This is a genomic window from Acetobacterium paludosum (assembly GCF_008086595.1).
Lineage (GTDB): Bacteria > Bacillota > Clostridia > Eubacteriales > Eubacteriaceae > Acetobacterium > Acetobacterium paludosum.
Map to the genome: position 1 here is coordinate 173,015 of NZ_RXYA01000004.1, position 57,671 is coordinate 230,685.

54 protein-coding genes, 2 tRNA genes and 1 other annotated feature (2 of these 57 running past the window's edge) are annotated in these 57,671 nt (G+C 39.5%); of the genes, 12 read left to right on the forward strand and 44 right to left on the reverse strand.

Translation table 11 applies throughout. The features are described from left to right. The 6 genes from FZC41_RS05870 to arsA all read right to left on the reverse strand — a co-directional run. Window positions 1-1,864, reverse strand: the 5' portion of a protein-coding gene (locus FZC41_RS05870) for a molybdopterin-dependent aldehyde oxidoreductase (protein ID WP_148566469.1). 866 nt of this gene lie to the left of the window's left edge; the window shows 1,864 of its 2,730 coding nt (coding positions 1-1,864); the start codon lies at window positions 1,862-1,864; its stop codon lies beyond the left edge, outside the window. Window positions 1,865-2,494: 630 nt separating this feature from the next. After that, the gene (locus tag FZC41_RS05875; protein ID WP_148566470.1) at window positions 2,495-3,319 is read right to left on the reverse strand and encodes an XdhC family protein; all 825 of its coding nucleotides are present in this window, start codon (window positions 3,317-3,319) and stop codon (window positions 2,495-2,497) included. Window positions 3,320-3,490: 171 nt separating this feature from the next. Then, complete coding sequence (locus FZC41_RS05880; protein ID WP_148566471.1) at window positions 3,491-3,865, reverse strand: ArsR/SmtB family transcription factor; 375 nt, start codon at window positions 3,863-3,865, stop codon at window positions 3,491-3,493. A 36-nt stretch (window positions 3,866-3,901) separates the two neighbouring features. After that, window positions 3,902-4,264, reverse strand: coding sequence for an arsenite efflux transporter metallochaperone ArsD (gene arsD, locus FZC41_RS05885; protein WP_148566472.1), 363 nt, complete (start codon window positions 4,262-4,264; stop codon window positions 3,902-3,904). Window positions 4,265-4,354: 90 nt separating this feature from the next. Next, the gene (locus tag FZC41_RS05890) at window positions 4,355-4,633 is read right to left on the reverse strand and encodes a hypothetical protein (RefSeq protein WP_148566473.1); all 279 of its coding nucleotides are present in this window, start codon (window positions 4,631-4,633) and stop codon (window positions 4,355-4,357) included. A gap of 71 nt (window positions 4,634-4,704) precedes the next feature. Continuing rightward, on the reverse strand, window positions 4,705-6,420 hold the full coding sequence (gene arsA, locus FZC41_RS05895) for an arsenical pump-driving ATPase (RefSeq protein WP_148566474.1): 1,716 nt from the start codon (window positions 6,418-6,420) through the stop codon (window positions 4,705-4,707). A gap of 308 nt (window positions 6,421-6,728) precedes the next feature. Here arsA and FZC41_RS05900 point away from each other — a divergent pair, with 308 nt between their 5' ends. The 4 genes from FZC41_RS05900 (at window position 6,729) to FZC41_RS05915 (ending at window position 9,269) form a co-directional block, all read left to right on the forward strand. After that, window positions 6,729-7,880 carry a cysteine desulfurase gene (locus FZC41_RS05900; protein WP_148566475.1) on the forward strand — a complete coding sequence of 384 codons (1,152 nt, stop codon included), beginning with the start codon at window positions 6,729-6,731 and terminating at the stop codon, window positions 7,878-7,880. Further along, entirely contained in the window at window positions 7,881-8,420 is a 540-nt protein-coding gene (locus tag FZC41_RS05905; RefSeq protein WP_148566476.1) for a (Fe-S)-binding protein, read from the forward strand. 98 nt (window positions 8,421-8,518) lie between these two features. Beyond that, a complete protein-coding gene (locus tag FZC41_RS05910) occupies window positions 8,519-8,758 on the forward strand; it encodes a hypothetical protein (RefSeq protein ID WP_148566477.1) in 240 nt (79 codons plus the stop codon). A gap of 214 nt (window positions 8,759-8,972) precedes the next feature. After that, the gene (locus tag FZC41_RS05915) at window positions 8,973-9,269 is read left to right on the forward strand and encodes an ArsR/SmtB family transcription factor (RefSeq protein WP_148566478.1); all 297 of its coding nucleotides are present in this window, start codon (window positions 8,973-8,975) and stop codon (window positions 9,267-9,269) included. 311 nt (window positions 9,270-9,580) lie between these two features. Here FZC41_RS05915 and FZC41_RS05920 read toward each other — a convergent pair whose 3' ends face one another. Then, window positions 9,581-10,768 carry an aspartate aminotransferase family protein gene (locus FZC41_RS05920; RefSeq protein ID WP_148566479.1) on the reverse strand — a complete coding sequence of 396 codons (1,188 nt, stop codon included), beginning with the start codon at window positions 10,766-10,768 and terminating at the stop codon, window positions 9,581-9,583. A 184-nt stretch (window positions 10,769-10,952) separates the two neighbouring features. On the opposite strand from FZC41_RS05920, the gene FZC41_RS05925 reads away from it, so the two are divergent. Further along, a complete protein-coding gene (locus tag FZC41_RS05925; RefSeq protein ID WP_148566480.1) occupies window positions 10,953-12,317 on the forward strand; it encodes an amidohydrolase in 1,365 nt (454 codons plus the stop codon). Between the two features lie 102 nt (window positions 12,318-12,419). Here the strand turns inward: FZC41_RS05925 and FZC41_RS05930 are convergent, their stop codons facing one another. From FZC41_RS05930 to FZC41_RS05945, 4 genes are all read right to left on the reverse strand, one after another. Further along, on the reverse strand, window positions 12,420-14,183 hold the full coding sequence (locus FZC41_RS05930) for an adenine deaminase (RefSeq protein ID WP_148566481.1): 1,764 nt from the start codon (window positions 14,181-14,183) through the stop codon (window positions 12,420-12,422). Between the two features lie 119 nt (window positions 14,184-14,302). Beyond that, window positions 14,303-14,827 carry an FmdE family protein gene (locus tag FZC41_RS05935; RefSeq protein ID WP_148566482.1) on the reverse strand — a complete coding sequence of 175 codons (525 nt, stop codon included), beginning with the start codon at window positions 14,825-14,827 and terminating at the stop codon, window positions 14,303-14,305. A gap of 47 nt (window positions 14,828-14,874) precedes the next feature. Continuing rightward, a complete protein-coding gene (locus tag FZC41_RS05940; RefSeq protein WP_148566483.1) occupies window positions 14,875-15,756 on the reverse strand; it encodes an Mrp/NBP35 family ATP-binding protein in 882 nt (293 codons plus the stop codon). A 226-nt stretch (window positions 15,757-15,982) separates the two neighbouring features. Continuing rightward, window positions 15,983-16,363, reverse strand: coding sequence for a DUF134 domain-containing protein (locus FZC41_RS05945; RefSeq protein ID WP_148566484.1), 381 nt, complete (start codon window positions 16,361-16,363; stop codon window positions 15,983-15,985). Window positions 16,364-16,665: 302 nt separating this feature from the next. Between FZC41_RS05945 and FZC41_RS05950 the strand changes: the two genes are divergently transcribed. Then, a complete protein-coding gene (locus FZC41_RS05950; RefSeq protein WP_148566485.1) occupies window positions 16,666-16,965 on the forward strand; it encodes a hypothetical protein in 300 nt (99 codons plus the stop codon). 99 nt (window positions 16,966-17,064) lie between these two features. Here FZC41_RS05950 and FZC41_RS05955 read toward each other — a convergent pair whose 3' ends face one another. The 15 genes from FZC41_RS05955 to FZC41_RS06025 form a co-directional block, all read right to left on the reverse strand. Beyond that, window positions 17,065-17,598: a nucleoside-triphosphatase gene (locus FZC41_RS05955; protein WP_148566486.1), complete on the reverse strand. Its 534-nt coding sequence runs from the start codon at window positions 17,596-17,598 to the stop codon at window positions 17,065-17,067. Further along, the gene (locus FZC41_RS05960; RefSeq protein WP_148566487.1) at window positions 17,599-18,300 is read right to left on the reverse strand and encodes a class I SAM-dependent methyltransferase; all 702 of its coding nucleotides are present in this window, start codon (window positions 18,298-18,300) and stop codon (window positions 17,599-17,601) included. A 3-nt stretch (window positions 18,301-18,303) separates the two neighbouring features. Then, window positions 18,304-19,068 carry a DUF364 domain-containing protein gene (locus tag FZC41_RS05965; protein WP_148566488.1) on the reverse strand — a complete coding sequence of 255 codons (765 nt, stop codon included), beginning with the start codon at window positions 19,066-19,068 and terminating at the stop codon, window positions 18,304-18,306. Between the two features lie 15 nt (window positions 19,069-19,083). Then, complete coding sequence (locus FZC41_RS05970) at window positions 19,084-20,106, reverse strand: ATP-binding cassette domain-containing protein (RefSeq protein ID WP_148566489.1); 1,023 nt, start codon at window positions 20,104-20,106, stop codon at window positions 19,084-19,086. Continuing rightward, window positions 20,103-20,795, reverse strand: coding sequence for a GTP-binding protein (locus FZC41_RS05975; RefSeq protein WP_148566490.1), 693 nt, complete (start codon window positions 20,793-20,795; stop codon window positions 20,103-20,105). Before FZC41_RS05975 ends, FZC41_RS05970 begins: the two co-directional genes overlap by 4 nt. Before the next feature lie 100 nt (window positions 20,796-20,895). Then, entirely contained in the window at window positions 20,896-21,987 is a 1,092-nt protein-coding gene (locus tag FZC41_RS05980) for an ABC transporter substrate-binding protein (protein WP_148566491.1), read from the reverse strand. A gap of 75 nt (window positions 21,988-22,062) precedes the next feature. After that, the gene (locus FZC41_RS05985) at window positions 22,063-22,839 is read right to left on the reverse strand and encodes an ABC transporter ATP-binding protein (RefSeq protein ID WP_148566492.1); all 777 of its coding nucleotides are present in this window, start codon (window positions 22,837-22,839) and stop codon (window positions 22,063-22,065) included. After that, entirely contained in the window at window positions 22,836-23,849 is a 1,014-nt protein-coding gene (locus FZC41_RS05990) for a FecCD family ABC transporter permease (RefSeq protein ID WP_148566493.1), read from the reverse strand. Before FZC41_RS05990 ends, FZC41_RS05985 begins: the two co-directional genes overlap by 4 nt. A gap of 240 nt (window positions 23,850-24,089) precedes the next feature. Next, the gene (locus FZC41_RS05995) at window positions 24,090-25,136 is read right to left on the reverse strand and encodes an ABC transporter substrate-binding protein (protein ID WP_148566494.1); all 1,047 of its coding nucleotides are present in this window, start codon (window positions 25,134-25,136) and stop codon (window positions 24,090-24,092) included. Further along, the gene (locus FZC41_RS06000; RefSeq protein WP_148566495.1) at window positions 25,111-25,776 is read right to left on the reverse strand and encodes a class I SAM-dependent methyltransferase; all 666 of its coding nucleotides are present in this window, start codon (window positions 25,774-25,776) and stop codon (window positions 25,111-25,113) included. Before FZC41_RS06000 ends, FZC41_RS05995 begins: the two co-directional genes overlap by 26 nt. Before the next feature lie 62 nt (window positions 25,777-25,838). Continuing rightward, entirely contained in the window at window positions 25,839-26,522 is a 684-nt protein-coding gene (locus FZC41_RS06005) for a GTP-binding protein (protein ID WP_148566564.1), read from the reverse strand. A 32-nt stretch (window positions 26,523-26,554) separates the two neighbouring features. After that, complete coding sequence (locus tag FZC41_RS06010; RefSeq protein WP_148566496.1) at window positions 26,555-27,514, reverse strand: ATP-binding cassette domain-containing protein; 960 nt, start codon at window positions 27,512-27,514, stop codon at window positions 26,555-26,557. A gap of 328 nt (window positions 27,515-27,842) precedes the next feature. Then, window positions 27,843-29,828: a 2-isopropylmalate synthase gene (locus FZC41_RS06015; RefSeq protein WP_148566497.1), complete on the reverse strand. Its 1,986-nt coding sequence runs from the start codon at window positions 29,826-29,828 to the stop codon at window positions 27,843-27,845. Window positions 29,829-29,894: 66 nt separating this feature from the next. Continuing rightward, window positions 29,895-30,159 (reverse strand) — a binding site (T-box leader). 343 nt (window positions 30,160-30,502) lie between these two features. Next, a tRNA-Lys gene (locus tag FZC41_RS06020) sits at window positions 30,503-30,579 on the reverse strand. Window positions 30,580-30,583: 4 nt separating this feature from the next. Further along, window positions 30,584-30,670: transfer RNA gene (locus FZC41_RS06025), tRNA-Leu, on the reverse strand. A 281-nt stretch (window positions 30,671-30,951) separates the two neighbouring features. Between FZC41_RS06025 and FZC41_RS06030 the strand changes: the two genes are divergently transcribed. Further along, window positions 30,952-31,200 carry a hypothetical protein gene (locus FZC41_RS06030; protein WP_148566498.1) on the forward strand — a complete coding sequence of 83 codons (249 nt, stop codon included), beginning with the start codon at window positions 30,952-30,954 and terminating at the stop codon, window positions 31,198-31,200. A 10-nt stretch (window positions 31,201-31,210) separates the two neighbouring features. Here FZC41_RS06030 and FZC41_RS06035 read toward each other — a convergent pair whose 3' ends face one another. Further along, window positions 31,211-31,747, reverse strand: a complete 537-nt coding sequence (locus FZC41_RS06035; RefSeq protein ID WP_148566499.1) for a shikimate kinase — start codon at window positions 31,745-31,747, stop codon at window positions 31,211-31,213. 1 nt (window position 31,748) lies between these two features. Beyond that, window positions 31,749-32,609, reverse strand: coding sequence for a shikimate dehydrogenase (locus FZC41_RS06040; protein ID WP_170253869.1), 861 nt, complete (start codon window positions 32,607-32,609; stop codon window positions 31,749-31,751). Window positions 32,610-32,874: 265 nt separating this feature from the next. Between FZC41_RS06040 and uraA the strand changes: the two genes are divergently transcribed. From uraA to FZC41_RS06055, 3 genes are all read left to right on the forward strand, one after another. Further along, on the forward strand, window positions 32,875-34,215 hold the full coding sequence (gene uraA / locus FZC41_RS06045) for a uracil permease (protein WP_148566501.1): 1,341 nt from the start codon (window positions 32,875-32,877) through the stop codon (window positions 34,213-34,215). A gap of 212 nt (window positions 34,216-34,427) precedes the next feature. Then, the gene (locus FZC41_RS06050; protein WP_148566502.1) at window positions 34,428-35,177 is read left to right on the forward strand and encodes an NYN domain-containing protein; all 750 of its coding nucleotides are present in this window, start codon (window positions 34,428-34,430) and stop codon (window positions 35,175-35,177) included. Window positions 35,178-35,179: 2 nt separating this feature from the next. Continuing rightward, the gene (locus FZC41_RS06055) at window positions 35,180-36,103 is read left to right on the forward strand and encodes a magnesium transporter CorA family protein (protein WP_148566503.1); all 924 of its coding nucleotides are present in this window, start codon (window positions 35,180-35,182) and stop codon (window positions 36,101-36,103) included. Here the strand turns inward: FZC41_RS06055 and FZC41_RS06060 are convergent. Next, window positions 36,100-37,668 carry a PucR family transcriptional regulator gene (locus FZC41_RS06060; RefSeq protein ID WP_148566504.1) on the reverse strand — a complete coding sequence of 523 codons (1,569 nt, stop codon included), beginning with the start codon at window positions 37,666-37,668 and terminating at the stop codon, window positions 36,100-36,102. The two genes, FZC41_RS06055 and FZC41_RS06060, sit on opposite strands and share 4 nt — an antisense overlap. A gap of 198 nt (window positions 37,669-37,866) precedes the next feature. On the opposite strand from FZC41_RS06060, the gene FZC41_RS06065 reads away from it, so the two are divergent. After that, window positions 37,867-39,783 (forward strand): oxidoreductase, encoded by a 1,917-nt coding sequence (locus FZC41_RS06065; RefSeq protein WP_148566505.1) that lies wholly within the window; start codon window positions 37,867-37,869, stop codon window positions 39,781-39,783. Between the two features lie 161 nt (window positions 39,784-39,944). Here FZC41_RS06065 and amrS read toward each other — a convergent pair whose 3' ends face one another. The 9 genes from amrS to modA all read right to left on the reverse strand — a co-directional run bounded on the left by amrS (window position 39,945) and on the right by modA (window position 48,976). After that, complete coding sequence (amrS, locus tag FZC41_RS06070) at window positions 39,945-40,775, reverse strand: AmmeMemoRadiSam system radical SAM enzyme (RefSeq protein ID WP_148566506.1); 831 nt, start codon at window positions 40,773-40,775, stop codon at window positions 39,945-39,947. Between the two features lie 142 nt (window positions 40,776-40,917). After that, complete coding sequence (locus FZC41_RS06075) at window positions 40,918-41,433, reverse strand: transcription repressor NadR (RefSeq protein ID WP_243136659.1); 516 nt, start codon at window positions 41,431-41,433, stop codon at window positions 40,918-40,920. A 56-nt stretch (window positions 41,434-41,489) separates the two neighbouring features. Further along, on the reverse strand, window positions 41,490-42,314 hold the full coding sequence (nadC, locus tag FZC41_RS06080) for a carboxylating nicotinate-nucleotide diphosphorylase (RefSeq protein ID WP_186855128.1): 825 nt from the start codon (window positions 42,312-42,314) through the stop codon (window positions 41,490-41,492). 1 nt (window position 42,315) lies between these two features. Beyond that, window positions 42,316-43,632: an L-aspartate oxidase gene (locus FZC41_RS06085; RefSeq protein WP_420797208.1), complete on the reverse strand. Its 1,317-nt coding sequence runs from the start codon at window positions 43,630-43,632 to the stop codon at window positions 42,316-42,318. After that, entirely contained in the window at window positions 43,632-44,540 is a 909-nt protein-coding gene (gene nadA, locus FZC41_RS06090) for a quinolinate synthase NadA (protein ID WP_148566508.1), read from the reverse strand. Before nadA ends, FZC41_RS06085 begins: the two co-directional genes overlap by 1 nt. A 145-nt stretch (window positions 44,541-44,685) precedes the next feature. Beyond that, window positions 44,686-46,182, reverse strand: a complete 1,497-nt coding sequence (locus FZC41_RS06095; RefSeq protein ID WP_170253871.1) for a CYTH and CHAD domain-containing protein — start codon at window positions 46,180-46,182, stop codon at window positions 44,686-44,688. Window positions 46,183-46,400: 218 nt separating this feature from the next. Further along, window positions 46,401-47,468 (reverse strand): sulfate/molybdate ABC transporter ATP-binding protein, encoded by a 1,068-nt coding sequence (locus FZC41_RS06100; protein ID WP_148566510.1) that lies wholly within the window; start codon window positions 47,466-47,468, stop codon window positions 46,401-46,403. A 4-nt stretch (window positions 47,469-47,472) separates the two neighbouring features. Further along, window positions 47,473-48,156 carry a molybdate ABC transporter permease subunit gene (modB, locus tag FZC41_RS06105; protein WP_148566511.1) on the reverse strand — a complete coding sequence of 228 codons (684 nt, stop codon included), beginning with the start codon at window positions 48,154-48,156 and terminating at the stop codon, window positions 47,473-47,475. A 22-nt stretch (window positions 48,157-48,178) separates the two neighbouring features. Next, window positions 48,179-48,976, reverse strand: coding sequence for a molybdate ABC transporter substrate-binding protein (modA, locus tag FZC41_RS06110; RefSeq protein WP_148566512.1), 798 nt, complete (start codon window positions 48,974-48,976; stop codon window positions 48,179-48,181). 197 nt (window positions 48,977-49,173) lie between these two features. Here modA and FZC41_RS06115 point away from each other — a divergent pair, with 197 nt between their 5' ends. Beyond that, the gene (locus FZC41_RS06115) at window positions 49,174-49,695 is read left to right on the forward strand and encodes a helix-turn-helix domain-containing protein (protein WP_148566513.1); all 522 of its coding nucleotides are present in this window, start codon (window positions 49,174-49,176) and stop codon (window positions 49,693-49,695) included. 129 nt (window positions 49,696-49,824) lie between these two features. Here the strand turns inward: FZC41_RS06115 and FZC41_RS06120 are convergent, their stop codons facing one another. The 6 genes from FZC41_RS06120 to FZC41_RS06145 all read right to left on the reverse strand — a co-directional run. Beyond that, window positions 49,825-50,034, reverse strand: a complete 210-nt coding sequence (locus tag FZC41_RS06120) for a TOBE domain-containing protein (RefSeq protein WP_148566514.1) — start codon at window positions 50,032-50,034, stop codon at window positions 49,825-49,827. Window positions 50,035-50,235: 201 nt separating this feature from the next. Continuing rightward, window positions 50,236-52,512, reverse strand: coding sequence for a xanthine dehydrogenase family protein molybdopterin-binding subunit (locus FZC41_RS06125; RefSeq protein WP_148566515.1), 2,277 nt, complete (start codon window positions 52,510-52,512; stop codon window positions 50,236-50,238). Continuing rightward, window positions 52,499-52,972, reverse strand: coding sequence for a (2Fe-2S)-binding protein (locus FZC41_RS06130; RefSeq protein WP_148566516.1), 474 nt, complete (start codon window positions 52,970-52,972; stop codon window positions 52,499-52,501). Before FZC41_RS06130 ends, FZC41_RS06125 begins: the two co-directional genes overlap by 14 nt. Then, entirely contained in the window at window positions 52,962-53,756 is a 795-nt protein-coding gene (locus FZC41_RS06135) for an FAD binding domain-containing protein (RefSeq protein WP_148566517.1), read from the reverse strand. Before FZC41_RS06135 ends, FZC41_RS06130 begins: the two co-directional genes overlap by 11 nt. A 177-nt stretch (window positions 53,757-53,933) precedes the next feature. Further along, window positions 53,934-56,642 (reverse strand): putative bifunctional diguanylate cyclase/phosphodiesterase, encoded by a 2,709-nt coding sequence (locus FZC41_RS06140; RefSeq protein ID WP_148566518.1) that lies wholly within the window; start codon window positions 56,640-56,642, stop codon window positions 53,934-53,936. Window positions 56,643-56,888: 246 nt separating this feature from the next. Then, window positions 56,889-57,671, reverse strand: partial view of a hypothetical protein gene (locus tag FZC41_RS06145; protein WP_148566519.1) — the 3' portion only. Its footprint extends 276 nt past the window's final position; the window shows 783 of its 1,059 coding nt (coding positions 277-1,059); its start codon lies off the right edge, out of view; it ends in the stop codon at window positions 56,889-56,891.

Below are 57,671 nucleotides of genomic sequence, written 5' to 3' on the forward strand. Positions count from 1 at the left end.
TATTTAGTGAAATACCCACACCATATTTAACATCGCCGCCGGTTTTATTTTTTTCTGCGGCTTTCACTTTGGCTTCCTTATAAAGTGGTCTCATTGTATCAAGTGCCTGTGGCAATACAATAACATCCGGTGAACAACCGTTTGGTGTCTTGTCTCCTTCTCGATAAACATTCTTGTAACGCAATTCCAATGGATCTTCCCCCATCTGCACTGCCAGCATATCGATCAGAGTTTCTGATGCAAATAAACTTTGTGGTGAACCATAACCTCTGAAGGCTGAGCCCCAGGCATGGTTGGTAGCAACCGTTCGGGCTTCTCCACGAATATTGGGGACATTGTAACCGGCACTGATAAACTGTGGTGCACGAGTGGTTACCAAATCTCCAAATTCACAGTATGGACCATGATCTACAGAAGTATCTTCTTCCAAAGCTTGAAGGATACCATTTTCATCTGCACCCATTTTTACATTCATAAAGAATGGTGATCGTTTCCCGGTGTAGGTAATCGTTTGGAACATATTGAATTCCAGGTAGCAAGGACGTTTTGTAACATAGGTCGCAACCCCAATCAAACCTTCAATCGTCGGGCTGAATTTATATCCGAAAGTTCCGCCGGTTGGATTTTGCGCAATAAAATATTTTTCAGGATCAACGCCGATTCCTTCAGCCGTCATTAAATGATGGAAGTGAAGGGCAATACTCTTGGAATGAACCATCAAATTATCATCTTCATCCATATAGGCAAACGCAACATCTGGTTCTAATGGCAGATGGGGTTGTCTTCCGACATAGAAGTCGCCTTCAATGACATTTGGCAGACTTTCCATCAATGGTTTTGTGTCTTCGCCTTTGACAATATTGGTTGTGAAATAAATATTCGGTGTTCCCGGATGAATTTCAATGGCATCATCCGCCATAGCTGCCGGAGCACTCATGTAAGGCAGTAATTCTTCCAATTCAACTTTGACAAATTTTGTTGCTGCTTCAGCCTGTTCGGGTGTATCGGCCAAAACCATGGCGATTGCATCTCCAAACTGGAATACTTTTTTATCACATAAAATCGGACGTTCCAGACCATCTCCAAGATTTTGTGGGAAAGCCAAACCATTAATCCGGTTGGTTCCCGGAACATCTTTATAGGTTAATACTCTGACAACTCCTGGCATTTTTTCAGCTTCTGAAGTATCAATGGAAATAATATTTGCATGAGAAACGGTTGCCTGAACCAGTTTAATGTGTAATGAGCCGGCCGGTAATTTCAGTCCTAAATCAGCACCGAACTCCCAGTTTCCGGTTACTTTTGCAACAGCTGATGGTCGTATGAAGTCCGTACCCAGTATCGAATCGCCTTCTTTTAACTGGAACCATAAATCTTCTTTTTTAATTTCTCCACGCATTAAACGGGCCGCATCCATAACGGCATTTATGATCGGAATATAACCGGTACAACGACAAAGATTATGATGTTTTTGGAACCAGTCTCTAACTTCCTGTCGAGTTGGATCAGCATTTTCTTCCAGTAAAACTTTTGCCGAAATGATAAAACCAGGTGTACAGAATCCACATTGTGCGGCTCCGTGAATCATCCAAGACAGTTGTAATGGATGCAGATTATCTTGAGTTCCTACCCCTTCAATGGTCGTAATTTTGGCTTCATCATGAACTCTTTTCATTTTTGTTACACAGGATCGAACTACCTTACCATCCAGGATTACAGAACAGGCACCACATTCACCTTTTCCACAACCTACTTTTGTTCCCGTTAAACCTTGCTGTCTTCTCAAAACTTCTGCTAAGGTTGTTTTAGGATCATCAATAACAATCCTCTGAATACCATTAATAAACAATGTTTTCTTTTCCATGTTAAAACCTCCTTAAAATAATGAATACTATCAACCTCTATATGGAAGCTTAAAAGTTATTCCTTTTCAAATTTATAATTTTGAAAATGTTTTTAGGTTTAACTTTTTGCGAACGATCAATCCAGGAAGCATCAAATCCTCAACGATTCGATGTTTATAATAACGCAGTTTAGTGATCCTTTGAATGAATATTTTTAATAACGGCTTTCCAAATTCATTTTTAATTCCGCCATCATAAGATACATTATCTACAGTTATTACCCTACATTTCTTCTGTTAAACGAAATTACCTATGAATTTCATTTTTCGCACAAAGATTTTTTATTTCATCAACTTTTCATTGCTAATGGAAAGTAGTACAATGTGAGTTGATAAAACAAGTGATTCTTAAAGCTTTCCTACTCAGTCTCTATTATTCTAAATAATGTGACACTCTGCGTTTTATTATAGCAATAACTGTGCCAACTTTAGAAAGCCTTGATTTAAGGGATTATTATAAGTAAAGAAACGTTTACTTGCTTATAATTTGAGCAATATCATTATTTTTAATCGTTCATATATAGAGCACATGTTCATTTTTTAAACATCTATTTTTTGTAGCATCTTCTCACGAATAAATATTGTGCATTTTTAGAACTTCTTATTCGGTGTCGGCTTACATCTGCGTTCCTTGCAGGATTTTCCTGTACCACCATTTTTTACCATTAGTATTTCTGCCAAGATAGAAAAAGCGACCTCCTCAGGAGATGCGTTGCCGATGTCCAACCCAACCGGCGTGTGAACTTGTTCAAGCAAAGCTCTATCGATTCCCTCCTCCTCGAGTTGTTTATACATTTCTACCGTTTTTTTCGTACTGCCAAGCATCCCTACATATTCAAAATTCTTTTGCAGGGCACCCTTGAGTGCTGATTTATCCTGGGTGTGCGTTGATGCACAGCATATGTAATAGGCTCCATCAGGAATATCGGCCTCTAATATACCCGTTTCAAAGATCTCACATGAAATAAAACGATCTGCCAGTTCTATCTTGTCTTGTATCAGATCCGGTGAACGCGTATCAATCAGGATTGTCTCAAATTGAAGCAGTTTTGCAAAATGCAGCACCGCATTGCCGACATGTCCGCCATTGCAGATCACAAGCGGCAATCTGGGGCTGACTACTTCCACAAACAAACTCGCATTAAATGTACACCCCAGGCCGGTTTCTTCATAGGTCGGTATATGCGTATATCGTTTATAAAAGCTCTTTCGATCTTTTATTGCCTGTTTAGCCTCTTCAATCGCCTGTCGTTCAAACTCGCCGCCGCCTACCGTACCAAAAGTGGTGCCATCTTTGAGCAATAGCATCTTTTTACCAACTTTACAGGGCGAGGTGCCTTCTGTTTCGGTTACTGTCAGCAGCGCATAAGGTATTCCCGCCTTCTTTGCCTTCAACTGTGCTTCTAAAATTTCCATATTTCTGCCTCTCCTAAATATTACTTTGAAATTATATTTCGAACTATTCAACATTCTTTTTTAGCAAAAAAAGACGATCACATTCTAACTTAACAGTTAATTTGTGAACGTCCTTTATTGTCTTCTTCGTCATTTTAAATTAACCGCTGCCACCTACAGACAAGACTGTGATTAGCTTATTGCCTTTTCACAAATCAAGGCCGTAATATTTTGGCAGTTTATCGCACTTTTTTTATAGCTATTAAGTTTGTCTAGTTCTTCGGTTAAATAGTCTTCCTTTTTTAGTTCGATTTCAAAAGTATTTTTTAAAAACGAATGTTTTTCTAAAACTTCATCTTTAATTCGATAATAAACAAACTTGTTTTCCCGCCGGCTTTCCACAAATCCCGCATCACTCATTAATCTTAAGTGCTTCGATAAGTTTGACTGGGAAACACCCAACAGATATTCCAGCTCACAAACGCACAATTCTTTCTCATAAAGAAGATTAAGAATTCTCAGGCGATTCGTATCGGACAAGATCTTAAATATTTCAACAGCTGTCATGTCTTCCTCACTCCTTTATCATAGAACCAATAATCATTATTTACCAATGACTGTCGCTATTTGAGCCTTAACCGTCAATTTGACTATTTCTTCCTCTGTCATTCCAGACCATTTTGCTAATTCGGTATTTGAAGGATAGGCTTTCTTTTTCTTGACTTCCCCATCTACAACTGTAACCGGGAGCACTTCAACCCCTTCATTAACAATTAAGTCATTCACTATCTTGCTTGTTACAAAGGCCATCGGTTCTTCTGACAAACCATGTCTTAGAATTTTTTTTCCTTCACCCTCTAATACATTAATCATGGCCGCTACTCGTAACAACTCTGGATCGACACCGGGTCCGCATACTCCTGATGAACAGCACATCGCTGGATCGTAAATTTCTACCTTATTCATTGTATTCTCCTTTGATTAACTTTCATAATTATTTAATACTAGCCAATAATTTAAAATTTCTGAATCTAAGCTCCGCTATTTAATCTTTACTTAACAGCAGCCCGATGATTTACTGGCATCTTCAATAAGCAATTCACCTTCATCATTTGTTTTCATTGTAACCGTGGCGGCTTTAGCCTCAGCGTCTTCATTCATCAGAACCGAAATACCATTGATCGTAACCGGTTTATCTTCTGTTTTTAAGTTAGTAAACGTAAAATACAGTGATGATCCACAGCATCCCTTCTGCAATGATGCCTGCAGACAATCATGCCCATTCTTTTCCAACATTTCTGTTACTACCACTTTAGCTTCATCTGTAATAATCATTTTGATTTCTCCTCATCCATATTTATTATATTTTTACTTTGTGATTAATTTTGTATAAGACTTTAAAAGTCTTATTTTTTCCAGGGAATGACGACGTAATGTCCCTTGGTATTTTCTGCTATCAGGTTAATCCATTTTTCTTCATTGGCTGCTCGGGCTCTTAAAAACGGGTCTTTCGTATCCGTTGCTAACAGACTGGCATTCATCACCCACCATTTGTTCATAATTCCTGCTCTTTTCAAATCTTCTTCCAGCCTTAATGCTTCAAATACCGGCGTTGCTTCGGGAAGAGCCACAATGATCACTTCTGTTTCATCCTGATTTTGAAGCCGTGGTAAAAGGTTCATCACCGACTCAGGAATATCCGCATTGGAATGTTCCATTTCTTTAGCATAGCTTTCGGTTGAATTTAGCAGCAATAACGTATGGCCGGTGGGCGCGGTATCAATAACGACAACCCCATCTTCGGCTTTTTCTACGGCATCGGCAAAAGCTCTGAATACCGCAATTTCCTGAGTACAGGGTGAACGCAGATCTTCTTCGATGTAGTCAATATCTTCCTGACTGAGGTTATTGGCCTTCGCTTTTCCAATGACCTCGGCACGATATTTCTGAAGTTCTTCTTCTTCATCAATATTACTTACCGTAATATTTTCTCCACCCATGGTGGCCGCACTCATATGTCCGGCTGGATCAGTCGTTGTCAGATATACTTTTTTACCTAGTTTGGAAAGACCCAAAGCAATCGCTGCGGCAATCGTTGTTTTTCCAACGCCTCCTTTACCCATGGTAAAGATGACTTTCTTGTTTGTTTTATCTAAATCTTCAACCAATTTCTCCAAACCCGGCAATTCTTTAAGTTTGCTAACTGCATCACTATCAATCACATCATCTTCAATAAAAAAGCGACGAATATTTTTGATCCCTGCTACATTATAGGCCCGAAGAGGAAGCGTGTAAATATCTAAAGTCTTCATACTGTTTGGTATTTTTTTGACCGCCTCTCTTTGTTTTGAATAAAAAGCCGTGGCAATTTCATCGGTTTTATCAAAGTTCTCCAGAACACCGTTGATAACAAGTATCTGATTTTCAACCCCAATCTCTTTTAATTCTTTGGACGCTCTGGCTGCTTCTGCTAAAGGTGATGTTTCCGGGCGGGAAACCAAAACTAAAGTGGTCATTCTTCCATCGGATAAGTTTTTAACTGCCTTTGCATACATTTTCTTTTGTTCAGTTAAGCCCGACAACTGACCTAAGCAGGAAGCCCCATGCGTACTTTCATCAATAAAGCTATCCCAGGCTGATGGCAATTGAAGCATTCTTAATGTGTGTCCTGTAGGCGCGGTATCAAAAATAATATAATCATATTCTTTACTCATAGTTTCATCTGTGATAAAGCGAGAGAATTCATTGAAAGCTGCAATCTCTACGGTACAGGAGCCTGAAAGCTGTTCTTCCATACTCGCAATCGCTGCTTCTGGAAGTTTTCCGCGATATGGACCAACAACAGATTCTTTATATTCTTCGGCTGCTTCGATGGGATCGAGGTTTGCAACAACCAGATTTGGCACCCCTTTAATAGGAACACCCTGTCCGTTTAATTCAGTTTCAAAAACATCTTGTAAGTTTGAAGCGGGATCGGTACTTACCAGGAATACCTTTTTACCTTTATCAGCAAGACTCACCGCCGTTGTACAAGCTACCGATGTTTTGCCAACGCCGCCTTTGCCAGTGTAAAATAAATATTTAGTCAATTTAACATTATCTGGTGTAAAATTCTTATACATGATTATCCTTCTTTCTTATATGAACATCAAATCATATAACTTTATATTCATATGATACGTCGTTCATGTGAGTTTGTCAACCATTATTTTTATTTAATCTGATCTTTCAGATCCAACTATTGTATAAGCTCACCCCTTCATGCTCTCTGACAAGTAATAATTGTTTGCCGAAATATTCCAACCCGGTTTCTGTCAAATAGAATCTTTACAAAAATCTACCCGCTAATTTTATTGACGAATGTTTCTATGGAAGCTATTATTAAGGCAATAGCTAAGCATATTATTATATTGTTATAAAGGAGTAAAAAATGGATGTTTATTTAGATAATGCCGCAACAACTTTTCCAAAGCCATCAATTGTCCCTGAAAAGATTTACGATTATATTATAAATAATGGTGGCACCTCGGGAAGAGGCGCCTATGAAAAAGCCATGCTGGCGGATGGTCTTGTTTATCAAACGCGAAAAAGTTTAGCCAAACTTTTTAATCACTCCGACCCTAAAACCGTCATTTTTACTTCATCAGTTACCGAATCTTTAAACCTTGCGCTCCAGGGCATTCTAAAACCCGGCGATCATGTGGTCACCAGCGCACTAGAACACAACGCGGTCTGGCGCTGCCTAAAAACCCTGGAACGGGACCGTGGCATTTCCATTTCAATTGTTCCGGCCAATTCTCAGGGCGAAACAAAAATTGAAGATGTTGAAGCGGCCATCAGACCTGAAACCCGGCTCATTGTTTTTACCCATGCTTCAAACGTTCTGGGAACCATTCAACCCATTGCTGCCATCGGTAAACTGGCTCGCAGCAAAAACATTCTTTTTCTGGTTGATGCTGCTCAATCCGCCGGAGTTCTCCCCATTGATGTCCAGGCGCAACAGATTGATTTGTTGGCTTTCACCGGACATAAAAGCCTTTTAGGCCCGATGGGCACCGGTGGACTGGTGGTTAATTGTGATGCCGATATTCACCCATTAATATCCGGAGGAACGGGCGGAGATTCGGCCTATGAATACCAGCCTGATTATTATCCCAATCATCTGGAAGCCGGAACCCTGAACGTCAGCGGGATTATCGGTCTCGGTGCCGCTTTGGCATTTTTGGAAACCGAAGGGCTGGGTAACATTCGACGGAAAGAAGATTTCCTTGTCGCCTACGCTTTAAATGCCCTCGCAACAGTCCCAAATATTGAACTATACGGTCCTCGTGATTCTACCAAAACAGTCGGTGTCATTCCTTTTAATATTGCCGGGGAGCTGCCGGAAGAAGTTGCCTATTATCTGGATCAGGAATGTCATGTTATGATCCGTTCAGGTCTGCACTGCGCCCCCAGTGCCCATCGTCTGATCGGCACGATAAAGCGCGGCACCTGCCGCGTGGGCATCGGGTATTTTAATGAAACTGCGGATATCGATGCCCTTGTCAACGGACTGCAATCATATATAAAGGAGAATAAATAAATGTATCTTGAAACGATCAACCTCATCTTTATCAAGCCCTGTACGACTGGTGGCGGACGGGTTAAATTCAAGGCTAAAATGAGTCGCTCCATTGCCGAGCTGATGCCCTACCTCAATGCGGAGATCAATACGGCCCTTTACATCCCCCAGGCACAAACCTTCACCTATAAAATTGAAAGCCATATTATCACGATTAAAGATGACCGGCTCACCTGTACCCAATTGACCAACGAAGCCCAGTGTTATGAAATGATCGATCATCTAAAAGATGTCATTAATGATACCTGGGAACGCAAAGAATCCATCACCCCCAATGAAGAAACAAGAGAGCGCCCCAGTGCCATTCAGTTGTATAAGCTTTTGCCTAAAAAAATCGGTTGCAAGGCCTGTGGACATGCTTCCTGTATGGCTTTTGCGACTAAAATGATTTTGGGAACCGCTCGGTTAAACCAGTGTCCGCTCCTGAAAGAGGACGATTATTCGCCCAACTATCTGAGTCTGGAATCGCACCTGCAGCTTTTAGGTTATGAGACAGACTGATAGTGATTGGTTCTGAAATCAAAACTATTATAGTTTTTTAACTAAAAAGTGCTAAAATATTAAAAACAGTTACTATAATCAACCAAGGAGTATATACAATGGAAAGTTTTTCTGAATTAAACGATCAAGAACTTATAAAAAAGCTTGAAGCTTTGAAAGAAGATTTGGCAGATATTGAAAATGAAAAAAACTTTACCTCCAATCAATCCGGCCTTCATCTGTCCAGTGCCAAGATCATTTCACAAATAAAGGAGTTCGACTCCGAAATTTCAATTCTTAACAAGCAGCTTTCCGAATGCTGTAATGAAGTGGAAAAACGCAATCTGCCTAAAGTATAAATTCAGCCTGCGATGTTTTTGGGGTAATATTTCTTTTGTCAGTACAGAATGAAACTCTCAATTGCATTTCTATAAGGAATTGGTTATAATGTTATCAACAGCTATTAGAAATGCTTTTAGTGTATTTCTCTATAGTTCGCGGATAGGCCACCAAGTGAACGCAAGTATTCATTTGGCTCATTGGTTTCGCATAAATCAAATAAAGAGGTTCAATATGAATTCAGACGACGTTTCGGTTAAAATTTTCAAAGCTCTTGGTCATCCCATCCGTTTGCAAATAGTGAAATTTCTGCTGGATGAACCACGGTGCGTATGCGAAATCAACAAGCATTTCGAATTTAGTCAGGCAAATACTTCTCAGCATTTAAAAATTCTTAAAGAGGCTGGAATATTGGAAAATAAAAAGGTTGGAGTAGAAATGCATTATGCCGTAAAGTTAAAGGGGATTGCATCCCTGTTAAGCATCATGGAAAATGTTGTCGCAGAGTTTTTTGAAACTTTAGACTTTTAGTTTTATAGCCTATCTAAAAAAGCTTTTGCATTATTTTGCAAAAGCTTTTTTTAGTGTTCTATAATTTTTTTAAAACCATTTCAGTGGCGGCACCGGTAAGCATAATGCAATGTTCAAGATGTTCAGGACTTCCAAATTTGAATTTTTGCTTCATCCATATTAATCTCCTCATCTCATATATTTTTTTATTTCTCTCATCAACAATATTTTAATGGAAGTTCCTCTCACAATAACATTTTCTTCTTAGCCTTGCAAAGTAAAATAATAGCAGCAATTAAGCTTGCAAATTAAAGCTACCTGGCAATCCATTTTCACGCTGATTCTGTCAAACAGCATTCCAAAATGCCAATCATTTCATCAATATGCTCTTTCTCAATGACCAATGGTGGTAGAAACCGGATCACATTTGCACCTGCCGAAATGATAATTAGCCCCAATTCCTGTGCCTTTGCAATATAGTCATTCACTGGATGATCAAATTCCAGTCCTTGCATCAATCCTTTTCCGCGACGTTCTTTCACACAAAAATACTCTGTTACCAGATTATCTAACTTTTCTTCTAAATATTCGCTGACTTCTTTGACATGCTCCAGGAGGTTGCTCTCTTTATAAATATCAAAAACAACATTGATCGCGGCACCTGCCAGGGGATTAAACCCATATGTCGTTCCATGGTCCCCTGGTTCCAGTACATTTGCCGCCTTCCCTCTTGCCGCAAATGCTCCGACCGGAATTCCACCCCCAATTGCTTTTGCCGAAGCGATGACATCCGGGATGACGCCATAAGCCTGGTAAGCAAACATCTCGCCCACACGTCCCATCCCGCATTGTATTTCATCGAGCATGAGCAATATATCGTGTTCTTTACAGATTTTTTCAACGCCTTCCAAAAATTCTTCTGTTGCTGGGTATAAACCGCCCTCACCCTGAATTGTTTCAAGAAGGATGGCGCAGGTATTTTCACTCATTTCTGCTTTAACACTTTCCAGATTATTAAATTCTGCAAACTTAATGTTCGGAATCATCGGACCAAAGGCCTCCTGATATTTTGGCTGACCAGTGACCGCCAGTGCCCCCATGCTTCTTCCATGGAAAGAATGGTTCATTGCAATAATTTCGCCTTCAGCACTTCCAGTTTTCTGATAATAATATTTGCGTGCAAGTTTAATTGCCCCTTCAATCGCTTCTGTCCCTGAATTGGTGAAAAACACTTTCTCCATTCCTGAAGCTTCCGCAAACTTCTCAGCCGCATCCGCTGACGGTTTATTATAGAATAAATTAGATGTATGGATCACCTTATCTATCTGTTGTTTTAATGCATTATTATAAGTTGTGTTTTCATATCCCAGTGCAAATACGCCAATACCCGCAGCAAAATCAAGATACCTTTTTTGATTGTCATCATACAGATAAACGCCTTTTCCATGATCTAATACAATTGGATATCGATTGTATGTATGAAGGAAATATTCCTCAGCCTTTTCGATTGTTTTGTTCATATTTATTCACTTCCTTAGAATTTATATGCAATTTTATCACAAAGTTTTTTTAATTGCAATAACTATGATTAATTTTCCTTGCTAAAAAGTTGAATCTTAAGAATTGACGATTTTTTAAGTAAAGTGTATAATAGCATTCATATAGTTTCTATATGCTTTCAGCATATAACTAAGGAGATAAATAATGGGACAAATTTTGATAAAAAACGCCTACATTGTAACAATGAACGCTACTAATCAGGTGTTTACAAATGGGAGTATATTAGTTGACTACGATAAAATCATTGCAGTGGGCAAAGTGGACAAAAAGCTGATAAAAAAGAGCGCCGAAACCATCAATGCCAAAGGCAAGTATGTTCTTCCGGGGTTTGTTAATACCCATGTCCATACCTCTCAGCAGCTTGGCCGGGGCCTCGGTGATGATGTAAACTTGTTAACCTGGCTTCATGAGCGTATCTGGCCATACGAAAGCAACATGACGGAAGAAGATTCTTACATCTCTACCCTGCTCTGCTGTCTGGAGCAAATCCGGGCCGGCGTGACCTCTTTTGCCGAACCCGGGGGACAATTTGTCAGCGGTATGGTAAAAGCGGTAACCGAAGCCGGACTTCGGGGAAAACTGGCAAAATCCGTGATGGATTGTGGTGAGGGACTGCCTGAAATTTGGCAGCGAAGTACCCAGGACGAACTGGACAAACAGGAAGAGGATATCCGGAAATATCACAATACGGCCGATGGCAGAGTTCAGATATGGGTTGGACTCCGCACCATTTTCAACAACTCGGACGATTTAATCATTAAATCCAAGGAGCTGGCTGACAAATACAATGTCGGGCTTCATATGCATGTCGCCGAAGTCAAAGACGAAATTGATTATACCATGGCGGTTTATGGCGAACCAACCGTCACCCATCTTAACAAACTTGGTGTTCTTGACAAAAATTTTCTCGCGGTTCATACCGTATGGCTCACCGATGAAGAAGTTGAACTGTTTAGAGCGAAGAAGGTAAAAGTTTCCCATAATCCGGCTGCGGCCATGCGAGTATTGGGTTTCGCCAAGATTCCCAAAATGCTCAAGGAAGGGATCTGTGTCTCCATTGGAACGGATGGTGCACCTTCCAGCAACCGCATGGATATGGTCGACGAACTCTGGCTGACTTCTCTAATCCACAAGGGCTGGCGGCTCGACCCCACGGTCATGAAAGCCGAAGAGATTCTGGAAATGGCGACGAAAAATGGCGCTAAAGCATTGCTTGATGAAGACAGCTATGGCAGTCTTGAACCCGGAAAAAAAGCGGATCTGATTATTATCAATCCTGACTCCGCTTCGATGTTACCGCTTCATGACCCCATTGCCAATCTTGTCACCGCCATGCATTCTTCAAACGTTGAAAGCACCTTATGTAATGGTCAGTGGCTGATGAAAAAGCGAATCATCCAAACATTGGATGAGAAAGCCATTCTGAAAGAAGCCCAAAAACGAGCTGACGCCATCCGCAAACGCGCCGGAATAGAACTTCCCGACCGATTTCCAACGATAACATTTTAAGAAGCAACTAAATTAATTGAAAGTAAAACCACCTTGAACCTGTATTTAAAAAGGTTCAAGGTGGTTTTTTCGATCATTCTTCGCTAAACTATAATTCACCGCTTACTCAATCACTGCTAATATGGGATCGATGATTGTCTGTGTGGCAACATCGATAAAACCGTGATCCGTAATCGCAAATGACGGCAATGCTGCCAGGCAAATGAATGACAGAAACATAAAAGGTATCGTAATCGGAGAACCCAGTTCATGAATTGCCTGATTCAATTCTTCTTTTTCTACGGCCAGTTCTTCCGCCGATAAATCGGATAGCAAGCCAAGAATTGGATAGGCAACTTCTTGAACAACCTGGCCATTATTGACGACAACCTGTCCGCCTTGAATCTCCGCAACACGGTTCACTGCAACAGCCATATCTTGGTGATTTGTTCCAAGAACAATAATATTGTGATTGTCATGGCCAACAGAAGATGCAATGGCACCGGATTTTAAATTAAAGCCGCCCATAAAAGCCTTTCCAATGTTTCCGTTTTTTCCATAGCGTTCTACCTGAGCAATATACAGAACATCCTGTTCAACATCGCTTTGTACTACGCCATTCTCTACATTAAGTTCTACTATTCTCTCGATTGTAATGGGAATCCACGGCAAAGTATCCATTACCTTAACCCTGGCTTTCTTAGCCGTCTTTGAAACGCAAATTTTAAAATCTTCCGGTTCTATTTTTTTGCTTAATTTAATCGTATTTAATAAAATTGGTACATGCTCTGCTTTTGGATAAGATACCAGCAGTTTTTCATTCTCCACCACCGGCTTTCCGCCAGCAATCACTGACAGCACTTTAAAATCTTCCGGCCCCGTTGTTATATTAACGTCTGCTCTTTTTCCTGGCGCCAGTCCGCCAATTTTATGATCTAATCCAAATGCTCTGGCCGCATTTAAACTGACAAACTGAATGGCTTTTGCAAAATCCGTTCCTTCTCCTAATGCAATCCGAACGGCATCATCAAGATGACCTCTTTTTACCGCGTCTATCGTATGCAAATCATCGGTAACTATACTGACCCGGGATGAATCCAGGTTATTTTCCAATATGGGTTTTAATCCATCTTTCAGTCCTCTTGCTGCCGACCCTTCGCGAATCATCACATGCAGGCCGGCCCGAAGTCTGGCAACCACATCTTCTCCAGAAAGCGATTCATGGTCGGTACTGATCCCAATTGCCGCACAAACATTCAGTGCCGGACCGGATATGTCAGGCAAGTGTCCCTGCAAAGATTTTCCTTTTGCAAGTGTTGCATCCATCGAGTCAAGCAAATCAGGAAAGCCGGCAAGAATATATTGTCCCACACACTCAGATAAACCCACCGCATCTTCACGCTCCAAAGCTTTCTTGATGATTTCAGTATTAAAACTTCCACCGCTTGTTTCCAGCTTTGGTGAAAAGGGCACATGCGAAGGGACAACAAAATAAAGTTTTAGATCGGTATCCTGCGCCTCCTCCAAAACAGCCTCAATGGCCTCTAGCCCAGCTACTACACCGACTTCATGCAGATCTGTAAATATCGCCGTTGTTCCGTGTTTCAAAACAATTTCTGCAAAAGGACGGATTGAAAGACTGGTGCTTTCCGGATGAATGTGTCCATCAATGAATCCCGGTGTGATGAAATGACCTTTGGCATCAATAATTTTGGTGTTTTCGCCAATTGTATAATCCACATCTCCCACCGCCGCGATGGTATCCCCGCTGATTGCAACACCACCATCATAAATTTCACCAGAATATACATTTACTATTTTTCCGTTTTTAACAACAATATCTGCAAACGCATTTCCACCTGCAACCGCTATTAGTTTTTTATTCATTTTGACCTCCCAATTCAATATTTTTAAATCATATTATTTTTATATGTTTAATATATATTATACTTTACCTTTTATTGGAAAAATGTCAATCGTTTTTTTTATTCACTTGTATATTGTTTTTAGAAACCCCGAGTATAGGGCGTTGCACAATCCAGGCAACATTTTTTGCCATTTTCCAGACGAATCATCGGTTCAGCTGTTTTTTCTCCGCAGACCTCACAGATCACACTTTGGAAAATACGGGCGGTTTCCGGAAGTTGATAATCAGGGGTCTTAAAATCAAAGATTTTATGAGCATCCGGTTCATTAAGAATATATTCTTCCTTCTCATCCCGTTCCATGTCAGGCATGTCCTTTAAGACCAGTCGAATACTTTTTCCGGTTTTTCGATTAAAAAAAGAAAAGGCTTGTTTGCCACGGTTTCGAAAAATGAGATTTCCTTTTCCAACGCTACATCCGGTAACAACCTGAACACCGTCGACCCCACAGGCATCATTTTCAGTCACACAAACAACTTCCTCATCCTTTGAGAAGTCAATATCAAGTGCTTTAAGCGCTTCCTCAGAGGCTCGCACACCAATGGCCAATCCCGGACAGTGATGTCCGTGAAACGCAACCGATTTTTTCCATAAATTTTGATCCATTTTTCCATCTCCTTAAAAAGATATTAAATTCTTTGCGCTGTTCTTTTTTAGTTACCGCTGCAGCCGCAACTGCAGCTTTCATTTTCTTCTTCATCTATTTCCATTGCTTCTAAAAATTCCCCGATCTGATCAAGCCAATCGCCCTCATATAATTCAATCAGCCCTTTATCACAGGCACCGGCTAGAGCAGAATTGATCGGCATCTTGGCAATTAAATCAATGCCATGTTTTTTTGCCGCTTCGTCAACATGACTCTCACCAAATATCAGATGTTTTTTGTCACAATCAGGGCATTGGAAATATGACATATTTTCAACTAGTCCAATAACTGGGATATTCATCATTTCAGCCATTTTCACAGCCTTTGCAACGATCATTGAAACCAATTCCTGGGGCGAGGTGACGATAATAATACCATCAACCGGCAGCGATTGGAACACGGTTAAAGGCACATCCCCGGTACCTGGCGGCATATCAACAAACATGTAATCCACATCGCCCCAGATAACATCCGTCCAGAATTGTTTTACCGCGCCGGCGATAACCGGTCCCCGCCAAATGACTGGGTCGGTATCGTTTTCCAGCAACAAGTTGATCGACATAATTTCAATTCCCGTTTTACTGGAAATAGGGATGAAGCCTGCTTCATTTGATGTCGCCTTGGTGTGAATTCCAAAAACTTTTGGAATCGACGGTCCGGTAATATCGGCATCCAAGATCGCTGTTTTATACCCTTTTCGATTCATTGAAACGGCCATTAAAGACGTTACCAGCGATTTCCCCACCCCGCCTTTTCCGCTTACAACACCAATCACTTTTTTTATTTTGCTCAATTCATGTGGTTTTTCAGAAAAGTCAACCGGACTTTCTGCTCTTTCATCACATTCTTCACCACAACTACCACATGTTTGACTGCAACTATCACTCATTAAATTTTTTCTCCTCTTTTGTTTGATTTTTTTGTCAGAATCCATTCCTTACCAATTTATATTAAATCATCATAGAAAATTAATTTGGTGCCAATTATCGAGAACCCATCATGCCGATCAATGGTCGATATGATTTTACTGTGACCGTACTTCGTCTACATTCTCAATAACAGTTGATAATTTTCCCCTGATTATTTAAGCGTTTTCCAGTTCCAATAATAATGTCTTATTTTTCAGACTTTTCAATCGCCGGAATCTTCTCTTCAAATCGATGCTTCGGGCATCGGCAACACCCATACATTTGTTGATCATCTTCGCAAAGTTTGTAATTCCCGCCTTCAATTTTTAAGACATTTCCATTGACAAGGGCATCAGCTAATTTCTTTCGGGCATCATTATAGATTCGCTGAACCGTTGTCCTGGCCACATTCATACTTTCCGCACATTCCTCTTGAAGCATCCCTTCTAAATCAATGAGCCGTATCGTTTCATATTCTTCCACTGTCATTGAAATAATATTTTCTTCAAAATTAGGTGCATTAAGCGGACCAAATAAATTACTTTCCGGCAAACAGCATACTTTTCTCCATTTTATCGGTCTTGGCATATCTTCCTCCCTAATTGTTTTAATTCTTTCCTCAGAATTGATTGATTATGTCAAGTTCCTTCTTCTCCTGAATAATCAATGTCTTTTTCTATAGATATCGGTTATTCTATAATTATTATATCCTCTTTATAACATATGTCAATAACCTTCTTGTATAATCATTATCTGTCATTTAATTCTGACATATTTTTTCATGATTCGCAAGATATTTACAAGGCTAACTTACTTTCCCCCAAAAGTATGATGTTATTGTATCATCGCTTGCGCTTCATCACCTTGAAACAGATCAAGCCAAATTTGAGATGTATCAAAGAATTTATGCCGGATTGAAAGAAAACGGAATCTTTATTAATCTTGATATTGTTTTAGGAAGCAACGAAGAACTGCAAACGATCAACATGCAAAATTGGATCAATTTCATGAAACAAAACGTTCCTGAGCGTGAAATAGTTGAAAAATGGATTCCTAGTTATTATGCTGACGACCGTCCCACCACTTTGCGATCGCATATCAAATTTTTGGAAGAAGCGGGCTTTAAAGAAGTTGATGTCATCTACAAAGCCTTTAATTATAGCGTCTTCTGTGGCAGAAAAAGAGTTTAAGTAACCGATAAATCAGGTTGCACAAATCTCATAACTACTGAACCCATGAACTGATGTTCAAGATGATAAATGATGTTTTCATTCAAAATCAAGGGGCTGCTAACTGTCTCTTGATTTGCTTCCCCCCTGCAGGTCATGTACAAGCATTGGTGGGAGCTCATCACGGTTTTCCCTGGTAACCATAATGAGTTTCACTTTGGGATGATTTCTCAGAATGTCGGTAAAACCAGTACTTGCCAGCTTTATCACGCCCAAGACGGGTTTATCGCCATCCAGAGTTTCAAGTATTTCCTTTTGAAATTGAAGCGCATGACGCTCAAAATTTCCGCATTCATCCATTATAATCAGGTCTGACTCCACTCGGGCCGAGCGGATCAATTCAACGCCATCGATATCAAATTTATCCGTCAAAACCTGGGGAAAGCCGTCTTTTCTAAACCGGACGATGCCGTTATTTTCAGTAAATACATTCGCATCAGCTGCTGAATTCATATAAAGCAGCCGGTCTTCACAGCCTCGATCGGGACCGAAGTAAGTTTTAAAGCCTCCGTAAGATCGATTAAGCAGTGTCAATGTCCTGGCAATGACAGTGCTTTTTCCAATCTGTATTTCACCGGTAAGAAATATTTTCATCTATTTGCAGTCTCCTTCGAGTTCAAATATTCCGACGGATTTTTTTTTGGGCATATAGAAAGGGTATTCCTTTTCTTTTGTTTCAATGAGTTTCTGAGCGAGGAAATGATTCAAATCCTCATCGTTGACTTCAGCATAATTTGTTTTAATATAACTTTTCGCTTCTTCGATAGAAATTAATGGTTGTCCAAATTCCAGCGAAACTTCCGTAAGTGAATAGGCTATTCCTTTTTCTTTTAACGCTGCTTCCACTTTATCATAGCTATTTCTGTGAAAGGCTCGATGTTTATCAATACATGGGTTATTTTCATTCTTTTTGTCGACTACCGCAATTAATTTTTTGCAGAAGGGAAAGAATTTTTCTAATTCATGACTGCCAAAAAAACTGGTGTAAATAACATCCCAACTTTTGTCAATATCATTACAATCCATCAAGCAGGTCTCAATATTTGTAATTCCTCGATCCTCTATGTTCTTTTGCAGTGACTTAATGGCTTCTTTGTTAATATCGATACAGGTAATATTCTTAATACTTTTACTCAATTCCAAATCAACCAGTCCCAAGCCACATCCGATATCACAGAAGGTAGAATATCCCGCCAATTTCGGTGTAACCAAATCCGCGATATTCTTAAAAAATCCCGAATACTCATTTGCTTCCTGATACCATTTGATTGTGACAGCATTCCAATTAAAATTCATTTCTCACCTCATTGTTTTTTTTAACGAAACCTTTTGGCCAGCCACATGCAGCTTCACATTTTCAGCACCGGAGGCTATACTAACGGCACGTTGATTGTCTTTAATGACAAATCCGGATAAGTCGCCGATGCCGTAATCAAAAAACACCGGAGCAAGAGGGGTTCCCGGCCCAACAATGGTAATCAGCTGAGCATTTTTTGAAAGTTCCAGAAATCTCGGAAGGGTTTTATCCAAAACCGATGCACAGGTTAAATAGACATAATCACACTCTGGCAGTATATATTCACTGGCAGTTATGGGATAATCCCCTTCTTCCGGCTCCCACTCAATGATCGAGAAGTCGCATTTCGGTGCCATCAGTTTTTCGATATACGGGAAATGTCCGACGACCGCAACTTTCTTATCCTTTATTTCATTTTGAGACATAATAAACGGATCAAACCTGCGATCCTCCACACGCGGTGCATCAGAAAATTCAACGCCGTTATCTCTGGCAACCCGGGGATTATTGTAATGCGCATTGATTGCCGCCACGCCTACCGCTGCCTCGACAAAATTCCAGGACTTTACGCATTCGGCAACCTCGCGAAGCGGCATTCCAATCTTATTTTTTGTAAGCATTGGCATTCTCGTTTCATACGGCTTGGATGATGCAATTCCAACCCCGTTGCCACTCCGGATTAAAGTCCGTTTCTTACCGCAAATCATCTCATCCACAATTTTATTCTCAGGGATTCCCTTGATTAAAGCGTCATAAATTTCCCACATAGAACCTACTCCTTTTCATATTTTAATTAATTCTTCGGTGATCAAACCACCCTGACGGAGCGTATTGCGAAGTTTCAACAGAACATTATCAAACTTTTCAATGCCATCAAGGCTTTGCTTTTCAACCACAGAAGTTTCTATTATTTTATAAATTCCGCCATTCTTAATTACAATCCGTTTATTGGCACTCAGTGCTAATAATGGATCATGCGTCGAAACAAATATAATTTTATCTTTTTTAGCTAAAAGAAGCACTGCTTGTCGCCGATCAATGCCGGCATTTTCAATTTCATCAATCAGAACGATCGGTGATTCACTCATATATGCTGTGTCTGCAATCATCAATGCCCGGGATTGTCCACCACTGAGTTGGGTCACTTTTGTATCTTCGGAGAATTGCTCGCCGGCCAACTCATTGGCACATTGAAAGCACTTTTCCACCACTTCATTAACATTCGGTGTCAATCTTGATTTGGCGTGCATTTCAAGGAATTCCCGGGCCGTCAGATCCATGACAAAATTCATATTCTGAGAAAGCTGAGCGACCAGTTTACCATCCATCTCAAAGCGCTGCAGATCATCAAGCTCGGCACCATTTACCATTATCTGCCTTTTGGTGGGAGTATCCCTTTGCGCCAGACATTCAATGTCGTTTAACAATCGACTCTTACCTGAACCGGTGGGTCCGACAATGCTGATAATCTCTCCGGCTGAAATGGTCAGACTGATATTCTCCGGCTCCATCAATTTATTAACGCCACCATTGATAGTAATAGACAAGACTGAATTCAAGGCGATTTCGGTCTGGGAAAATGTTTCAAGGAACACACATAAGTTTTGCAATATTTCAGCACGATCCAACCCGAATTCTTCAAGCATTTCATCTTCAACTTCATCAAGTGCCTGTGGAAAAATCAGGTCTTTCGAAATGCTGCTTAAACGGTAATTAGCAAGAAAATCATCAGCGATTGGATACTGCTTTATTACTACTGCCACGGTCTGACTGTTTATTATTTCCATAAAATCTTGTTTTATCATATTTCTGTAAACTCCATTTTCTTCATCATACCCATCTGGTAAGCTTCGCCGATTGTTGTTTCACCGGTGCAGTAAGAGCAAACCGAGGACGGGGTCGTAAAACGGAGTTTCATGTCTCTCAGCGTGTGGACATCCAAAGCCTGCTGCAGATATTTTGCCAGCATAAATGATCCCTGTCCCGTAATGCCGTTAACAAAAATAATCTTAGCTGAGGTATTCACCTGTTTGATATTAAACGCAAAGACTTCCCGCTCTGCCTGGGAAACAATATCCCCTTTTGTCACCACGACAATATCCGCGAATTTCAGCATCGGTCCAATTTTTCGGGGCGTGTTCACGCCAGATAAATTATCAATAACACAGATTGATAAAATCCCTTTAATATAGGGAGAACAGCGGTTGCAAAGGCCGGCACTCTCAGTGATGAGCATTTCAAAGCCGGATCGCATGCCCCATTGAACGGCATCTTCAACATTGCTGACAAAATAGTGGTCAGGACATATTTTTCCTGAAAAGCCCATCTGAACCGGTATGCCCGCTTCTTCATAACTGATATTATCAAATGAAGTGAGACAGTCAAATTTTACAACGCCGATACTGCCTTTAGGCATATCCAGACACTCAATGAGCTTTAAAACAACCGCCGTCTTTCCTGAAGAGGGCGGTCCGGCAACAGTTATTAGTTTCATTTGTTTACCTTCTTTTTATTTATATAGTTTTTCCTAATATTACGAAAACGGCAAAGTAGTCTGATTTGGCTACTTTGCCGCGCATTTAATAAATTATATACTATTTTGTAGTTTTTCCAAGTGAATTTGCTACCAAGGCATTATATTGATCCTGGGTCAGATCGCAATGATAGAAGAGTTTATAATATTCTTTCGCTTTATCATAAACATTGTATTTTGCCTGATCTGGATATAACAACTGAGCCATCCAAATATCACCCATGTAGCGGTTGACAGAAGGTGGGCTGCCCATCCAGTTGTAAGGACCATTTGGCACTTCGTAATACTTTCCATTTTTTATAGCGGTAAGCTGCTGCCAGGCCGGATCACTTGCCACGGTGCTGTAAATGCTGTCCGGTGCAAAAATGATGACATCCGGATCCCATAACAGCAACTGTTCCATACTCACGGTATCGCCGGTACCCATGCTTGAGACTGAATCCAAGACGGCGACGTTATTGCCGACCTTATCGATAACCTCGGCATGGATCGAACCTTTGGCAATTACATTCAGGCCGTTATCGCCGGAACAGTAAACCACCTTGAGTTTTCCTGCTTCTCCAACTTTATTCATAATAGCCTGGGTATCACTATTGACTCCTTCACAGTACTTAGCCAGTGCTTCGCCCTCTTTTGTCATGCCTAAAAGTTTACCCAGCGTTCTGTAGGCTTCCGGCATCTTATCTAATGTTCCATCTATATGCACGGCTGGTATTCCAACCTGTGTCTGAATGGCATCCATATCTTCGACCACTGTTTTCTTGGGATCACCAATATCAATAATGATTTGAGGATTTACCTTTGCAACTTCTTCAAGGTTTAAATTTTTCATCCCATAAAACTGCCCCAGAACGGGTAGGTTTAAGTACTGGGTATCAAGATATTGTTTATTTAGATCCGTCCAATCACTGGTAATGCCGACAAACTTATCAGGTGCTAAAGCAAAAAGCGCCATTTGAGCCAATGAACCCGAAGGCACGATTCGGGTAATATTGGTCGGTACTTCCACTGTTCGTCCCGTTGAGTCTGTAAAACTGGTGGTTGCACTTGCACTTGAATCGCTTGCTTTACTGGTGCTGCAGGCCGTTGTCATTGCTGTCATCGACAAAATTAGACAAGCTGCAAGCAGCATCGAAATAATTCTTTTTTTCATTTTTCTCCTCTTTCACATAATATATTTTAGAACCCTTTCCAGGTATCTAATCATAAGTTAAATTTTTCGCGCTCTTTAGATTGCACATTTGGGAATACAGACTCTTACTTTATCCTCATATAAACTTTGAATCTTCACTTCTGCTGCATAAAGGTTGCGAATCAACTCTTCTGTGAAAATATCGCCAGGCACACCGTAGGCAACAATCTTGCCATCCTTCATGGCCATCACAATATCTGAAAAAAGGAATGTCTGATCAGGATTATGAGTTGACTGCATAATCGTATAGCCTTCTTTCGCTAAAGACTTTATCTGGGTCATCACTCGAATCTGGTTGCCATAATCCAGATTTGCCGTGGGTTCATCTAAAATTAGAATTCTGGTTTCCTGAACCAGCGCCCGAGCCAGCAAAACAAGCTGACGCTCCCCGCCGCTTATCTGGGTATATCCCCGATCGATCAGATAAGATATTCCAAGTCTTTCCAAAGCCGCCTCCACAAGCTGCACCTGTTTTTTCCCGGGCTTGGAAAAGGCCGATACCTGAACCGTTGTTCCCATGAGAACCATATCAAAGACACTGAAATTAAAAGATGGATAGTGGGATTGAGGAATAAAGGCTACTAATTCAGCCATTTCCTTGATACTCATTGCTCTGGTATCTTTACCGTTTAGCAACACCTGACCCTGGTATCCCTTCAGCAAACTCAGGATACAGTGAAAAAGAGTACTTTTCCCGACCCCATTCGGCCCCAAAATAGAGATTAACTGATTTTCCTCTGCTTTAAAATTAATGCCGTCGAGAACAAGCCGATCACAGTAGCCAAAACTAAGGTTTTTTACTTCGATGCTCAATAGATATCACCCTTTCTTGTAATTAAGTAGAGAAAGAACGGTGCCCCAATAAAAGCAGTCAATATGCCAAGGGGTATTTCTGTAGAGAAAAGATTTTTGGATACATTATCCACTATCAAAAGGAAAATGGCACCAAGCAGCATACTGGTCGGCATCAGATGATTGTAATTGTTGCCGACCAGTTTTCTGGCCAGATGTGGAATAACCAGGCCAACCCAGCCAATCATACCACTTACCGATACACTGGCTGCTGTTATCAAAGTGGAACAGACAATTACAATGATCCGAACCTGGTTGGAATTTACGCCCATGGTCCTTGCTTCATCATCCCCCATCGTTAGGACATTCATCCGCCACCTTAATAGCAGCAGAGGGATAACCCCGATGGCCATTGGTATGATTACGAAGGAAACATCGCTGTTCTTCGTTCCGCTTAAGCTCCCCATGAGCCAATAGGTTATCGCGGGCAGCTGTTCATTCGGATCGGCAACTAATTTAATAAACGATGTTCCCGCTGAAAAAAGAGAACTGACCATAATACCAGATAGAATCAATCCCAATATACCGCTGCCCTTTGCCTTCTTGCTGACAAAATACACGAGCGCAACTGTTACCAGACTAAAGAAAAAAGCGCTGAAGGTAATCATATAGCTGCTTTGATAATTGAGAATTGCCAGCGCTGCCCCAAACGCCGCACCGGCAGAAGCACCCAGAATATCCGGAGCTGCCATGGGATTTTGAAAAACCCCCTGGTATGCCGCTCCAGCACCAGATAGACAACACCCTACCAGGCAAGCTAAAGCGATCCGAGGCAAACGTATATTGAATAAAACCGTTTCCATCGTATCTGTCCAAAATTGATCAATGGGAATGATCTTTGAAAATAAAATGCCAAGAAGTTCTTTCGTGTAAACTGGATAACGGCCAATCCAAAAGGAAATGATGATTGAAAAAATCAAAATAATTCCCAGACTAAGCACGATGAGATTGTTTTTTTTCGTCTGATTCATTTCCTACTCTTTCCATCTAATACTTTTTTATTTTATTTTTGTTTTGTTTTGTATCTTATTGCATTGTTTTGTTAATGATTTGTTAATTATATAGTAATGTAATCTTTTATGTCAAGTCAACTTTTCGTAACCACGTCATAATCTTATGTTTTTCTCCAAATTGAGTTGATCAAATATTTTCAACTGTTCAAAAACTTATCACAATGCCATTTTTGCTGCTATTCTCGACGCTAAAAAATTCTAACAGATCCGCTGAACCTTTTCTTTTTTATCCATTGGATAGCCTCTGACTATTTCCAGGACTTCTTCTTCTAACGATTCTCTAAATTCCAAGATGTCCTTATCATAGACAAAATCCCAACCTAGATAGCGGATTGGTTTCCCCTGATACTCTTTGTTTTCGACATTTTGATTGAATGAAGCAAAATGGGAATCTCCCCAATACTGACCTAACTCAGGTCCTGACAAATAATCGATCAGTTCTTTTGCCTGATCCGCTTTTTCTTTTTTTACTGTCATCAGCAGCGGGAAAACAGGTGATCCATCCTGAGGCCAAATCACTTCTATATTTTTTCTGTTTCTAAGCAAATATCCGAAATTTTCCGGGATGATACTAATCGGGGGTATGCTTTTGTTCCCCTTCCCAGCCTCTTTTACTACTTTAGAAAAATGTCTTAACTCTTTGATAGCCTTTGCAAAAGTTAATGCCGCCGCTTTGCCGTATTGTTCATATATGTTCACCACAATCGTCATATCACAGGAATCATCCCCGTGTCCGTGAATGGAAATCTTTTTTTCATAAATCGGATCCAACAAATCTTTAAAACTTGTCGGCACCGGCAAATTCGAATCAACAGATTTGTCAAAAACGATCACTGAGAAACTCGCCCCCAACATCGAATAAGTTTCTTTCGGATCTTTGTAATCAAAGGTCTCATAAAAAGAATGCGGTTTAGCATCTTTTAAAACATCAGTAAAAATCCCCTGTTCCTGAAATTTTTTAAAATTGGGTGCAAATAGACTTTTAAAATCACAGGCAAGAATAACATCGGGATACCGGTTGGGATCTTCCACCCATCTTAGTGCTTCCATATATGATTTCGGACTGTCTTCATTCCCCATGGGATAATGAATTTTCACCTTATGTGACTGATTGTAGTTTTTTACAAATTCTTTTATCGCTTCCGTTGTTTCCACCTTAATCGCACAGGCTGGGAATGTCATCAAATTAATACAGCCCTCTTTATGAAAATCTGGTGAGTCAATAAATTCCTGATATGGGTTCATTTGGTTCCTCCTTGTTCAATAATATTTTTTTGAAAACTATCCACAATCCTGAATCATCATCTTTGATAGTAAATCCATTGACCTTCGTTTTTTTCATCAAACATTCATAATCTTCTTTAGAACTTCTTCGCTCTTCTGCATTGGTCAACCATTTCTGATCAATGGCCAGCATTTTCTCATCCACCATACGCTTTAACTCCCGGTTTCCAAATCCTCCCCCGATATAGGCAGTTCCGCCTGGTTTTAAGACCCTTAATATTTCATTGATTGCTTTTACCTTGTCCTGCCAAAAAAACAAAGATCCTCTGCTGGACACCAGATCAAATGACTTATCGGGAAACGTAATTTTTTCAGAATTTCCGAGTTTCACATATACCCGGTCTTCCAATAACGCTTCCTTGATGTTCTTCTTTGCAATTTCGAGCGCTTCTTTGCTCATATCATACAAACAAACCTGCATCTTCGTTTGTTTTGCAATGGCCAGACCCACATATCCCGGACCGCTTCCAATATCCAGACAAGTACCTTCTTCCTTTCCCTTTCGGGTTTCCAGCATTTGCGCTGCAATCACCGGATAAATCGGATAGAAAATATTTTTTGAAATATCATGAAATTCACTTGCTTTTCCCTGTTCTTGCATCCTTTATCACCTTTCTTCTTCATTATTTTATAAGAATATTCCAATTCGGCCTTCTGCCCTTATTAGAGTTTCATATTTTTGACATTACCGATATGATAATCTTTTCCGATCATGGTTTCCCCCAGACAATAGGAACACAGGGCTGCCGGCATTGTGAACCGTAATTTTTTATCATCCAAATTCTGATAATCATTCGCACTTAAAAAAAGTCGTCCCAGTTCAGCGGCGCCTTGTCCGGTAATCCCGTTGATGTGAAGGATTTTTGCCTTGGGATTAACCATTTTCACATTGTACGCAAACACCTCACGTTCAGCTTGAGAAACAATATCGCCCTTAGTAATCACCACAATATCTGCAAATTTGAGCATCGGCCCAATTTTTTTTGGCGTATGACAACCGCTGAGATTATCAATCACACAAACGGATAATATGCCCTTAATATGGGGCGAACAGCGATTGCAGAGTCCAGCGCTTTCGGTTATAAGAATATCCACATTTTCCTTTAAACCCCAATGAAAGCACGCGTCAATATTGTTCACAAAATAATGATCCGGACACAGACTCCCGGATAAACCTAGTTTTGTTTTAATCCCCTTTTTTTCATAGATCAGCTCATCCGCTGTCGAGAGGCAATCGAACTTAATCACTGCCAGTTCAATCGCCTTCTTTTCAAGCGCTTCGATTGTCTTTCCGATAACACTTGTTTTTCCGGATGAAGGCGGTCCTGATACTGTTATCAATCTCATCTCCATAACCAACTTTCTTGTTTCCTTCTCAGCTAATCACATTGAACCTTTTGGCCCGCCCGCAAAGCATTGCGAATTTTCTGTGTTTCCCGATCCCTTTTTTCCAGCTTTTCCAGAACTTTTTTTTCGCTTTCATCACTTTCAATGATTTTATACATTCCGCCATTTCTAATCACCAGCCGTCTGTTGGCCATCAGCGCCAAAACTGGATCATGAGTCGCAATCAGGATAATTTTTTCAGCATTAACCAAAAATTCCATCGCCTTTCTTCGATCAATTCCGGCATTCTCAATTTCGTCAATGAGTACAATCGGAGATTTACTCAAAAAAGCAACATCTACGATCATCAGCGCTCGGGACTGTCCGCCACTTAAAGCCGTTAACGGAGTTTCCAGGCTAAACGGTTCCCCAGCTAAATCATTAGCATGCTTTATGATTGTCTCAAGCACTTCATCAATCTGCTTAATGTTCCGGCTTTCAGCATGCATCCTGATAAACTCTTCAACATTTGCATCCATAACAAAATTCATATTTTGAGACAATTGGGAAATCAGTTTCTCATCAAAAGAATATCGTTTGGATTCATCCGGCAGGATTCCATTGATAACGATCACTCGTCCAGTTGGCGTATCCGCTTGAGCCAACCATTCAATATCGGCTAATAATCGACTTTTACCCGAGCCCGTTGGTCCGACAATCGATACGATTTCCCCTGGTTTGAGTAAAATATCAAGGGGCTCTTTCTCCCCATCCTTATTAAATCCCCCTTTGATAAGGATGGATTTTACTTTAACCTCTGACTCTTCCTCTAACTGCCCGTGGAGAGCGTCGTAACTTGCGTAAATCATTTCTTTATTGGTCCCTATATCCTCAAGCATATCTTCATCGATATAATTGAGATATTGATCCAGGGACTGATTTTTATCAGGAAGATCAAAACCCATTTCAGTTAAAAAATCATAGGGATTTTTTAATTGCCAACTACCTTCCATTAAATCACCCGCCTATCTTAGTTAACTCATCGCTTTGTATCATAATCTAAGAATATTATAATCATTTTTAACTTATTATAACATCGTTTGATTCCGTTTCACTTCGTTTTATTCGACGATTATAGCATCCTTTTTTGAATGTGTCAAAAAGATCATCAATAAGTGATAAAAAGAGCTCAAATAATTGACACAAATCGGGATTACGTGTAAAAAAAATAGACTCTAAAAGAATCTATTTCGAAATTTCCTAATGCAGCTTTCTCGGGCATCAAAGTTCAAAACGTTTAATCACTTTATTATTGAAGAGTCCTGCAGATATATTATATGTCTACTTTTTTCTAAATTCTACCGGTGTCATTCCATATATTTTCTTAAATTGTCGATTAAAATGCTCCACATTCTGATAGCCGGCTTTTTCAGCAATGACTTCAACCGTCATGTTCTCACTTTTTAAAAGGGTGCGTGCTTTTTTCATCCTGACTTTCTTAACAATTTCTCCAAAAGTGTTTCCCGATTTATCCTTGATATATTTAGAGAGATATGGTTTTGATAAGCAAAACTGTTCTGCCAGTTCATCCAACGTCACGGTTATGTAATTTAATTGGATATAATTCATGATTTTATTCAATCGTTCATCTCGATATGGATTTTTCCCGGTTTTAGAAAGTAACTGGTTTACTGCAACCGTCAATGCCTGAATCGATCCCTCAATGATATCCTCATCAATACCGACACCCCAATACATTTTTCCATTGCAGCAAATACCGACGTAAGCAGCCGCTTTGGAGGATGAACCTCTGGATAATGCATGCTCTTCATATATAGCTAATTCGTAACTGATATTAAAATACTGTTTTATGGCATTACTTACCGCATCAAGCCTACCATTACCAGTTCCTATTACATTATGTTTATTCTCTCCATGACTGATCATGACATCTGCAACAATCCCTTCTGTTTGTTTAAAATGGCACTCTGGAATAACAAATATATCTGAATTATAAATATATTTGTTTTCAAAAATCTGATAGACCCACTCTGGTGAAAGTTCCTTATGTTCCTTATCAGAAACATCCTTTACGGTATATCCGACCTCTTCTTTCATCCTATCTGGAAGTATGAAGCCATAATTTTGTTTCAAAATATAGCTTATTCCCCCCTTACCCGACTGACTGTTAATCCGTATGACATCGGAGTCATATGTTCTACCGACATCTTTAGGATCAATCGGCAAATATGGAACAGACCAATGTTTTGATCTTTTCTCTTCATGCCAGTGCATGCCTTTCGCAATCGCATCTTGATGTGATCCAGAAAAAGCAGTAAATACAAGCTCACCTGCATAGGGTTGACGCTGAGAGACATGCATTCCTGTCAATTTTTCATAAGTTGAACTAATGACCGGCATATTGCTGAAATCCAACTCAGAATCAATCCCATAAGAAAACAGATTCATTGCCAACGTGATTATATCGACATTTCCGGTTCTTTCACCATTTCCAAACAAAGTCCCTTCAACCCTATCAGCGCCAGCAAGGACACCCAGCTCCGCAGCTGCAACACCGCATCCGCGATCATTATGCGGATGAATGCATAGTGAAACGGCATCACGATATTTAATGTTTTTATGAATATATTCAATTTGCGAGGCAAAAATATGAGGCATTGCATTTTCAACAGTAGCAGGAATGTTAATAATCACTTTATTTTCGGAAACAGGCTCCCAAACATCAAGAACGGCATTGCATACTTCCAGTCCGTATTCTACCTCGGTTCCCGGAAAACTTTCGGGACTGTATTCGAAGGAAAAATTACCTTCAGTCTGGTTAGCAAGAGTCTTAAGCAGTAACGCACCATCAACCGCAATCTTCTTTATCTCTTCCTTGCCTTTTTTAAATACCTGTTCCCTCTGTGCCACAGATGTTGAATTATACAAATGAATAATTGCATTCTTTGTCCCTTCAACGGCCTCAAAGGTTTTCCTTATGATATGTTCCCTTGCCTGTGTCAGGACCTGAACGGTAACATCATCTGGAATCATATTTTTTTCTATTAATGCCCGCATAAAATTATATTCTGTCTCAGATGCAGCCGGAAAGCCTACTTCAATTTCCTTAAAACCAATATCCACAAGCATCTTGAAGAATTCAAGTTTTTCAGCTAAACTCATTGGTTCAATTAAAGCCTGATTGCCATCACGCAGATCAACACTACACCAGATTGGTGCTTTCTCAATATAGTCTTTCTTCATCCAATCACAGGAACGGGTTGGGGGTAAAAAATAGGGTCTTTTGTATTTTTTGTAATTCATCATAATTAGTACTCCTCCTTAATCGTTTTTTTTGCGTAAAAAAAATCTCTACGACTAGCTAAAACCAGTCGTAGAGACGAAAGTTCAATGATTACTTACGCGATACCACTCTACTTCATGTTAAACATGCTCTCAATGGATACTCGGAAAAACTTCTTTATATCCGGTCCTTATTACGGTGGACTTCCGGCATAACCTACACAAATATTACTACTAATATCCATTCAGCCTGCAGCTCCAAGGCGAGTTCACCGTTTCGCTTCTATCGTCTCACATCAACCAACGACTTTCTGAAATCCGCTAACCAGCTACTATTCCTCTTCTTTGCTTTTAGTACCATTATATTATCATCTTTTTTTTAATACGAACAGTGATAAATTTAATCATTTTTCTTGATCTTTTTTAACCGCTGCTTTTTAACCGGCATTTGCCGCCAATTCATGTAATAAAGTTATCCAGTTTACCGAATGTTTCATATCCGGGTAATCATTAAGGCCACCCGAAGGTGGCCTCAGACTGCAATTTATTCAATATCATCATCAAACCGATGTAGAAAAGAATATCACAGAACCGAAATAAATCGCCACTTAATCGCCATAACGATCCATAAATGACCTGTATTTAAATCAGGCATGAAAAAAGCAGACCCGACAAACGGCTCTGCTATGCATTCTTTATGGTGCTCCCTCAGGGATTCGAACCCTGGGCACCCTGATTAAGAGTCAGGTGCTCTAGCCAACTGAGCTAAGGGAGCTTAGTGGTGCCGAAGGCGGGACTCGAACCCGCACGTGATCGCTCACAACGGATTTTGAGTCCGTCACGTCTGCCAATTCCATCACTTCGGCGAAATAAAAACTTGATTAAATTTTGAAGCTTTTTACTCCTGATACGATAGAGATAATTAAATATCTCACACGGCACTGTTGTAAATAATAACATACCACAAATAAAATATCAATCTTTTTTTGAAATTTCTAATTATTTTTCTTAATTGAAAAGACGACAAAATTTTATCTTGTTTTTCGCAAAATATGGGGTACTATTATTACATATCGGATTTTTTAAAGATTTCAAATCCGCTGATCCCTTCTGTATAAGTATTTTTTTAGAAAGCACGGTGAAACTAATGAGTATGTTCGAAAATAATAAAACAATCGCTTACAAAGAATTCCGAGAATCTGTTAATGAATCTGTTCTTGAACTGATCAGGAGAACACAAGATAAAAAATGCAATGGCTGCATTGATTTTATATATGATGAAGAAACTGCCATGGGTTATTGTGAAGCATTGGAAAACACCTGGCCTGTTAAAAATGCAAAAGCTGTTCAAAGACTGACTGACTGTTATATTTGTGACCTTAAAGCAATGAAATAGAATAACAGCTCTATTGATGGGGTGTTTTTTGCTTTGCTCGATATGCCTTTACAACTCTTTCACAACATTCCAAAGCGGTATAATCATCAGTTGAAATAATCAGATCACAATCGTCGTAGTATTTTTGACGCTCTGCCATCATCTGTCTGATTCGTCTTAACGGATCTTCACTTTTTAGTAAAGGTCTTGTCTCATTTTCCTGCACGCGTATAAATATTGTCTCCGGTTGCGCTGTTAAACAAACAATAAAAGCATTCTCTTTTAATAGTTTTCGATTTCTCTCAAATAAAACAATTCCGCCACCGGTAGAAAGAACTACTCGCTTCCCCATTAACGCTTCTTTTAACACCCCATATTCAGCTTCTCGAAATGCACTTTCACCAAGATCGGAAAAGATGTCTGCGATTTTCATTCCCATGGCAGTTTCCACCAAATCATCTGTATCAATAAACGTGTAGTTTAGTTTTTTTGCAAGCAGTGGACCGATGGTTGATTTTCCCGTTCCCATAAAACCAATGAGTGCAATACATGTTTTCTCTTCCTCCATATCACCCAATCCCTTCTTCTAAGAGTTTCTTTCCCAGTTCTGGATCGGGAAATATGCCGGTCCACAATTCGAATGCTAATAATCCCTGATATAGAAGCATTTCCAACCCGTTCTCGGTTTGTGCTCCAATGGCTTTCGCATCCTTAAGCAGCTGGGTCATCGGTGGACTGTAGATCATGTCATAAACCAGAAGTTCTTTTTTTAATAAGCTCTTAGCTAAAGGCGTTTTTTCAGGAGCATCCGCCATACCAAGGCTGGTTCCATTTACAATCACGGCAGCCTCTGCTATTGCTTTTTTCAACTCTGATTCTTCCATCGAAATTGCCTGCGCTTTTCCTGGCCAGTTTTCATTTATTTGCGTTGTCAATTCAAGCGCTTTTTCAAACGTTCGATTGGCAATTATTACTTTTTTTATTCCCCCATCCGCCAAAGCCATGGCAACGGATTTAACTGCTCCGCCACAACCTAAAATCAATAATGTTAATTCTTCCTTTGATTGTTGCCCCAGTTTTTTTTCAATGGATTTTATGAATCCAAATCCATCGGTATTATAGCCGATCATTTTTCCATCACGACAGACCACGGTATTGACTGCCCCGATTTTTTCGGCTAGAGGATCCAATCCGTCCAAATATTTTATGATTTCTATTTTATGTGGTTTGGTTATATTAAATCCACCAAAATTCATTAGTCTAAATCCCTGAATAAGTTTTTCTAAATCCCGAGATTTTACCGCAATCGGAAAATAAACGGCATCCATATCATTAGCCGCAAAAATTCCGTTATGTAATTGTGGCGATAAGCTTTGAGCAATGGGATCTCCGATGACAGCATATAATTTTGTATTGACCGATATATTCATCTTCATCTCCTTGATTTCTGATATTCTTTCTGCATTGTAACACAGGTTTCTTTTATCGTAAATATCTACCCGCAACTAAATGTTTAATCACCAAACTATTCTATTGATCAATTGTTATTCCGCTTTCAAATGATCGCTAAGTAAATAGACTTTATCTGTATTCTTATAAAATTTCATTATTATACACTCTTTTCAATAAATATTCTTTTCGCCGTTTCATAACTGTGTTATAATCGCAAAGGAAATTAAAGAATGGAGGAAAATTTTGAACAATCAAAGAATTATACAAGTAGAGGAAAAGGTTCCGCTGAAGATGCTTGTGCCATTGAGCATCCAACATATGTTTGCAATGTTTGGCGCCTCAGTATTAGTTCCTTTTCTTTTTGGCATCAATCCCGCTATTGTTCTTTTTATGAATGGTGTGGGAACCCTGTTATTTATTGTTATTACCAAGGGCAAGTCGCCGGCCTACCTTGGATCAAGTTTTGCCTTTTTAGCTCCTGCCGGCATTGTTATCGCTACCTGGGGGTATTCATATGCCTTAGGCGGATTTGTAGCGGTTGGTATCTGTGGCTGTATCCTCGCAGGCATCATTTATAAATTCGGCACCGATTGGATCGACATCGTTCTTCCGCCTGCCGCCATGGGACCTGTGGTCGCGTTAATCGGGCTTGAACTTGCCGGCACCGCTGCAAAAACTGCCGGAGTTATCGGCTCCACAAGCTACGTGTTAGACAAAGCCAGCGGTCTTTATAATCAGGTCGTCACAACCATCAGCCCTAATAATGCCATTGTTTTTCTGGTAACCCTCGGGTTTGCTGTTTTTGGTTCTGTTTTATTTAAAAAATTCTTATCCGTTATCCCGATTCTCATCGCCATTATTGCCGGTTACATCGCGGCACTTATTACCGGTGTGGTTGGTTCAACAACTTTTCAAGCTGTCGCAGATGCACCATGGTTTGCTTTGCCAAATTTTCAATTTCCGCAATTCAAATTGGAAGCAATTTTAATGATCCTGCCGGTTCTTCTGGTTATTTCTTCCGAACATATCGGTCATCAAATCGTTACCGGAAAAGTTGTTGGCAGAGATCTAATAAAAGATCCCGGCTTGCATCGTTCTCTGCTTGCCGATTATATTTCAACCACTCTTTCCGGATTAGTCGGTTCTGTTCCAACAACGACTTACGGCGAAAATATTGGGGTTATGGCCGTTACCAAAGTCTACAGCGTTCAGGTTATTGCCGGAGCCGCCATTTTATCGATTATTTGCGGTTTTGTTGGAAAACTTTCGATGCTGATCAGTACCATTCCCGGGCCAGTAATTGGCGGAATATCCTTCCTGCTTTACGGGATGATTGGTGCTTCCGGTATTCGTATTTTAGTTGAAGCCCAGGTGGATTATGGCAAATCACGAAATCTGACGTTAACCTCCGTAATTTTCGTTGTCGGTTTATCAGGTGTGGCCGTCAATTTTGGCAGCATCCAATTAACCGGTATGGTGCTATCCGCTGTGGTCGGCATGCTTTTAAGCCTGACCTTCTATATTTTAGACAAACTTAAACTGACCAACGACCGTGAAGAAGAGCATCTTTATGACCAGCCTTAATTCAATCTTGACAAACCTTTCCGGTTTGTCTTTTTTTCTTTTAATCGCTGTATTTCTAATCAGGTTGGTGTTGTAAAAAAGTAAAATTTCACTTATACTGATAGTATTAGGAAATTACGAATTTATTTATGATGGTCACTCATTGTTTCATCTAACTTTTAGTTAAACTTGATGACAAACTAATAAATCATCGTTATTAAAAGGGGAAACATATGACAAATGATATGAAAATTGCAGTCTTAATTGATGCTGATAATGTATCTGATAAATACATCAAATATATTTTTGATGAGATCTCAAATCTGGGTGTGCCCACATATAAGCGAATATATGGCGACTGGACTAAACCTCAGCTGGCATCCTGGAAAACGGTACTGCTTAATTATTCCATTACACCGATTCAGCAATACAGTTATACCACCGGGAAAAACGCGACCGACGCGGCATTAATTATTGATGCTATGGATATTCTTTATTCTCATAATGTTGATGGCTTTTGTATTGTATCCAGTGACAGTGACTTTACGCGATTAGCCACCCGCCTGCGAGAAGCTGGTATGTACGTGGTGGGTATGGGCGAGAAAAAAACGCCAACTCCTTTTATCACAGCTTGTGAAAAATTCAAATATCTTGAAGTCCTGGCCAGTGATACTGCCGACGCTGTGGATATAACTGGACAAAATGGAAAACACGGAACATCTAAGGAAAACATGGCCAGTAAAAAAGAACTGATTCAATCGCTGAAAACAATTATCAATGAAAGTTCCGATGAAGATGGTTGGGCTAATTTAGGCGAAGTCGGATCCAGACTTAACAACCGTTATCCGGATTTTGACACCCGAAACTATGGTCATACCAAATTAAGACCACTGCTTCTTTCTTTAAATCAATTTGAAATCGAAGCCCGTAGAAACAGCAAGTCTCAAAATGCACACTATGTTGTTAAAAACAAGGTGAAATAAACATGTTGGTTTATCTGCTTGATCACAACACCTTTACAATTGATGCTTTTGAGCAAATTAACAACGATCAAAGTCAAAAGCATCTGTGTATTCTTGATTTTGAAACGCTTCCTGCGGTCTATAAGCAACTCGGGATCAGCAATAAAATCTTTGAAGAATGTCTGCTTGAGGGCGCCTCTAAATTTGAAGGTTATGATGGTTTTGATTTTATCACCATCATGGTTCCGGATCCGATCAGCCAGGATAAAAAGCCCCAGCGGATCTGTGTTTATTTTAGAGATAACTTACTATTGTTTGTTACTGACCACCGAGATTTTATCAATGAGATTGTCATCAGTACTCAATCGGAAGAAATTAAAATTCCAGCTTTGGGGAAATTTTTTCATTTATTCTTTGACAAGCTCACTTGCGACGACCGACTGATCCTTGAAGGAATCGAAGAAGAAATTTCGAATCTTGAGGAAGAATTAATCGTCTCGGCTAAAAACGATTTTGTCGATGCTCTGGTTGTTTTTCGCAGAAAGCTTCTCGGTCTCAAGCAGTATTATGAACAGCTTTTGGAAATTTCTGAAGCTATTGAGGAAAACGAAAATGGGCTGCTCAATGATGACAAGCTACGCTATTATAAAATTTTGACCAAACGCATCAACCGGCTCTACATGAGCGTGCTTAACCTGAGAGACTATGTCACCCAAGTCAGAGAAGCCTATCAGTCCCAGATGGATATTAATCTCAACAATGTGATGAAAATTTTCACCGTTGTTACTTCAATATTTTTACCGCTAACACTGATTGTGGGCTGGTATGGAATGAATATCATGATGCCTGAATTTCATTGGACCTATGGTTATCCTTTTGTCATCGTATTATCCATTAGCGTTGCCGCCGGAACCCTCATTTATTTCAAAAAAAACAAGTGGTTTTAAAAACCGCTTGTTTTTTTTTCACCAACATATGTTAATATTTTAAATGTCATCAGCAGCGAAAACTTTACTTCGACATCGTCCAACGATATGCCTAACACCTCTTCAATTCTTTTTATTCGATATTTCATCGAATTACGATGGATCTGAAAAATTTCCGAAGCCTTTGTCAGGCTGCAATCACTCAGTAGATAAATATACAAATTATGGCAATAGTCTGTTTTATATTGACAATCGTATGCCATCAAATCGAGCAAAAAAGGACTGCAGCAACTTTTTAAGTCAAATTGAGAACTGGCCATTTCCATCAGGTGATAAATGGCGTAATCATCATAATAGAAAATATGCTCTTCAGGGTTTAGCTGCGCACCCAACTCCGTGACTTTGAGGGATTGCAGATAGTACTTTTTTAGGTGCACAATATCATGAAAGGATTGACTAACGCCTGCATTCATTTGATTTTTTTTTAAAAATTCTGATAATTTCTTCCCGGTCTCTCCCCACCAAAACTCCTTTTTGTCACTAACAAAAAGAATGGTTATCTTATCTTTGTACAGAATGGATTTTTCCGTATTTAATAAACGATCGATGAAACCCTTCATATGACTTAACAGCATTCCCTTTCTGTTCTTATCACACGGACTAATGGTCAACAGTACCAAATATCTTTTTACGTTTAATTTCAAGCTTTTCGCCCGTTTCTCAATCGATTCATACTGGGTTATTTTCTCTTCAAGTAAAGCAATTAAAAAGTGTTCAAACTCGCTGTTAAACTGATCGTAATCGATTCTGTCTTTTTGCAGTTCACTGGCGACAATACTGCATAAAAACTGCAGAACCTCTAAATCCGTATCTTCAAATGATCTTTCTGATTCAACTACCGCAATATGCCCAATATTTTTATCATTGATCGTAATTTTATGAGCCATCCATCTGGTTGGCGAATAATCAAAATTCTCGATGCAGGGAGCCTCACTTTTATAGAGTCTTTCAAACACACCACTGTCATTAAGTTTTTTTAATCTTTCATAGGATTCAAAGTCTTCTTCCTGTTTGGTCGGCCAGGATGGGTCCCCCACATTCACATTTTCATTAAAAGCAAGGATGTTATACGTCAGATCGCTAATAAACATCGGATTTCCCAGCACCTCATAAGCTGTATCAATAATATGTTGGAGCCCTTTGCAGTCTAAGAGTGCTGCCACCAGCTTCGTTTTTTTATTGTTAAAATCACGTTTCATCAAAAACGCTTGATGAACTAATTCATAAATAGTTTCAATTTTTTCTGCCCTGTTCAGCAAAATATAATTTACTTTTGTCTTCATCATTTTTTTTATTGACGCATCATCTGGATCCACGATCAGCACATTTCCCGGCGCATTCAGATTTTGAATTTCCTGAAAATGCCGGGCCTCATATAGATATAAAAGATTTGGATTCATTGCTTTTATACATCCGTCAACTAATACCACATCACTTATCCATTCATATTTTTTTTCCGAAAGGTTGGTTTCTGGTCTATAATCGTCCAACACTTTTGCAATTTCACTTAATTTTATATCCATCATGATCGTCCTTAATTTTTATTTGAAAAAACGTGTTCGATTTCTACTATTATATAAAGGGCCTTAATCAAAAGCAAATTAAATCGTTGTCATTTTGCAATAAAACTCGTTGCTATTTTTTGATGTTCTGACATTGTATTAATTTTTTAATACTGATAATATTTTGTTAAATAAAATATTATCAGTAGAAAGAGGTTTAGTATGGATCCAAAATACAAAAGTATTTTTACACCCATAAAAATTGGGAATATGATTGTGAAAAATCGCATTGAGACATCCCCAGCTGCTCCCCGCCTGGCATCGGCAGAAGGCCTGGTGACACCCGAACTGATTGAGTGGACAAGAGCACTTGCCAAAGGTGGTGCCGGTATCGTAACCACAGGTATTTCGATGGTTACTCCGCCTTTTGAACATATGAGCGGTTATTGTCTCAATATTGGCGATAACAACGTCGTCCCTGGTTTGGCGGTTCTTGCTGACACAGTCCATCGATACGGAGCCAAAGCTTCCATCGAATTGGCCGGGTTCGCCATGGGCCATGATATGCCTGAGGCGGGCAAGTCACCCATCGATATGATGAGTCAGGAAGATATTGACGGCTGGATTAAAATGTTTGCAGATGCTGCTGAAAGAGCCTTGAAAGCAGGCATGGATATGATTTTGATTCATGGCGGACACGGCATTCTGGTCAGTAATTTCTTGTCCCCGGTATTTAATCACCGAACCGACAAATATGGCGGCAGCCTGGAAAATAGAGCCCGTTTCGCCTGTGAATTATTAGCGGGAATCCGAGCCCGAGTTGGCAATAAATTAGCAATCGAATTTCGTTTAAGCGGCGCTGAACTAATCCCCGGTGGTGTTGAATTAGATGAAACCATCGAATATATTAAAATGATTCAGGATAAAATAGATCTCGTCCATGTATCCGCCGGTGTTTTGCTGGATGATGAGATGGTCCCCATTACAACCCAGCCTACCTATCTAAAACGAGGATATAATATCCATTACGCAGCCAGCATTAAAAAAGCGGCCGGAATAACAATTCCGGTCACTACCGTTGGTTCTATCGATTTAAACTTAGCTGCTGAAATTATTGAAAACAATGAAGCCGATATGTGTGCGATGATTCGCACTGTTTTAGCCGATCCTCAAAGTGTCAATAAAGCGCGGACCGGAAAAGAAGAAGAAATCCGGCCATGTATCCGGTGTGTTCTTTGCTTAAACCGGACCCATGGAATGGAACCGCTGAGAATAGCCTGTACGGTAAACCCCAAAGTCGGCCGAGAGTTTGAACTAAAAGATTTCCCGACAACAGCCGAGCAAAAGAAAAAAGTCGTTATCATCGGTGGCGGTCCTGGCGGAATGGAAGCTGCCAGAACCGCTGGAGACCGAGGTCACGATGTCGTTCTCTTTGAAAAAAGCAGTCAATTGGGCGGGACCTTAAGGCTTGCGGTAACCCCCGATTTCAAAGCCGATCTTAAGAATTATTTAGAATGGGCCGTAAGAATGACCAGCCGTCATCCCCATGTTCAGCTTAAACTGGCTACCGAAGCCACCCCTGAAAAAATATTGGCTGAATCACCAGATGCCGTGATTATTGCCGTGGGTGCAGAAAGCAATATTCCCGCGATTCCCGGTTTGAACGGGAAAAATGCCGTATGGGTGGGTGACGTGGAAACAGGATCAGTCGAAGTGGGAAACGAAGTTGTTATTGCCGGCGGCGGTTTGACCGGTTGTGAAACGGCTTTGAATTTGGCTCGCAAAGGAAAAAAAGTGACCATCATCGAAATGGTCAGTGAAAAGAGAATGTTGGAACCGTCGCCAATTCCCATGACTGCTCTTTTGCAATTGCTCAAAAAAGAACATGTAACGATCCTGTCGAATCATAAATTACTGAAAGTCAATGAGCAATCCGTCATCATTGAAGGAACTGATGGTGAAAAAGAAGTTAGTTTTGATTCCTTAATCATTTCTTTGGGTGTAAAACCAAAAGTTCTGGAGGTCGCTAAATTTACTGATCTAGTAGACAATGTTTTCTGCATTGGCGACTGTACAACCAACCGGGGCACGCTTTACAATGCAACAACCGCCGGTTATAATGCCGGAATGGATATTTAGACAATCATCATTTCCGATTTCATGAATTAGCTAAACCAAAGAGACACACGCCAAGCGTGTGTCTCTTTGGTTTAGTATGCAAATCACCAAATTATCTTTTGCCGCATTTATTTCGAGTAAAGCAGCTAGTATAGAATAACGGTCTATCATTTCATGTGGTTTTAACAATTTCCCACGTAAACATACTCCAGGGATTCCCGGGCTTTTTCCGCAAGTCGATAAACTTCAGCAACCTCAGTCGCATCACGATCAAGCATTTTATAATTCGGAAAAAACCGTGTTATATGCAGGGGAATATCCTTGCTCACTGAGGCCAGCCATTTTGATAAGGCGCGAATTTCCTCAACGCTGTCGTTTTCTCCGGGAACGATCAGGGTGGTTACTTCCACATGGCTGTATTCTGTGGCTATTTGAATGGTCCGTTTCACGGTCTCCAGATCGCCCTTTAATTTGTCATAGAACTGCTGGGTGAAGCCCTTTAAATCGATGTTCAGCGCATCGATATCCGGCAATAATTCCCGCATCGGTTCTTCACAAAAGCATCCGTTCGTTACCACCACATTCTTGAGTCCATTTTTTCTTGCCTCTTTTGCACAATCCCTGACAAACTCATAGCCCACCAAGGGTTCATTATAGGTATACGCGACGCCAATATTGCCCTGATCTCTAAGTGACAACGCCTCCTCTATCAAGCTTTCCGGGCTCATCTTCCGAGCGTAAGCCTCTTCAAATCCAGCCTGTGAAATTTCATAGTTTTGACAGAAGGAACAACGCAGATTGCATCCAAAGCTGCCAACCGACAAAATTTTGCTGCCGGGGAAAAAACGACGCAGCGGTTTTTTTTCGATCGGATCCAACGCCATTGAGGTAATCAACCCATAATTCAAAGCAGTAATCGTGCCTGATTGATTAATTCGAGCCCGACAAAAACCAATACCATCTTCATTTAATTTGCAGTGATGTGGACATAACAGGCATTCTACCTTATCCATATTCTTTACCACCCTTCAATGATTTTTTCTATTTTTCCAATGACTTCCCGTAATACTTACAGCAATTAAAAAAAGGAAGCCGACCCAGCTGTCTGCTTCCTTTTCAATGTCTTTATTACTATACCCAATTTTTATCTACGACTCACTCGGTCTCCACTAAAAAGTTCTTTTCTTTTAGTTTCGCTCCAATAAATTCAAGTATTTCATCTGATGCGGCTTCTACCGTGTGATAATGGTAGCGATCGGTCAGCTTCATCAGAGGATTTGTTTTTCTTTCATCCAAACCTGCCACAAAAGCATCGACATCCTCACGTGATGCCAAAGAGAGATCCGCCTGGATTTTTCCATAAACTTTATGCATCACAAAAACGTCCTTCACCAACCCGCCAGCTTCAACAATGGTGTACAACTCATCAGCAATTTCTTCATTGGTGTGACAGACCTTAAATACTTTTTGTTTGGCAGGGGGCTCCACTAAAATATAGCCTTTATTGGTTGAAATAATATTATAGTTTGATGCCTTCAGAAGTGCAATATCCTGAACAATGCTCTGTCGACTGACATGATATATTTCTGACAAAGCGGTTCCGGAAACAGGAGCTTCAGATGCTCTCAGTTTTTTAATAATATCCTGCTGTCTTATTTCTTTTTTCATCATTCACACTCCCTTCTTTTATTTAGTATTTTATCACATATCGGACTGAAGACAACCTTTTATAATATTTGAAGGTTTTTCATCGATAAGTCAAGAATTGGTGCGGAATGCGTCAATGCTCCACAGGATACAAAATCAACGCCGATTTTGGCTATTTCTTGCAATCGTTCTGCGGTCATATTTCCTGAGCATTCTGTTACCGCTCTGCCGTCGATGATCGCAACCGCCTTTTTCATTGTGGCCGTATCCATATTATCAAGCATAATAATATCCGCTTTTGCCTCAAGTGCTTCTGCCAGCATTTCCAGATTTTCTACTTCTACTTCAATCTTGCGGACAAATGGCGCATATTCTTTTGCCGCCGCAATGGCTTCTTTTATCCCTCCGGCGGCGTTGATATGGTTATCTTTAATCAGGATTCCGTCGGAAAGATTATAACGATGATTATAGCCGCCACCGACTTTCACGGCATACTTTTCAAATATTCTCATATTTGGAGTGGTTTTTCGGGTATCCAGCAGTTTGGTCTTTTTACCCACCAGCTGTTTTGCCGCCTTTTGTGTATACGTTGCGATACCGCTCATTCGCTGCAGATAATTAAGGGCTGTACGTTCTCCTGTAAGAAGAGTTCTTGTATCTGCTGATATAACCCCGATCCGATCATTTGCTTTTACCATCTCGCCATCTTCAAAATTTCGTTTCATTTCGGCGGTATCATCCAAAAGTTCAAATACCCGCTGAAAAACATTGAGTCCGGCAATCATGCCATTTTCTTTGCAGATGAGTTCCACTTGTCCTCGGGATCCTTCAGGGATGATAGCATTTGTCGTGATATCCTCGCTGGTGATATCCTCTCTAAGTGCCAATAATATCAGCTTGTCCATGTTAAGCTTTTGTGTGATTGAATAATTCAACAACTTTGCTCCTTTCGATTTCAGCCAAGATGCTTTCTTTATAATCTTTTTTTAATTGTTCCAGATCTTTAAACTCATTGGTATTGACATAAGGCTTATTTTGTTTGCCGGTTTCGTAATTTTGGCTAATATGCGTCGCTGCACGTTTGGCAAACACGAGACTTTCCAAAAGTGAATTGCTGGCCAGTCGATTGGCGCCATGAACCCGATTGCAGCTGATTTCTCCAATCGCATATAAATGTTTCATGGATGTTTTACTGTCCAAATCGACCTTAATTCCACCCATAAAGTAATGCTGCGCTGGCGTCACGGGTATGCACTCTTTGGTGACATCATATCCTTCTTCCAGACAATGTTGGTATATATTGGGGAATCTGGTTTTAATGTTCTCGCTTCCCATCGCTTTCATCGAAAGCCAGACAAAATCACTCTCATCCTTTTCCATTTGCTCCCGAATCGCCATAGTAAGCAAATCCCTGGGCAGCAGTTCATCCACAAAGCGCTCCATTCTTCGGTTATATAAAACGGCCCCTTCCCCGCGGACGGATTCCGATATTAAAAAACGTCGGCCGGGCTTTTGAGAGTACAGGGTGGTGGGGTGAATCTGAATATAGGAGATGTTTTCCAGCTCGATCTTTCGCTTTAAAGCAATTGCCAGGGCATCCCCGGTTAAATGTCTAAAATTGGTGGAACTGTCAAACAATCCGCCTAATCCTCCGGAAGCTAAAATGACATAATCCGATTCAAACAGGTTAATATATCCCTTTCTATCGCATGCCACAACACCGGAGCACATATTATCTTCACAGATTAAATCCACCATGGTCATTTCTTCAAGGATGGTGATGTTTTTTCTTTTTTTAATCTGAGCCAGCAGTTTGCCGGTAATTTCTTTACCTGTCATATCTTCATGATAAAGAATCCTGGCCTTTGAATGGGCGCCTTCTTTCGTGAAGGCAAATTCACCATTTTTCTTTTCAAATTCGACTCCCAGCGCTATCAAATCTTCAATAATTTCTGGCGAAGTCCGTATCATGACATCCACGGAAGCTTTATCATTTTCGTAATGGCCCGCCTTTAAAGTATCTTCAAAAAAACTACTGTAATCAGCTTCTCCTTTTAACACACAAATACCGCCTTGGGCCAGATAAGAATCACTGGCATCCACTGTTGTTTTTGTTATCATTAAAATCTGTTTGTTCGCCGGCATATTAAGTGCATAGAAGAGACCCGATGCTCCCGTTCCAACAACAATGATATCGATTCTTTTATTCATTTCGCTCATCATCATTTTGACAGCTCCAGCATTTTTTCCAGTGATAATACCGCCTTAATTCTTGTTTCTTCATCTATTTCCACTTGGTTAATCATCCTGTCCAAAGCAAAAGCCACCTTTTCCAGGGTGATTTTTTTCATATTGGGACAGACCTGGGCAGAATTAACGGTGTAAAATTTTTTAGTTGGGTTCTTTTTCTTTAATTGATACAAAATACCAATCTCAGTGCCAATAATAAATTCCTCCGCATCGCTGTCTGTGGCATAATCGATAATACCAGAAGTGCTCCCCACATAATCGGCGGAAGCAATGACACCCATGGTACATTCGGGATGCACCAATACTTTTGCCTTAGGATGCGCTGCCTTAGCCTCTTCAACCTCATCAATCATTATTTCGTCATGGACATGACAAAATCCGTCATTGAAGATAAAATTCTTTTCCGGGATCATGCTTGCCACATATCTTCCCAAGTTTTCATCCGGAACAAAGTAAATATTTTTTTGCGGCAATGCCTTTATAATCTTTAACGCGTTCGATGAAGTAACACAGACATCCACATATTTTTTTATTTCAGCGGTTGAATTGATATAGCAGACAACTGCTAGATCATACTGTTTTTCTCTGACATCCTTAATTTTTTCAATGGATGCCATATGAGCCATGGGACAATCAGCTCCTGCTTCCGGCATGATGACCGTTTTACCCGGATTCAGGATTTTTGCGCTTTCTCCCATAAAAGTTACACCACAAAAAGCAATGACTTTCTGGGGCACTTCAACGGCAACTTTACTAAGGTAATAGGAATCGCCCACATAATCAGCAATTGCCTGAATGTCGTCATTCACATAATAATGCGCTAAAATGACGGCATCTTTTTCATTCTTCAGTCTTTCAATTTTTGATAGAACACTTTCCAATTTTTTCTGCCTCCTGCTTCTAATCAAGGAATTCTTTCTTAGCAGTATAGCACTTAACTTTACACTTGACAAGTTAGCTGTAAAGTTATTTATTTAACAATTATGCATCACCCTTTTCCAAACTTTACCCAACCGCCAAATGACCCTACCGATATTTTTCCATTTTTATATTTCCCTGCAGGGTCAGCCAGCCGATCATGATGCCGGCTTCATAGTGCAACTGTTTTTCAGCACTTTCTGCCAATAATTGTTCCAATAATTCTTTGTTCATATATACATCGTGAAAATATCCCAAATCATCCTGAATATTTTCAAATTCAGCAATTAATTCTTTGCTTTTCTTGGCTAAAATCGGTGACAGCAGTTCCATTATGTATCGCAGTTTTTTGCTTCTAATCCGGACTTTATGGATGTTCTCTTTGTTTTTCACATCCATTTTTTTCATGCCTTTGTTAACCTTTTTGAGCCACCGCTTCAGTTCCTCGTCGATGTATTTTTCAATCGATAAATCTAACCAGGCAGAGTCCGACCAAGGTTCATCCAAAAGCCAGATCCAAAAATCCAAAACCGTCAAGGTTAAATAATTATGCTGCAAATAAGCGGATAATGTTATTAATGCCTCTTTACGTTTACCAATGAGTCTGTTTTTTAAAAAAGCCAGCTCATCAACGGGAATAATGCTGGTATTTTCAATTTTCTCTATTTCTTCCAAGATAACATCCAATTGTCTTAATTCAGAAAATTCCAGCCCGGTTTTTCTTAACTTTTCTTGTTCTTCACCATATTTTTCATCTTCAAAAAGCGGCTTAAAGAATGCCAGGATGGCTCTTGATTTCCTTATCTTAACTCTAATTTGATGGGTGCTTTCCGGATCTTCTAAATGTGTTGAAAAATAGGTATAGGCATTTGAAATCTCATTAATACAGAATTCCAAAATTCTCTGTGCCACATCTGAAGTACAATCTTTTTGTTTTATTTTCAATTGTGCTTTTGGATGCCCCTCTTCCAAATCAATTCCCAACAGCTCCAATCCCCGCTCATATTTGCTTTTTCGATCAATCTTTAAGCTATACTTTTTAATGATTACTGCCGCCAATTTCAATAAATCGATGATGTTTCCATTTTTTAGTTTAAATTGCAATTGAAAAATCGGCTTTTTTAAATCATCGATCCATATTTCTCCCTGATCACCATCAATTTCAATCCATGTTTCATTATCCTTTAGCAAATTTATTTTTTTTCGGGTAAATGAGCTTTGAAAGATAATCGCTAATTCATTACCGCCGGCAACTTTTTCCAGTACTTTTTTAATGGCATCCTCTTTTAAAAAAGCATTGTTGGGAGCCGATTTTTCAATTCTGACACGCCACTCTTTTTTTTCCTGAATGAAATTGATTTGCTTCTTTAAATTGCGCTGATTTAGGATCGCAAGGCTGCCGTTCTCTTCTTTACGAATAGAATATTCAAACCCGGCTAAAAATAAATCTTTATTGGCATTGTCGTAATAGGTATCTTTGATTATTTTTTGATTAACCGCTGTTGATTCAAAACTTTCGATATGAAGAAATTCCGCCATTATTTGTTCAAATACCGCTGTATCTTCAATTTTTATTCTTAACACTTTTTCGATATTATCTTCCATTTTCTCTTTCTCCCACCTTTGCATTTTTATCATTATCGCTCAAAACAAATTTCTAAAATTGTGTTATTTTTGTTACATACCCGCGAATGAATTTTTCATCGATATTTTTTGTGTTTATTTTATATTTTTATCCTTCTTGATCTATCATCCAAAAATGGACTGTTGCCAAGCTCAAATTGAATAATGAGTTGGCAACAGTCCATTTATTTGGGTTTTATTTATTTTTTCATAAAAAATAAATGATTGGGATTCAGATAAACGCAAATCGGTTCTGAAGGATCTTTAATTTCATTTCGTTCTTCCCTGCTCATTTCACATTGAAAATGAAAGTCATCCAGTTTCTGCGGTCTTGAACCAAATTTCAGATATAACGATGTCCGAAATGGTCCATCAGTTTCATCTGCTATCCATACTTTAAAACAATTTTCTTTGGCGCAGTCAGCAACGACTTTAATGTGATTGGCTCTTATTCCAAGATAGCCTTCTTCCGGCTCAATTTTCATGTTTAATCTGAGTTTGATACCCCATTCTGGAACTTCAACCACATTTTCTGATAATCTGATTGATTTCGCGATATTCTTGCACCCCGTGATCTTTGCTGTTTCCCGGGAAAACGGTCTTTGAAACAACTCATTTTTCTCTCCGAATGCTTCAACTTTTCCAGCGTTAAAAACCGCGATGTTCTCACACAACTGATAGGCTTCATCCCTGTTATGGGTAACAAAGAGGGTCATTCCCTGGAAATCTTTTAAAGATTCCGCCATTTCTCTCATCATATGATTTCTAAGGTGTACGTCCAAGGCTGAAAATGGCTCATCTAACAATAAAATATCAGGTTTAACCGCTACGGCCCGGGCAAGCGCGACACGTTGCTGCTGGCCACCTGAAATTTGGGTGGGATAGCGTTTTTCGAGGCCATCCAAATTATATTTTTCCATTAGTTCAGCCACTTTATATTTTTTATCCTCTTTTGATAACTCATCCAATCCAAAGGCAATATTTTCGCTTACGGTCATATTTGGAAAAAGAGCATAATTCTGGAATAAAAACCCAATCTTTCGATCCCTAATGGGCAGATTTATTTTTTTTTCGGCATCAAAATATATTTTCCCGTTAACAATAATTTGACCTTCATCTGGTTTTACCAACCCGGCAATACAACGCAATAGCATGCTCTTTCCAGAGCCGGAAGCACCTAAGATACCAATAACATCTCTCTTTGAGTCAAGTTTTACATCAAGTTCAAACTCATAAAGTTTCTTTTTTATATCAACGAAGAAATCCATTTAATCACCCTCCGACACCGTACCGCCCTTTCTTTTTATAACTATTCCAATAGTTATTAATCACCAGAACGGTTAATGAAATTGCAAAAATAATTGCTACCCAGATCATGGCAACGTCCATTTGGCCACCCTGAGTAGCGAAATAGATTGCAATTGGAATTGTTTCTGTTTTCCCGGGGATACTTCCTGCAACCATTAGTGTCGCCCCAAACTCTCCTAAACATCGGGCAAATGATAATGCCGTAGCGGCGGCGATTCCTGGCCTGGCCAAAGGAACCACCACCTGCCAAAAAACTTTCCATTCGGAAGCGCCCAATGTTCTGGCCGCACTTATTATATTCGTATCAATCTGTTCAAAAGCCCCCATTGTTGTTTTATACATCAGGGGAAAAGCCACGACAATCGCGGCAATCACCGCTGCATACCATGAAAAAATGATATTAACTCCAAAGAGACTTGAAAATTGACCTATGGGTCCTCTTTTTCCAATCAATAAGAGAATTCCAAAGCCTGCTACCGTTGGCGGCAGAACAAGCGGTAGGGTAAGGATACTATCAATGACGCCCTTCCATTTTCCGTTATAATTTGACATCGGCCAGGCAATCGCCAGTCCCAGAAAAAAAATGATAATCGTCGCTATTACCGTGACTTTTATTGAAATCCATGCTGGTGAAAAATCAAAACTGATAGTAATCCCTCCCTTCTGTTATTTATAGAGTCGTAAATCCATATTTCACAAATACTTGTTTTGCTGCATCACTGCTTAAATAATCGACAAAAGATTTTGCTGCATCTGCATTTTTGCTTGCCTTTATAACCGCTGCGGGGTAAACAATGGCTTTATGAGAAGCTGCTGCTGCTGTTGCAATTACTTTTACTCCCGTCGATGCTTTTGCATCTGTTGAATAGACCACGCCGGCATCGACATTTCCTGTTTGAACCCAATTCAAAACTTCTTTAACATCTTTTCCGTAAACAATTTTATCCGATATTTGATCCATTACATTATAATACGTAAAGGCATCAACGGCATATTGTCCGGCTGGCACGGTTGTTGGTTCGCCAAGACCGATTGATGTGATAGAAGGATCAGTAACTTGAGCAAAATCAGTAATCGTTGTTGTTGAATCTTTCGGTACAACCAGAACTAATTCATTGCCGAGTAAATTTTTAATCGTGGTTTCATCTAATAAACCGGCATCTTTAACCGTGGTCATATCTTTTATTGCAGCTGACATGAATACATCAACATCAGCACCCTGAACGATTTGTGTGGCAAGTGTACCTGATCCGCCAAAATTAACAGCTAACGTTACATTTGGTTGTTCTTTCTGGTACAATGTCTGAATTTCTCCCATTGCATCAGTTAAACTTGCTGCAGCTGAGATCGTCAACGTAACCGGGGCTGCACTGGTTGTTGTCGACTTCGTTGCCGTTTGACAACCGGTCATAGCAAAAACAATCGACAGTAACGCTACAAGTAAAAATCCTTTTTTTAACATTTTCATTTCTTTTCTCCTTTTGTTATGTTTTATTGTGTTATAATATGTTAAGTATATATCAATATTGTGGTTAAATCAAACAAATTATGATTTTACTATGATAATATTCTTATATTGAAATTCAACATTTTAATATTAAATTCTTTTATATTTATCAAATATTGGTTATAATAAAATTAAGAAACTATAAAGAAGGTGATAGCATGATTGAAGAACTTTTATACACTCCAGAGGAAATTAGCAAGAAGCTCAGAATAACCAAAAACACTGTTTATGAAATGATTAAACGGGGGGATCTTGATGCCCACCATCTTGGCAAGCATCTCCGGATTTCTGAAGCTCAATTTGAAGCCTATTTATCAAAATCAAAAGGTTCTGAAAACAATTATCAGGGAACTGTTTTTTCTGACAATAATGATGCCTACGTAAAAATTGATGATGTAACTATCCATGTTCATACTGATTTAATGGGCGATGTTAAGCTATACATTCGTCCGGAAGATATTATTTTAAGTCTGGAATCATTCACAAGCAGTGCCAGAAATATCTATAAAGGAACGGTTGTTGACTTAATAAAAGATGAGAATAGTGTGAAAGTTGTTCTAGATATCGGCATTCCTCTGACCGCCCTGATTACTAAAACATCCTTGGAAAAAATGGATATTCATAAAGGCACTGAAGTCTATGCTGTTTTTAAAACAATGTCCGTCAATGTTTATAAATAGCTAAAAGAAATGTGTTTTCGCATTTCTTTTAGCTATTTCCCAGGCATTGATAAATAAGTATTTGTAATGTTATCATAAGGCATAATAAAAGCCACAGATTTAAATAAAAATCCGCGGCTTAATATTTTTTTAATCAACCATGACCATAACTGACGTGGCTTTAATCACTGCGGTCGCATTACCGCCAACAGCTAATCCAAGATCTTTGACAGCCGCCATAGAAATCGTTGCTGAAATAATATTGCCATTTCCAACATCAATTTTTACGATGCCATTCACCGTTCCTTCTTCGATACCGACTACTTTTCCTTTTAACTGGTTTCTTGCACTTAATTTCATTTCTTCCTCCTTTAGGAATTAGTATTATTTTTATTATTTACCCTTTAAAATTTAAATAACACTTTTCAAACATTATTTAAGCCAAATAAATAATTGTTTAGTTTTGTCTTGTTTTGTTTTTTTAATAGCTGTTTCGTATATAATTTCATACTATAAATACATTAACAATAAACTTAAATCAATGAAGGATCATATTCAATATTAAATATTTTTTTGTTTCATTCCATTGTATATTTTCTCAGCTGTAATCGGCAATTCTCTCACCTTTACCCGAACCCCATTAAATACCGCATTGGCAATGGCAGGTGCTGGTGTATTTATGACAACTTCTCCAATTGACTTGGCTCCAAAAGGTCCTGTCGGTTCATAGCTGCTTTCAAAGCCAACCCGAATCCTGCCTACATCCAGTCTGGTTGGAATTTTATACTGCATCAATGAATTACTGAAATTCCTTCCGCTTTCTCCATAAGTAATATCCTCGTAAAGAGCCATTCCAATCCCCTGAGCAATTCCGCCTTCTGTCTGAAGGCGAACAAGATTGGTATTAATCACCGTACCACAATCTACAACCGCCACATAATCAATCAAATCAATTTTTCCCGTTTCTTTATCAATCTCAACTTCTGCCATACCTACCACAAAAGGCGGTGGTGATACTGGTGAACAAAATAACTCTGTTGCCGATAATTCCTTGTCCGATCCAACTGCAACTGTAAGATCTTTTAAATTGATTGACTCCTTTGCATCGACCTGATATACCCTGGCGCCATCAAATTCGACATCCTCAATAGCGCATCCCAGTTGCCGAGCCCCTTTGTCCCGAATCTTTTCCACCAGTGTTTCACAGGTATTAACGACTGCATTCCCGGTTACATAGGTTGTGCTTGAAGCATACGAGCCTGAGTCATATGGCGAAACATCGGTATCAACGCCACTTACCGTAATATCATCTACCGAACAGTGCAGACACTCCGCCGCTATTTGAGCCAGTATCGTATCACAGCCAGTTCCCATATCCGTCGCTCCGATTTTCATATCATAAAGACCCGCTGCATTTACCTTAATTAGAACCCCCGCCGTATCAACATTGGCAATACCGGAACCCTGCATCGCCATGGAAACCCCGACACTCCGAACCTTGCCGTTTTTTAAATTGATACGTGGATATTTTTCATCCCAGCCAATCATTTCCTTTGCCTTTGCCATACAGCGATCCAATGCGCAGCTGTTTAATGTTTCGCCGTAATAGGCTGGCATCACAGCGCCTTCCCTGACCATATTAATTTCTCTGATTTGTACCGGATCCATTCCCATTTTTTCAGCCAATTCGTTGACCGCGGATTCCAACGCAAAGATCCCCTGAGTCGCTCCGTAACCCCGATAGGCGCCGGCCGACATCACATTGGTATAGACAACGTCATATCTGAAGTGGTAGGCTTCGACTTTCCCATAAAGCGGAAGGGATTTATGCCCGGATAAACCTACCGTCGTGGGTCCATGCTCTCCGTAGGCACCGGTATTTGAAAGGGTAATCATGTCGATTCCTTTGATGATACCATTCTTATCCGCCCCGATCCTTACCTTGATTTCGTTCTCGTGTCTCGGTGAAGAGGCAATGAAACTCTCTCTCCTCGTATAGACAATCAGAGCCGGTTTGCCTGTCTTCACCGTCACGATAGCCGGATACACCTCCGTTACCGCTGTCTGTTTAGCTCCAAAACCTCCTCCGATTCTCGGCTTTATCACCCGAATCCGGGATTCCGGCAGTTCAAGGGCATTGGACAGGATTCTTTTCACATGAAAAGGAATCTGCGTAGATGTCACACAAGTGAGCTTCCCGGTCTCGTCCAGATAGGTAAAGGTCCGAGAAGTTTCCATCGTCACCTGCTGATTAGCCTTCGTATGATAAGTTTGTTCAATGATCCAGTCGCAACCGCCGATAATTTCATCAACGTCGCCATGCTTTTCTTCCCCACTGGCACAAAGGTTTCTTTTGTTGTCAGCTCCCACATTGCACAGACTTCTCCAGTTCTGTTCCGGATGAATAAGCACTTCGTTATCTTTCGCACATCTGAAATCCAGAATTGGCTCTAAAATATCATATTTTACTTTTATCCGCCTAAGTGCTTTATCAACAGTCTTCTCGTTATCCCCTGCCACGATTGCCACCGCATCTCCGATAAAACGCACTTTTTCATCCAAAATGAGCCGATCGTAAGGGCTCGGTTCAGGAAATGTCTGACCTGCCAGCGTAAAGCGTTTATCCGGTACATCTTTGTAGGTTAGAACACATTCAATTCCGGAAAGCTTCATTGCTGATTCGGTCTTTATTTCTTTAATTAGCGCATGGGCATAAGGACTTCTTAGAATTTTTACAACGAGACAATCCTTTGGCGCGATATCCTGTGTGTAAACAGGCTGGCCGGTTACCAATGACATGGCATCCTTCTTTCTGACCGGCTGATTAACTGATCTCATTTTTTTGTGCTCCCTTCTGATTGAGATAGCGTTTAATTGCGCGAAGCTGTCCCATATATCCGCTACAGCGACACAAATTACCGCTTAAATACTCGCTGATTTCTCTATCGGAAGGGTTTTTAAGCTCTTTTACCATCGTAAGAACACTGATCACCAGCCCAGGACTGCAAAACCCGCATTGTTCCGCGCCCTGATCTGCCAGAAATCCGCCAAACTCTTTGGCCTCTTCCTGAAGACCTTCCAGGGTAATCACATGTTTTCCATCGGCTCTTGCCACCAGTGTTGAACATGACAACACCAGCTTACTGTCCATTAATACCGTACACAAACCGCAATTTGAAGTCTCACAGCCGCGTTTAACGCTGTAACAGCCATGATCCCTGAGAAAATCCAATAAGATGGCATCGCCGTCTATTTCATCGGTTATTTTTTTATCATTAACCCATAACTTAATGATCATCTTTTAATACCTCTTTGACCCCTCTTTTGATATAGACATAAGCAAGATATTCCCGGTATTCTTTGCTTGCCCGCATATTGCTTCCATAACTGAACTGGCCTTTTGCCCAGTCTGCAAATTCTGCAATTTCTTCTTGTGAAGGATTTTGTTCCGATAAACATCCTGATTTTTGAATCAGCTTTGCTTTCATCGGTCTCGCCCCAACCGCGACAAATATATTGTTTTTTTTCTTTGCAACAGCCACTGCGATCAGTGGAAAATCCATTTTCGCATTGCGTTGTGATTGATAAGATACTTTTCTGCTGTCCTTTTTTATAAGGATGCGAACCAGAATATCATTATCATATTTCTTTTTCGCAAATTCTTTTAGCGATATAATTCCGCCTTTGAAAAGCTCCACATAACAGTCAAGAACCATCAAACAAGTCAGTACATCAGAGAAACCATATCGGCCATAAATACTCCCTCCAACCGTAGCACCATTGCGAAATTGCACCCCAACGATATGATAAACAGCTTCCTTCAGGGCTCCCTGGCATTCATTATTCAAGCCTTCATGAAGCTCTAAATCTCTGAGTGTACACATACTGCCTATTCTGAATTCATCATCCGTCTCTTCAATTTTATTTAAGCCCAACCCCGATAAATCAATGGCGTTTTGAATTTTCCGGTTACCCATTTTAAGCCACATGAATCCGCCAATCACGACATTTGTTCGTTTTTGATTAAGTTGATACGCTTCCGCCAAAGTTTTTACTTTAACAAAATTATTTATTGTTATCATGGCATCCTCCTAAACTATTATCCGAGAAAAGTCTTCTTTATGTGTTTACCCTATTTTATTATGCTTAATAAATTTTAAAAGAAATCATTTAAAAACCTCGTGGCTGATGTCTTATCTTCCATCAACCACGAGGTTTTCCGTTTCAAAACAGACTCGTTTTTTATTTATCATTATCGTTCAATTATTTTCATTCAAAAGTATCTTTTCAAATTCACTTGCCGTTATTGGTTTATAAAAATAGTACCCCTGAATTTCATCACAGCCATTATCTTTCAAAAAGATAAATTGTTCCTTTGTTTCCACCCCCTCTGCCAGCACCTTTAAGCCATTTTGATTGGCAAGTGTAATGATGGCTTTGGCAATATTTCCATTGTCTCTTTCAGGATAATTTTTTATAAACTCCCGATCAATTTTCAATTTGTCAAAATTAATTGTTTTCAGGTATTTTAATGAAGAATATCCCGTTCCGAAATCATCAATGGACACCTTCACACCCAACTCTTTTATTTTGTCCAATTTAGATTTTATGCTATCGATGTTTTTTACCAGAATACCTTCTGTTACTTCAACTTCTAATAATTCGGCCGGCAATTCATATTTTTTTAGCAATTGTTTTATCACTTCAATAAAATCAGCTTTTTTAAACTGAACCGGAGAAAGATTAACCGCAACCACCAGTCTTCGATTCGTTAATTCCAGCCATTTTTTATTCTGTTTAATCGCTTCTTCTAAAACCCAGTCACCGATGGGAATAATTAAATCAGTTTTTTCCGCTACTGGAATAAATTGCGCCGGCCCAACACTTCCCAGTTCATCATTGTTCCACCTCAGCAATGCTTCCATGCCAATAATTTTTTTGGTTCCTGCCACTACCTGAGGCTGGTAGTTTAAACTCAGTTCATTCTTTTTCAAGGCACTTCTTAAGTGGGTTTCAAGTTTCAGATTTTCTAAATAACTATGCGTAATTTCCTTTTCATAGTGAACAAAGGTATTGCCGCCTGTTTGAATGGCATAATTTTTGGCTATGTTTGCAAATTCAATCAATTTTTCCACATCAGCACTATGCTCTTGAAAGATCGAAATACCAATGGCGATATCTAAATATATTTTTTTATCTTCTATCTCAATCGATTCCTGTAGAAACAATGTTAGTTTATTGATAAAATGATCGAGTTTCAGTTTGTCCCGGCTGTTTACCCGAGCAATGACAAACTGCTCTCTGCCGATCTTTCCGACCAGATCCTCCTTACTTAAGAATGTTTTAATGCGGTTCGAGGCTTCTTTTATCATTCCAACTCCGCATTTCTTTCCCAAATTATCATTGAGAGTATTGAAGTTAGTAATTTCTATGATAATCAGGGCGAACTCATCAAATTTTTTAATGAGTTCTTTCATGTTTTCTTCAAATTTAAGTTGCGTTGGAAGTTCGGTGATTTCATCATAATTTTTAATTTTATTAATGGTTTCCTCGGTTATTTTGGTACTTGTAAGGTCCTCGAAAACCTCCAGATAATTAATTAATTCATGGCTTTTACTGTCAAACACTTTAGAAATGGTTATATAGCGAGGGTATGTTGTGCCGTCTTTTTTTTCATCGATAATTTCGCCCTCCCAGTTTTCATTCTCATTTACGGTATTTTGTATCGTCTCATATAGCAAAATCAACTTTTCGTTTCTTTTGAATTCACTCGTTTTTCTTCCTATTACGTCGATTTCCGAATACCCGGTTATCTTTGAAAACGATTCATTTACATAAACGATGCGTGCTTCCTCATCCATAATTATAATTCCTTCTTTGGAATTTTTGAATATACTATCTGTTAATTTTTCTCTTTCACTGGCTTCTTTTTTTTGCACTAAAAGCCAGGCGGCGATCAGGCTGATGACAAAAAAAACGAATGCCAATATGGTTGAACCCACAGCAATCATTCTATTATCTTCATTATTTAAGATTTCTAATCCATTCAAGGGAACATACTCAACTAATGTCCAATGAATATCATGATATGTGTTCAAAGGAAAAATTGATATAAAATAATAAAGATTTATTTTATCATCAAAATAACCCGATTCATTATTTTGAATTCTATCAAAAAGATCTGGCTGTTCTTGTCTAAATGAAACAGCTTCTTTATTATCGTACATAAATGCAAAATTTCTGTCGGCTTTATCGCTTAATAAATAATAACCATCCTCATTCAACAAAATTGTTTTCATGCCGATGGTATTGATCGAATCATTTTCTATTTTATTTAAAAAAACCTGTGCCCGATAGTCCAGTACCAATATCCCTTTTCTCTCATTATTTTCATTAAACAGCGGTATAACAAATCGAATAATCGGTTTTTTCGGTTCGTCGATTACATTATTATTAACGCTTAAATCTAAAGGGGATATATAATTCTCGTCTTGATTTAGCTTCATTCCTTCCTGAAAATAGTCTTGATCCCCTTTATACTGTAAGTCACTATCCTGCACTGCCTGGGAATTTTCATTTTCATAGTTCACTTTTATTTCTTCAAAACCATCGATATTAATAATTCGAATGGAATTATACGTTTTTTTATTGATTATCATATTTGAAAACATTCTTTTAATCTCATTGCTGTTTTCAACCATGCTATTGTCATGAATATAGTCTTTTAATTCACTTGAATTAGAAATAATATCTCCATCTGAACTGATTGCATTAAAAATTGATTCTGCATCAGTGCCCACAATTTCAGCATTATGCACTTGCTTGATATTTATAATGCTTTTTTCGTTATTAATATTCAAATTGATATAGGCAAAAGCCAAAACGATTATAATAATAACTATCGGCACAAAAATCATGACAAAATTTTTAAAGACCCGATATTTACGGTTGTTTTTTGTATTCATCATAATTATCGCCTCCCAATCATTAGCATCATTATACTAGAGGTTTTTCCACGATGCAATCGGTATCAAATGTAATTTTTTGATACGATCTATATTAAAATTCGTTCTTCTATTTGTGGTTTTGATTCCTAGTCAAATCGCTATTATTTTAAAAAAAACATCCATCAGGCAACTGATGAATGTCTCTTTTGATTATTAATATTTAGTTTTGATTGCACCCTGCAAGGCTAATTATTATAGTCTGTCACTTTATAGATTGACAGTTACTTCTTCATGCACTTCAGCAGTATCGATCTGGTTGATCTGACAAAAATGATCTAAAAAGTCTTTTGCCAATTGAGCTTCCGGTGAATTTTCTTTTAACTCAACCAAAGCACGCAAAATCCGAATTGCCTGATCATCATTCAAATAACGGAATAAACCTGATCCCCATTGAACCACATCTTTTTTATTAGGATTGGTGTAATAACTCCAAAATTTCATTTTCTGGGCTTCTTCAAGGGTCAGCTTAATTTTGTACTCAGATTGTGTTGACACATATCCGGGATTATCATCATCACCTTCAAAAATATCATCAATTAAAAATGCACCGAAAATAATCCGTTCTTCTTCTTTCGTTGAAGGAAGTCTGGTGGTAAGTAAAGCCAAGCTGTTGTACTGCACATTTTTTAGTTTCTTGGGCTTGCCCTTGTTTTCACCATATTGCACTTTTCCAGCCGACGCTTTCCAATTTTTCAGCATCTGGCTTTCGTAACAAAATGAGCATTCATCAACAGCCATTAAACCATCCAATTCTTCTCTGGTCATTTTTTCATTATGGTATTTCTGACAATTGCTTTCTTCATCACTGCACGAAACGAGATGTTTCTTTTCGATATTATATTGGATTACCGCATCACTGCAAACTCCATTATAACCAATTTGTGCCAGTGATTCTCCGCCATTGCAATAATTACATTTAAAAGCAAGATTACGTCGATCATTCGTTTTTTTCTTTACTTTCGATGTTTTTTTATGTAGTTTTGCATTAAA

Bases quoted from the DNA above. Each gene is read 5' to 3' on its own strand.
- FZC41_RS05875 (WP_148566470.1), bottom strand. From the start codon at position 3,319: ATGGAAATTTTAGAAGCACAGTTGAAGGCAAAGAAGGCGGGAATACCT.
- FZC41_RS05880 (WP_148566471.1), bottom strand. From the start codon at position 3,865: ATGACAGCTGTTGAAATATTTAAGATCTTGTCCGATACGAATCGCCTG.
- arsD (WP_148566472.1), bottom strand. From the start codon at position 4,264: ATGAATAAGGTAGAAATTTACGATCCAGCGATGTGCTGTTCATCAGGA.
- FZC41_RS05890 (WP_148566473.1), bottom strand. From the start codon at position 4,633: ATGATTATTACAGATGAAGCTAAAGTGGTAGTAACAGAAATGTTGGAA.
- arsA (WP_148566474.1), bottom strand. From the start codon at position 6,420: ATGTATAAGAATTTTACACCAGATAATGTTAAATTGACTAAATATTTA.
- FZC41_RS05900 (WP_148566475.1), top strand. From the start codon at position 6,729: ATGGATGTTTATTTAGATAATGCCGCAACAACTTTTCCAAAGCCATCA.
- FZC41_RS05905 (WP_148566476.1), top strand. From the start codon at position 7,881: ATGTATCTTGAAACGATCAACCTCATCTTTATCAAGCCCTGTACGACT.
- FZC41_RS05910 (WP_148566477.1), top strand. From the start codon at position 8,519: ATGGAAAGTTTTTCTGAATTAAACGATCAAGAACTTATAAAAAAGCTT.
- FZC41_RS05915 (WP_148566478.1), top strand. From the start codon at position 8,973: ATGAATTCAGACGACGTTTCGGTTAAAATTTTCAAAGCTCTTGGTCAT.
- FZC41_RS05920 (WP_148566479.1), bottom strand. From the start codon at position 10,768: ATGAACAAAACAATCGAAAAGGCTGAGGAATATTTCCTTCATACATAC.
- FZC41_RS05925 (WP_148566480.1), top strand. From the start codon at position 10,953: ATGGGACAAATTTTGATAAAAAACGCCTACATTGTAACAATGAACGCT.
- FZC41_RS05930 (WP_148566481.1), bottom strand. From the start codon at position 14,183: ATGAATAAAAAACTAATAGCGGTTGCAGGTGGAAATGCGTTTGCAGAT.
- FZC41_RS05935 (WP_148566482.1), bottom strand. From the start codon at position 14,827: ATGGATCAAAATTTATGGAAAAAATCGGTTGCGTTTCACGGACATCAC.
- FZC41_RS05940 (WP_148566483.1), bottom strand. From the start codon at position 15,756: ATGAGTGATAGTTGCAGTCAAACATGTGGTAGTTGTGGTGAAGAATGT.
- FZC41_RS05945 (WP_148566484.1), bottom strand. From the start codon at position 16,363: ATGCCAAGACCGATAAAATGGAGAAAAGTATGCTGTTTGCCGGAAAGT.
- FZC41_RS05950 (WP_148566485.1), top strand. From the start codon at position 16,666: ATGTATCAAAGAATTTATGCCGGATTGAAAGAAAACGGAATCTTTATT.
- FZC41_RS05955 (WP_148566486.1), bottom strand. From the start codon at position 17,598: ATGAAAATATTTCTTACCGGTGAAATACAGATTGGAAAAAGCACTGTC.
- FZC41_RS05960 (WP_148566487.1), bottom strand. From the start codon at position 18,300: ATGAATTTTAATTGGAATGCTGTCACAATCAAATGGTATCAGGAAGCA.
- FZC41_RS05965 (WP_148566488.1), bottom strand. From the start codon at position 19,068: ATGTGGGAAATTTATGACGCTTTAATCAAGGGAATCCCTGAGAATAAA.
- FZC41_RS05970 (WP_148566489.1), bottom strand. From the start codon at position 20,106: ATGATAAAACAAGATTTTATGGAAATAATAAACAGTCAGACCGTGGCA.
- FZC41_RS05975 (WP_148566490.1), bottom strand. From the start codon at position 20,795: ATGAAACTAATAACTGTTGCCGGACCGCCCTCTTCAGGAAAGACGGCG.
- FZC41_RS05980 (WP_148566491.1), bottom strand. From the start codon at position 21,987: ATGAAAAAAAGAATTATTTCGATGCTGCTTGCAGCTTGTCTAATTTTG.
- FZC41_RS05990 (WP_148566493.1), bottom strand. From the start codon at position 23,849: ATGAATCAGACGAAAAAAAACAATCTCATCGTGCTTAGTCTGGGAATT.
- FZC41_RS05995 (WP_148566494.1), bottom strand. From the start codon at position 25,136: ATGAACCCATATCAGGAATTTATTGACTCACCAGATTTTCATAAAGAG.
- FZC41_RS06000 (WP_148566495.1), bottom strand. From the start codon at position 25,776: ATGCAAGAACAGGGAAAAGCAAGTGAATTTCATGATATTTCAAAAAAT.
- FZC41_RS06005 (WP_148566564.1), bottom strand. From the start codon at position 26,522: ATGAGATTGATAACAGTATCAGGACCGCCTTCATCCGGAAAAACAAGT.
- FZC41_RS06010 (WP_148566496.1), bottom strand. From the start codon at position 27,514: ATGGAAGGTAGTTGGCAATTAAAAAATCCCTATGATTTTTTAACTGAA.
- FZC41_RS06015 (WP_148566497.1), bottom strand. From the start codon at position 29,828: ATGATGAATTACAAAAAATACAAAAGACCCTATTTTTTACCCCCAACC.
- FZC41_RS06030 (WP_148566498.1), top strand. From the start codon at position 30,952: ATGAGTATGTTCGAAAATAATAAAACAATCGCTTACAAAGAATTCCGA.
- FZC41_RS06035 (WP_148566499.1), bottom strand. From the start codon at position 31,747: ATGGAGGAAGAGAAAACATGTATTGCACTCATTGGTTTTATGGGAACG.
- FZC41_RS06040 (WP_170253869.1), bottom strand. From the start codon at position 32,609: ATGAATATATCGGTCAATACAAAATTATATGCTGTCATCGGAGATCCC.
- FZC41_RS06050 (WP_148566502.1), top strand. From the start codon at position 34,428: ATGACAAATGATATGAAAATTGCAGTCTTAATTGATGCTGATAATGTA.
- FZC41_RS06055 (WP_148566503.1), top strand. From the start codon at position 35,180: ATGTTGGTTTATCTGCTTGATCACAACACCTTTACAATTGATGCTTTT.
- FZC41_RS06060 (WP_148566504.1), bottom strand. From the start codon at position 37,668: ATGATGGATATAAAATTAAGTGAAATTGCAAAAGTGTTGGACGATTAT.
- FZC41_RS06065 (WP_148566505.1), top strand. From the start codon at position 37,867: ATGGATCCAAAATACAAAAGTATTTTTACACCCATAAAAATTGGGAAT.
- amrS (WP_148566506.1), bottom strand. From the start codon at position 40,775: ATGGATAAGGTAGAATGCCTGTTATGTCCACATCACTGCAAATTAAAT.
- FZC41_RS06075 (WP_243136659.1), bottom strand. From the start codon at position 41,433: ATGATGAAAAAAGAAATAAGACAGCAGGATATTATTAAAAAACTGAGA.
- nadC (WP_186855128.1), bottom strand. From the start codon at position 42,314: ATGGACAAGCTGATATTATTGGCACTTAGAGAGGATATCACCAGCGAG.
- FZC41_RS06085 (WP_420797208.1), bottom strand. From the start codon at position 43,632: ATGATGAGCGAAATGAATAAAAGAATCGATATCATTGTTGTTGGAACG.
- FZC41_RS06095 (WP_170253871.1), bottom strand. From the start codon at position 46,182: ATGGAAGATAATATCGAAAAAGTGTTAAGAATAAAAATTGAAGATACA.
- FZC41_RS06100 (WP_148566510.1), bottom strand. From the start codon at position 47,468: ATGGATTTCTTCGTTGATATAAAAAAGAAACTTTATGAGTTTGAACTT.
- modA (WP_148566512.1), bottom strand. From the start codon at position 48,976: ATGAAAATGTTAAAAAAAGGATTTTTACTTGTAGCGTTACTGTCGATT.
- FZC41_RS06115 (WP_148566513.1), top strand. From the start codon at position 49,174: ATGATTGAAGAACTTTTATACACTCCAGAGGAAATTAGCAAGAAGCTC.
- FZC41_RS06120 (WP_148566514.1), bottom strand. From the start codon at position 50,034: ATGAAATTAAGTGCAAGAAACCAGTTAAAAGGAAAAGTAGTCGGTATC.
- FZC41_RS06125 (WP_148566515.1), bottom strand. From the start codon at position 52,512: ATGAGATCAGTTAATCAGCCGGTCAGAAAGAAGGATGCCATGTCATTG.
- FZC41_RS06130 (WP_148566516.1), bottom strand. From the start codon at position 52,972: ATGATCATTAAGTTATGGGTTAATGATAAAAAAATAACCGATGAAATA.
- FZC41_RS06135 (WP_148566517.1), bottom strand. From the start codon at position 53,756: ATGATAACAATAAATAATTTTGTTAAAGTAAAAACTTTGGCGGAAGCG.
- FZC41_RS06140 (WP_148566518.1), bottom strand. From the start codon at position 56,642: ATGATGAATACAAAAAACAACCGTAAATATCGGGTCTTTAAAAATTTT.